We start from the raw sequence: 56,372 nt of genomic DNA on the forward strand, positions 1-56,372 counted from the left end.
CGACCGGGTCCTGTCCCTGCTGGTCGTGGAGCCGGCGGACGACGACATCGCGGTCCTCGCCGCACGGATCATCCGATAGGCGGATCAACCGCACGGACCATCACAACAGGCGGATTTCGACTTGCGCCCGCACGATGATCAGACGGGCCGCCGCAGGGGCGTGTCCCGGGAACCGGCCCCTCGGGGAGGATCTGCCGTGACCGTCAGTCTGGCGCATCTGCGTCGTTGCTCCGTTGCCGTCGACCTGGGGGCGTCTCGCACCCGTGTCTACCTCAAGCACCAGGGACTCGTCGTGGACGAGCCCAGCGTGGCCGCCGTCAACGCGCACAGCGGTGCCCTCATCGCGGTCGGCTCGCTCGCCGAGAAGATGACCGGCCGCACTCCGGAGCACATCCGCGTGGTCCGCCCCATCCAGGCCGGGATGGTCGTCGACATCGAGATGGCCCAGCGCATGCTCCGTCACCTGCTGGGCGGTCAGCTCCGCAAGGCCTGGCGGCGCAAGCCGATGCTCCGGGCAGCCGTCTGCACCCCCAACGGCAGCGGGCCGCTGGCCCAGCGGGCCGCCATCGAAACGCTGTACGGCCTCGGTTCGCGCCGGGTCGAACTCGTCGACTCCGTCATCGCGGCCGCCATCGGGTGCGGACTGCCGGTCGAACAGCCCGAAGCGACGATGATCATGCTCGCCGGGGCCGGCACCACGCAGATCGCGGTCATGTCGATGGGCGCGATCGTCGCCGCGGAGACCATCGGGGTGGGCGGCGAGGCGATCGACCACGCCGTCGTCCAGCACCTGCGCAACACCCACGAACTGCTGCTGCCCAGCCAGTCGGTGCGTTCGCTGCACGAGACCCTCTCCGCGCCCGGCCCCACCGCGCCCAGCGCCGAGGTCCAGGGGCGCGACGTCGCCAGCGGGATCGCCCGTACGGTCCGCGTCGACACCGAGGCGGTACGGCAGGCCATCCGGATGCCCATGGCGACGCTGGTCGACGGGATCGGCCAGGTGCTGCGGAGGTGCCCGCCGGACCTGGTGGCCGACCTCACGGACCGCGGCGTCATGCTGGCGGGCGGCAGCGCGCTGCTGCCGGGCCTGGACATGATGCTCCGTCAGGCCACCGGGATGCCGGTCACGGTCGCGGACCGGCCCGACGTCTGCGCGGTGCTCGGACTGGGCGCCATGATGGAGGGCCACCCCGTCCCGACGCCGCTCGACCCGCTGTCCGTGTGAACCCGCGGCTCGGCCGGGACGGGGAGCGCCTCCCCGTCCCGGCCGAGCCGTGTCCGGGCCGTGGTGTCCGGGCCGGCCCGGTGGAAGCGGTCCGCCGGCGGCGGCGCCCGGGCCCGGCGGTCACGGCGCGGCCCTTTCCCTCTCGGCGCGTTCGACCAGGCGGGCGGTGTGCCCGGCGACGAGGTCCGGGCGGTGGGAGGGCAGCCAGTGGCCGCCGTCCACGTGGTGGATCTCGGCGGCGGGGGCCCAGTCGGTGATCTCGGTCTGCCAGGGCGGCAGGACGAAAACGTCCTTGGACGGGGCCAGCACCACCGCGGGCAGCGCGGCGTGCCGGACGCGGGGGCGGAGCATGCGGGGCAGCACGTTGGCGCGGTAGAGCCTGAGCCCGGCGCGGTTGCGGGCGGCGAGCCCGGGGCCGTATCCGGCGGGGGTCTCGCCGGTCTCCAGGCGGCGCAGGGTCGCGATGACGCCGTCCAGGAAACCGCTGCGGCAGGCGAGTTCGGCGATCCCCGGCAGATGGAAGAAGCCGACGTACTGCGAGGCCAGCGACTGCTTGGCGAGCTTGAGCAGACGGGCCGGGGACGGGCGGCGCAACTGGGCGCGGTACCAGCGGCCGGTGTGGTCGAGGTCGGGTCCGGAGATCGAGGTGATCGAGGCGTAGCGGTGGGCGAGTTCCGGTGTGCTGACGGTGTGCCAGCTCTGCACCGACCCCCAGTCGTGAGTGAGCAGGTGGACCGGGGCCGCCGGGCTGACCGCGTCGGCGACGGCGGTGGTGTCGGCGGCGAGCCGCGGCAGCCGGTAGGCGCGGGTGCGGCGCGGCTTGTCCGAGGCGCCCGAGCCGCGTACGTCGTACGACACGACGTGGAACCCGCGGGCGGCAAGGCGCCCGGCGACGCCGTCCCACACTCCGTGGTCGTCGGGGAAGCCGTGCACGCACAGCACCGTGGGCCCGGCCGGGTCCCCCCGCTCGTACACCGCCAGCCGCACCCCGTCGGAGGCCGTGACCCAGCGCTGCGCCATGTCCGCCGCCCTTCGCCTTCGCCTCGCCGCGTCGCCCCTTGGTCATCGCGGCGTCACTTCACCGTCGTGCCACCGTTCCGCCGTCGTTCCCGGCGGCCACGATGGCAGCTTGCTGACATCATGTCTAGCAGTGGGACGGTATACCTTTGCCGCCGTGACCGGTGGGAACGCGATACTGCAGCGACGGCTCGGCGTCTTCGACGCCACCGTCGTCGGACTCGGCTCGATGATCGGCGCCGGGGTCTTCGCCGCGTTCGCCCCGGCCGCCCGCGCCGCCGGCTCCGGGCTGCTCCTCGGGCTCGCGGCGGCGGCCGTCGTCGCCTACTGCAACGCCATGTCCTCGGCCCGGCTCGCCGCGCTGTACCCCGCCTCGGGCGGGACGTACGTCTACGGGCGCGAGCGGCTCGGGCCGTTCTGGGGCTATCTGGCGGGCTGGTCCTTCGTCGTCGGCAAGACAGCCTCCTGCGGCGCGATGGCCCTGACGATCGGCGCGTACGTCTGGCCGGAGCAGCAGCGGGCGGTCGGCGTCGCCGCGGTCGTGGCGCTCACCGCCGTCAACTACGCCGGCGTGCAGAAGGCGGCCTGGCTCACCCGGGGCATCGTCGCGGTCGTCCTCGCGCTGCTCGCGGCCTTCGTGGTCGCCGCGTTCACCGGCGGCGACGCCGACGCCGCCCGGCTGGACATCGGCGCCGACGCGACCGTGGGCGGGGTGCTGCAGGCGGCCGGCCTGCTGTTCTTCGCCTTCGCCGGGTACGCCAGGATCGCCACCCTCGGCGAGGAGGTCAGGGACCCGGCACGCACCATCCCCCGGGCGATCCCCCTCGCCCTCGGCATCACGCTGGTCGTCTACGCGGCCGTCGCGGTCGCCCTGCTCGCGGTACTGGGCCCGCGGGCGCTCGCCGGCTCGGCCGCGCCCCTGGCCGACGCCGCGGGCGGCCTCGCGCCGCTGATGCGGGTGGGCGCGGCGGTCGCCGCCGTCGGCTCCCTGCTCGCGCTGATCCTCGGGGTCTCCCGCACCAGCCTGGCCATGGCCCGCGACGGGCACCTGCCCCGGACCCTGGCCGCGGTGCACCCGCGGTCCGGGGTGCCGCACCACGCCGAACTCGCCGTCGGCGCGGTCGTCGCCGTCCTGGCCGCCACCGCCGACCTGCGCGGGGCGATCGGCTTCTCCTCCTTCGGCGTCCTGGCCTACTACGCCGTCGCCAACGCCTCCGCCTGGACCCTCGGCCCCGGCGCCCGGCGTGCCGTACCCGCCCTCGGCCTGCTCGGCTGCCTCGTCCTGGCCTTCGCCCTGCCCTGGACCTCCGTCGCCGCGGGCGCGGCCGTCCTGGCCGTCGGCGCGGCGCTGTACGCGGCACGCTCCCGGGGTCCCCGGGACGCCTGACGCGCGGATCGTCCCGGGCGAGGGGCGTTGCCCGACTGAGATCCATCCGCAACGGCCCCGATGCCACCCGCCCGCGGGCTCCTGCGTCACAGTCGCAGAAGGCGCAGGGGGCGCCCACGGGGGAGGGCAGGTGACGATGATGCGGCGGATCACGGCGGCGGTACTGGCGGCGGTGGCGGCCGGAGCGATGCTGACGGGTTGCGGCGCCAACGCGGACCGGGGAAGCGGCGGCGACCGCGCGCAGCGGCCCGGTCCCGTACAGGGTGCGGACGAGGGCCCCGAGAACGGCTCCGAGTGGAACGGGCAGGGCGCGGACGGGAACCGCAGCCCGGACCGGGCACCGGACGCCTCCGGGCTGTCGACCTTCGCGCTGGACGTCGACACCGCCTCCTACGGCTACGCCAAGCGGCGGCTCGACCAGGGCTCGCTGCCCTCCCCCTCGGACGTGCGCCACGAGGAGTTCGTCAACAGCTTCCGCCAGGACTACCCCGCCCCCAGGGGCGACGGCTTCTCCGTCACCGTCGACGGCGCCCGCGTCGGCGACGAGGAGGGCTGGTCCCTCATGCGCGTCGGCCTCGCCACCCGTCCCGCGGACGAGGTGAACAGGCCGCCGGCCGTGCTCACCTTCGTCGTGGACGTCTCCGGTTCCATGGGCGACCCGGGCCGCCTCGACCTCGTCCAGAAGGCACTGCGCGCCGCGATCGGCGAGCTGCGGGACGACGACTCCCTCGCCGTCGTCACCTTCAGCGACAGCGCACGGGTCGCCCTGCCGGCCACCCGGCTCGGCGCCGAGGGCGCCCGGGAACACGCGCGGTCCGTCGTCGACCGCCTCGCGCCCGAGGACTCGACCAACCTGGAGGCGGGTCTGCGCACCGGCTACGACATGGCCCTGGAGAGCGCCCGGCGCGGTGCCACCAACCGGGTCGTCCTGCTCTCCGACGCCCTCGCCAACACCGGGGAGACCGACCCCGACGCCCTCCTGGAACGGATCGACCGGGCCCGTTCCCGGTACGGCGTCGCGCTCTTCGGGGTCGGCGTCGGCAACGAGTACGGCGACGAGCTGATGGAGCGGCTGGTCGACAAGGGCGACGGCCACACCTCGTACGTCTCCACCCCGGCCGAGGCCCGCGCCCTGTTCGTGGACCAACTGCCCGTCAACATCGGCCTGCGCGCCCGCGACGCCAAGGCCCAGGTCGCCTTCGACCCGCGCACCGTCGAGCGCTACCGCCTGATCGGCTTCGAGAACCGCGCCGTCGCCGACGAGGACTTCCGCGACGACCGCGTCGACGGCGGCGAGGTCGGCCCCGGCCACACCGTCACCGCGCTCTACGCCGTGCGGCTGAAGGCGGGCGCCCGGGGCCACGTCGCCACGGCCACCGTGCGCTGGCTCGACCCGCACGACCGCTCCCCGCACGAGGCCGCGGGCGCCGTCGAGGCGGACCGACTCGCCGGCCGGCTGTGGGACTCCGGCACGTCCCCGAGGCTCCGCGTGGACGCGGTCGCCGCGTACTTCGCCGACGCGCTGCGCACCTACGACACCGGTGACGGGCAACTGCCCGGCGCCCCCGGCCTCGCCGAGCTCGGCGACCGCGCGCACGCCCTGGCCGCGACCACCGAGGACCCGGCCGTACGCGACCTGGCGGAAGCCGTCGACAGCGCGTACGCGCTGCGCGCGGGCTGATGGAGTATCAGTGGAGGCATGGCAGAAGAGAAGGAACCCGAGCCCGAGCTCGACGCCCGCTACAGCAGCGCCGGCGCGACCCCCACGACCTGGCACGACGCCCGCGGACACCTGGCCGGCGCCGAGATCTACTGGCTGACCACCGTCCGCCCGGACGGCCGGCCCCACGTCACCCCGCTGATCGGGGTCTGGCTCGACGACGCCCTGCACTTCTGCACCGGCGCCGACGAGCGCAAGGCCGGGAACCTCGACCGCAACCCCCGGGTCGTCCTCACCACCGGCAACAACGCGCTCGGCGAGGGCCTGGACATCGTGCTCGAGGGCAGGGCGGCGCGCGTGCGCAGCGACAAGCAGCTGCGCCGGATCGCGGAGGCGTACGAGAGCAAGTACGGCTCCGAATGGCACTTCGACGTGGGCGACCAGGTCTTCGTCGGCGGCGGACACGAGGCCCTGGTGTACGAGGTGGAACCCACCACGGCCTTCGCCTACGCCCGCGGCACCACCTACAGCCAGACCCGCTGGCTGTTCTAGGTGACCGGGCCGGTGGGTGGGGCCGGTCGGTGGATGCGGGTCCGTCTCGCGCCCTGCGGGCGCAAAGCGCCGACTGCGGATGGGGAGGGTGGGGGCGCCCTCCTCGTCGCGGTGCGGGTGGGTTCGTGGTGGGGGTTCAGGCTCCTGAGCGCGGCCGGTTGTTCATCGGCTACCGGTCTCGTCTCCGTCCGCGGGTACAGATGGCCGGTTGCCACGCCCACCGTTCGTGGGTGGCGCGCCCGCCGTAACCGGCGTCTGCGGGTGCTTCCCCGACATCGGGTGCTGTTCCGCCGACACAGTCCGCGAAAGCGGGCCCGATCTTCCCCCGCTCGAAGATCGGGCCCTGTTACGCCGAACATGTCGGCGAAAGCGGGCCCGATCTCCCGCAGACCGCCCAACAGCACCCCGAATCAGCCGCAGCCGCCGGTCACGGCGGGCGCGCCCACCACCAGGAGTAGGCGTGGAAGCGGCCATCCGCACCCGCGGACGGCAACGAGACCCCGGCCACCGGACACGCGACCGCTCCGGAGCCCGAGCCTCAGCCGGCCACCCGCCCGCACACTGCCGACCAGCCCCAGGCCGCCACCCTCCCGTCCGCAGCCCGCATGCTTGCGCCCGAAGGGCGCGAGACGGCGCGACAGGCGACAAGCCCACCCCCGCCCCACTCCGGGAGCGCGTCCGTCACGCCTCGGGACGCTCGATCCGATCGCGGCCGGCCGGGCCGTGGAAGGCGGCGCGGTCGGCCGCGGCGGTCCCGCGGGCCCAGCCCTCGTGGTCGCGGCCCCTGAGGCGCTGGGTGCGGGTATCGGGGAACATCGCGTCGGCGGCGCGGCCGACGGCGACCTCGCGGGCGGCCAGCGCGGGGAGGACCTCCGTGGCTCCGGTGGCCTGCGCGGCCTCCTCCGTCGCGTCGCGGGAGGCCGCGGCCAGACGCTCGCCGACGCGGCCCGCGTAGGCGATGAGGAAGGACTCCCGGAAGTCCCGTGACAGGTCGCCGCCCCCGCCGCCCTTGCGGCGCGGACGACGCGCGGCCGGGCCCGGGGCGCCGCCGCCGCGCATGGCCGCCTCGGCCTGCACCAGCAGGGACGTGTACAGCACCTCCACGGCCTCCAGGTCGGCCTCCCAGCCCACGACCGTCGAGAAGCCGAACTCCGCCGACCACACGGCACGGCAGCGGTTCGCCTCCGCGACCGCGTCCAGCAGCAGGGCCTTCGGCGCCTCGTAGGGGCGGTCCACGCCGATCCGCCGCGCGCCCGGGCCGCCGCCCGGCGCCGTGCCCGCGACCAGCGCCTCATCCACGCTGTGCCGCGCCATCAGGTGCTGGGCCTTCGCGCTCAGCGCCTCCGCCTCCTCCGGGAAGGCCGTGGACTCCGCCTTCGCCAGCAGCGCCCTGATCCGCCGCAGCATCGGATGCCCCGTACCGCCGGACGCCGCCGCGGGCGCGGCCAGCGGGGTGATGCCGGGCAGCCGCCCCAGCAGGCGGACGAGTTCCAGCACGGTCGTCGCCACCGTGAAGCGGTCCAGCCGCTCGGCCGCCCCGTACGCCGTCAGCAGGCCCGCCGGGTCGCCGCCGCCGTCCGCGGTCAGCCGCCCGGCGAGCCGCACGTGCTCGGGGCGCAGTTCGCGGCGCACCATCCGCAGCACGTCCGCGTCCTGCCAGCCGCGCGCCCGGCAGCCCCGCAGCAGTCCGCCCACGGCGGTCACCACCGCCCGGCCGACCTCGTCCCAGCCGGCCTCCGCCGCCGCCATGGCCGACGCCCCGGCGTCCAGCGCCGTCTCGACGTCCCCCTCCGGCGCCCCCAGGGCGCCGGAGAACGCCGCCTCGACCACCGTCATCGCATCTCGCACGGGGTTCAGGATCGCACCGACACGCCGCGTACGGAGCACGGTGCCCACCCGCCCGCGCGGACCGGGCCAGGGTGTGGAGCCGTGAGCACCGACAGCGGGCGCGCGGGCTGGGACATCCGCACGACCGGACCGCACGACGCCGCACGAAGGGCCCTGCTGCTGCCGGGCGCCCTGTGCACGGCCGAGTTCTACGCCGACGTCATGGCCGAGCCCGCCCCCGCGGACGCCGGACTCGGCCTGGTGGCCGTCACCCTGCCCGGCCACGGGCGCAGCCCCGCCCCCGAGGACCTGTCGATCGGGAACTACGCCCGCCTCATGGGCCGGCTCGCCGCCGACACCGGCTGCGACCTCGTCGTCGGGCACAGCCTGGGCGCCAACATCGCCATCGAGATGGCGGCCCTCGGCGAGTTCTCCGGGCCCCTCGTCCTGCTCTCCCCCGTCTTCTCCCGCGGGGACGAGGCCAGGGAACTCGCCCTGCTCGACCGGCTCGCCCACGTGCCGGTGCTGGGCACGGCGGCCTGGACGGTGGCGCTGAGGACCCTGCCTCGCAACGTCCGCGACAGCCTGCCGCCCGGGCGCCGCGACACCCTCGCCTCGATCATGGGCGACAACGACCCGGCCTTCTGCCGCGCCGCGCTCCGGCAGTACTTCGCCCACCTCGACGAACACGGCTCCCTCGTCAACCGGCTGTGCGCGAGCGGCGCCCGCGCGGTCGTCGTACGCGGCACCGCCGACGACATCGGCCTCACCGACGGGGAGCGGCACGACCTCGGCACCTGCCCGACGCTGACCCTCGTCACGGTGCCCCGCGCCGGGCACGGCGTCCTGTTCGAACAGCCCCGCCGGGTCGCCCAGATCATCGTGGCCGCCGCCGACGGGATCGGCTGACCGCACCGCCCCGCTCTGCCAACGCCGGCTCGGCACGGGCCACTTCCCGCGCGAGGGCGGTGGCCGCGGCGACGAGCGCGCGGCGCAGCTCGGCGAGCTCCGGTGCGCGCACCAGCGTCGCCCGCGGCGGCCCGGTGACCTCCTCCGGCAGCGGGTGGGCGCCCTCGGCGGAGGCCGCCGGATGCCCCAGCCGCAAGCAGGCGAGCGCGATCACCTAGGTGCGCACCGCACCGATCCAATGCGCCGCCTGCCCCAACCGGCCCCACACGATGCCCGCCGAGGCATGCGGGACGTGGTGCCAGCCCAGACCCGCCGGCGTCCCCGGGCCCGCCACTGCGGCCGCATGGCCCGAACCCGGCAGCAGACGGGCGCCCTTGGCGGACGCCCCCGGATGCTCCAGCCACAGGCAGGCGAGCGCGATCACCTGGGTGCGCACCGTACCGATCCAGTGCTCCACCTGCCACAACCGGCCCCACACGATGCCCGCCGCGGCGTGCGAGACGTGGTGCCGGCCCAGACCCGCCCGCGTCGGCGGACCCGGCACCGGGCCCGCCACTGCGGCCCCACGGCCCGAACCCGGCCTCCGGCGTGAACGCCGGGTCCACCGCCGGCGTCCCCGCCGGGTCCCCGTCGTGCAGCGCCCCGAACCCGTCCCCGTACAGCCACCCCGTCCAGCGGACCAGCGCCGTGCCCACCCCGCCGCGCACCCCGGGCACCAGGTCGACGTCGGACCACCGGCCGCCGCCGCCCGGACGCGGCGCTGACGCGTTCCCGAGGTGTGAACCTGCCGTCACCGCAACGAACCGGGCGCCGCGCGTCCGGGCCGGTCATCCACCGGTCGCCCGCCGGTCGTCCGGCGGACACCCGGTGATGGGAGCGTGCGGAGGTGACTCGCACGATGGCTCTCGGACTGGCCGGTACCGCCGCGCTGGCGGCCGGCGGCAGCGCCGCGGGGGCGCTGCCGGTACGGGACGGGGTCGCGCTGCCGCACGGGGAGGCGGCGGCCGGGCTGCTGGTGGCGTACTTCGGCCTCGGCCTGCTCGTCGCGGCGTGGTGGCAGCTCGGCCGGCTGGTGCGCGGGCCCCGGCCGCCGTCGATCCGCGCCCTGCTCACGACCTTCGCCGTGTGGGCGGCACCCCTGCTGCTGGCGCCGCCGCTGTTCAGCCGGGACGTCTACAGCTACCTGGCGCAGGGCGCGATGGTCAACGCGGGCATAGACGTCTACACGCACGGGCCGGGCGTGCTCGGGGGCACGGCGGCCGCCGAGGTGCCCGCGATCTGGCGGAACAGCCCCGCGCCGTACGGCCCCGCGTTCCTGGCACTGGCACGCTACGGAGCCCACGCCGGGGTCATCGGGATGCGGGCGCTGGCACTGCTGGGCGTGGCCCTGCTCGCGACCCTGCTGCCGCGGCTCGCACGCCGCTGCGGCGCGGACCCGGCCGCCGCCGTGTGGCTCGGGGCGCTCAACCCGCTCGTGCTGCTGCACCTGGTGGCGGGGGCGCACAACGACGCCGTCATGCTCGGCCTGCTCGGTGCCGGCCTGGGCGCGGCGCTGGGCCGGCGTCCGGTCCCGGCCGCCGCGCTGGTGACCCTGGCCGCCCTGGTCAAGGCACCCGCCGCCCTCGGGCTGCTGGTCGTGGCCACCCTGTGGGCGGAACAACTGGAGGGCCGCTGGCGCCTGGCGCGCGCCGGGGCGGCCACGGCGGCGGTCGCCGGCGCGGCCACCGTGGCGGTCACCGCCGTCACCGGCGTCGGCTACGGCTGGATCGGCGCGCTGACCACGCCCGCCTCCGCCTCCAACTGGTCCCTGGTCAACGTCCTGGGCCGGTTCATCGGCACCCCGGACGTCTGGCGGCTGCTCGGCATGGCCGCCGCCGCCCTCGTCATCGCCGCCGTGTGGTTCTTCCGCGAGCGGCTCGGGCCGGTGTACGCCCTCGGCATCAGCCTGCTCGCGGTGGCGCTGCTGGGCCCGGCGATCCGCCCCTGGTACCTGCTGTGGGGGCTCGTGCCGCTCGCCGTCGCCGCCCCCGACGGCCGGGTGCGGCGGCTCGCCGCGCTCGCCAGCGCGGTGCTGGCCCTCGCGGTGCTGCCCAGCGGATTCGCCGCGACACCCCGTCAGATCGCCCTGGCGGCCACCGGTGCGGCCCTCGCACTGCTGCCGCTCGCCGCGATACGGCTCGTCCGGCTCGTCCGTCCCGCGCTCGCCTCATGAGGCGGATCGTGACGGCGGCCGCCGCCGTGGCCGCGACCGCACTGTTCCTGGCGACCGTGCCGCTGCACCGGCACTGGTTCGACCTCGGCGTCTACTGGGGCACCGTCAACGCCTGGGTCCACGACGGCGTCGGCGTCTACGACTACCTCAGCCCCGGCACCACGTACGGCTTCACCTACCCGCCGTTCGCCGCGCTGTGCATGCTGCCGCTGACCCTGCTGACCTGGCCCGCGGCCGTCGTCCTCGCGGCCACGGTCAACATCTGCGCGGCGGGGGCCGTCCTGTGGTGGACGGTGTGGCCGATCGTGCGACGCGAGGGCTGGACCCCCTGGTACGCGATGGTGCTTGCCGTGTGCCTGATGGCGCTCCTGGAACCGGTCCACGACACCTTCACCTTCGGGCAGGTCAACCTCGTCCTGCTCGCCCTGGTGCTCGCCGACACCGAACTGCTGCGCCGCGGCAGCCGCTGGGCCGGCTGCGCGATCGGCCTCGCCGCCGCCGTGAAGCTGACGCCCGCGCTGTTCATCGGGTGGCTGCTGCTCGCCGGGCACCGCCGCGCCGGGCTCGCCGCGACCGCCACGGCGGCCGGGGGGACCCTGCTGGCGGCGGCGGTCGCGCCCGGCGCGTCCCGCGACTTCTGGACCCGGGCGATGTGGGACACCGACCGCGTCGGCTCGCTGTCGTACGCCTCCAACCAGTCGCTGCGCGGCACCTTCGCCCGGCTCGACGCCCCGACCTGGGTGTGGGCGGTGGCCGTCGTCGCGGTGCTGGCGGTGTGGGCGTACAGGGTGCGCCGGGCCGACGTGGTGAGGGGCGCCGCCCTCACGGGTGTGACGGCCTGTCTGGTCAGCCCGGTGACCTGGGTGCACCACCTGGTGTGGCTGATCCCCGCGCTGGCGTTGCTGGCCGGCGAGGCGCTGCGGTTGCGGACCCGCGGCATGGCGGTCGCGTCGGTCGGCAGCTACGTCCTGCTCTGCAGCAGCCTCGTGTGGCTGTGGCGGGGCGACCCCGGCACCGGCGGCGTGGGCGCCCTCGTGGGCGGCAGCGCCTACGTGTGGATCGGTCTGGGGCTGCTCGTCGCGCCCCGGCCCGGATGGCGTACCAGGGCGCGCCCGCGTCCGATCCTGGCTGACAGGGTGGGAGAGAGGGCCGGCTGACGGCCCGTCGGCCGTGCTGTCCGCCGAGCCCCGAGGAGATCGACGCATGCGTGTGTCCCTGCGCCGGACGTTCGCCGCAGTGCTGATGACCGCCGTCCCCGCTCTGGCCGCCCTCCCCGCGTCGTCCCCCGCGCAGGCGCACTCCCCCGGCGCCCTGGCACCCCTGCTCCGCGTGGGAGCGCCGAACTCCATCCCCGGCCGCTACATCGTCACCCTGGCCCCGGACAGCGACCCCTCCTCCGTCGCGAGCGCGGCCGGGATCACCCCCGCCCACGTCTACGACCGGGTGATGCGGGGCTTCGCCGCCCCGCTCACCGGACGGCAGTTGGCGCGGGTGAGGGCCCTGCCCTCGGTGCGCGGCGTCGAGCAGGACACCACCGTCACCCTGCCCGCGGAGGACCGCGTCCCGGTGGCGACCGGCCGCCGGCTTCCGATCGGCACGCCCCCGGCCGGCACCGGACGCTTCTGGGGCCTGGAGCGGGTCAACAACCGCGCCCCGGCCACCCACGGGTTCACCGTACGGGCGACCGGCGCCAAGGTCACCGCGTACATCATCGACAGCGGAATCGACTTCACCCACCCCGAGTTCGGCGGCCGCGCCAGGCCCGGCATCGACGAGATGGAGGACGACCGGAACGCCGCCGACTGCGCCGGTCACGGCACGCACGTCGCCGGCACGGTGGGCGGCGCGCACACCGGGATCGCCCGCGCCGTCTCGCTGGTCTCCGTGCGGGTACTGGACTGCGAAGCGCGCGGCCCGAACTCCGGGATCATCGCCGGGATCAACTGGGTTGCCCGGCACGCGGTGCGGCCCGCCGTGGCCAACATCTCGCTGGGCGGGCTGTACTCCCCGACGATGAACGAGAGCCTGGACGCGCTGGCCCGCTCCGGGGTCTTCCCGGTCGTCGCGGCCGGCAACGACGACGTCAGCTCCTGCGCCATCTCCCCGGCGAGCGCCACGGAGGCCTTCACCGTCGCCGCGACCGACCGGGCCGACCACCGGGCGCCGTTCAGCAACTTCGGCAACTGCGTCAACCTGAACGCGCCCGGCGTCGACATCGCCTCCGCCTTCCCCAACGGGCTCTACGCGATCATGAGCGGCACCTCGATGGCGGCCCCGCACGTCACCGGCATCGCCGCGCTCTACAAGGACACCTACGGGGACGCCGGCTTCGAGGTGCTGAAGAAGTGGCTGGTCGACCACGCCACCCGTTCCACGGTCGCCGAACCCTGGGGCACCCCGCAGCTGGTGGCCTTCACCGGCGACCTCTGAACGGCGGCGCCGGGCCGCGCCGGCGCCGCCCGCCGCCCACCCTCAGGTGAGCTCGCGCACGAAGTGCAGCGCCGTGATCGCCATGCGGCGTGCGTGGTAGAAGCGGTGCGCCCCGTGGTTGGCGACGCCGGCGTCCAGTTCCAGCCGCTCGCAGCCCGCCGCCCGGGCCCTGGTCTCCACCTCGGCCAGCAACCGCGTGCCCACCCCCGCGCCCCGCGCGTCCAGTGCCGTGACCATGTCGTCGACGAGCAGCGTCCGCCCCCTGCTGGTGGTCAGCACCCGGTGCGTGGCCACCCCCAGGTAACGCTCCCGCGCGTCCAGAGCCGCCGTGAAGACCACACCCTGATCGTGCGCCTCCGCGGCGAACGCCGCGAACCCGTCGGCGGTCAGCGCCGGCCTCAACGCCCTGATCAGCGGCCCGACTTCAGCGGTCATGGCCGGTTCACCAGGCTTCACGTCCACGAACGTCAGTTCCATGGCGTGATCCTAGGAGGCGCCGGTGCCCGCCGCCCTCCGGTACGGATCAACTTCCCCCGCCGTTCAACACGGGTCCGGGGCCGGGGGGATGCGCGCCGCCGCGAACCCGAAACGGCGCACTTCCTCCCGGCCCCGGACAAGGACCCTAGACCTCGACCCGCTCCCGGACCTCGACCACCATCGGCAACCGGTCGGGGTGCGGCACGGCCGCGGTGACCTCCCGGGCCGTGTGGCCGGGGGCCGGCCGCAGCCGTCGCCGGCTCAGCACCGTGGCCAGGGAGATGATCATCTGCGTCCAGGCGAAGGAATCCCCGATGCACTTGCGGGTTCCCGCGCCGAACGGCACGAACGCCCCTCTCGGCAGCGCCGCGCTGCGCTCCGGCAACCACCGGTCGGGGTCGAAGCGCTCCGGGTCGGGGAACGAACGCCGGTCCCGGTGCAGCGCGTAGAGGCTGAAGGCGACCTCGGTGCCGGCGGGCAGGGTCACCCCGCCGAGTTCGACGGGTTCGACCGCGCGCCGCATGAGCAGGGTGACGCCGTGCAGCCGGACCACTTCGTTGATGACCCGCGGCAGGTACTCGTACGCGGCGACGTGTTCCAGCGCGACCGGTCCGGAGCCCGAGACCTCCGCGATCTCGGCCAGCAGCCGCTGCTCGACCTCGGGGTGCCGGGCGATCTCGTGGAAGGCCCAGGTGAGCGTGGTCGCGGTGTTCTCCGCGCCGGCGAAGAGAATCGTGCTGAGCTCGTCCCTGACCTCCACGTCCGTCAGGGCCTCGCCGGAGTCCGCGTCGCGCGCCGCGAGCAGCGTCGACAACAGGTCGGGGCGGTCCGTGTCGCCGGACGCGCGGGCCGCGGCCACGACGTCGTCGATCACCCGGAGCAGTTCGTCCGCCGCGGCGTCGAAGCGGCGGTTGGCCGGGATGGGGACCCGGTCGAGGAACTTGGGTGAGGCGGTACGCAGGAGCAGGGTATTGACGATGACCGGCAGGTGCACGCGTATGGCGTCGACCGCGGGCTTGCCGATGTCCGTCGAGAACATCGTCCCCGCCAGCGTGTTGACCACCATGGCGGCCATCTCCCGCTCCACCGCGACGGTCTCCCCCGGCCGCCACGAGTCGGCCGTCGCCCGCGCCTGTTCCGCCATGACCTCGGCGTATCCGGCGATGCGGGTCCGGTGGAACATCGGCTGCATCAAACGGCGGTGCCGCCGGTGGGTGTCTCCCCCCGCGGTGACCAGCCCCTCGCCCACCAGCACCTTCAACCGGTCGAAGAAGCGCCCCTTCTCGAAACTGCGCCCCTTGGTGACGAGCAACTCGTTCACCAGCTCGGGGCTGTTCACGAAGTAGACGGGCATCGTGCCCACGTCGACCCGGACCAGGTCACCGGTGTCCCGGAGCGACGTGACAAAACCGAGGGCGTTGCGTGCCAGCGGCCAGACGTGGCCGATGAGCGGAAGCCGACCGGGGGCGCGCGGAACCGAGCGCAAGTCTGCATTCACCCCGAGAACTCCTCTTCTTTCGCGGAAAACTACGCCGTGCGCTGGGCGATCGGGTGTATGAAGGAGTCGACGGTTGCCGCCTGGGTGAACTCGTGTGGCGAACGGGACGGGTCCCTGTCGGGGAGCAGGTCCCACCACCACGCGATCGCCGGGATGTCCAGCGGATCCAGGCTGTCGTCGCTGGGTGTGTCGCAGAAGGTCGAGGGGAGGTTCGCCGGATCGTCGGGTGTGGTGTAGCGGACCGAGCTGACGCCCCAGTCCTGGGCCCCGCGTATGAAGTGGCCGAGGCTGTCGAGGAACTGGCGCAGCTGCGGGCTGCCGAAGATCCGCAGATGTTCCGTGACGCGGAGGAAGAGGTTCATCACGCGATCGCGCTGTGCGATGGCGAGGGTGAGCGCCTTGTCCTGCGAAAGCCCTCGCTCCTCGGCGAGCACCCGCACCGCGTTCAGGTAGAAGCCACCGGCCCGCTTCTCCTTGTGGTGCGAGAAGATGTCGTTGTCCCAGCAGATGATGAAGTACGCCATCTCGGCCGTGGCGCGTACGGCGGTGAGGTCCCTCTCCAGCGGCTGGAGTTCGTAGCCGTGCCCCATCTCCAGCAGCGGCATCATCACGGACGTGGCGCCGTCGTAGATGCGCATGAGTGTGTAGTCGTTGAGGTCCGGTACGGCGCCGCGACTCCTGAAGGACGACTCCCACACGACGGAGGAGAAGTACTCGCGCAGGGCGTCGACCCAGCGGGCGACCTGGCCGGGAGTGCCGTACACGTCCATCCGGTAGCGGAGGTCCCGCAGCCCCTGTGCCAGCGGGTCGTCCGCCAGCATGGTGACTTCGGGGTTCTGGGCGATGCGCAGCAGGCGCGAGAGCGCACCCATGAGGTCGCCCGGCCGGGTCCCGATGTCGCCTTCCTCGCAGTAGCCGTCGTCGACACCGAAGAGCCAGATGATGAAGTCCGCGGTGATGGAGATGACTTCCTCGCGGCCGTCGGGAAGGATCCGCGCCGCGAAGGTTCCGATGTCGTGCTGCACGAGGTGGCTGCGGAGCGCGTCGGAGCCTATGGAGAAGTGGTCGGCCCATTCGGCGGTCCGCGCGTCGATGGCGGCGTGGCTGGGATGGATGGCCGGACTGAGCGGGGAGTAGATCGGTGGAACTATCAGGTCGGGCCCCACTGACGGTCACCTCTCAGTTGTCAACCCTATGACCACCAGCAGTTGCGCCTGGCACATGCCCAAGCGGAACTCGAGTGGATCATTTACAGCGACCATTACTCCGGCATATGGCCATGCAGTCAAGTGGCCAAATCTCGCCATGTGAACCTGAGTTGGCCCACGCAGTGCTTGCGCCGGGTGTGCGCCGGGTGCGCCGTCGGCGCACGCGCGCGCCACGACCTGGCGCGAAGGGCTCTCCGGATACACAGAGGCGCACGGCGGGCGCACGGGCGCATCCGCCCGTGCGCCCGCCGTGCGCGGGTCACAGAATGAGACGCTCGGGCTACCGCCGCAGCCAGCTCGTCAGAGCACTCCACAAGGAGCGCCGAGGCGGCCGTACCGGGGGCATCGACGTTGCGGCCGGCTGAGGAACGGTGGCCGCGGAAGGCTGCGGCTCCGCCTGCGGCAGCGGCTGGGGGATCACCTCGCGCGGTGCCGGCCTCGCGCTGACCCCGGTGTCCTCCCCCTCACGCGGACGGCGCGGTGTGAATTCCACGGGGAGTTCGGCGAGGTGGTGCGAGGTCCACGCCGGGATCCTGGCCAGGTCGTCCGGCTCGGCCGTGAGCCGCAGGTCGGGAAGCCGGGCCAGCAGGACGTCGATGCCGGTCTCCGCGATCGCACGCCCGATGTCCTGACCGGGGCATTCGTGCGGACCGCCGCCGAAGGCGAGGTGCGAACGGTTGCCGTGCATCGGGGTCGCGAGATCGGGGCGGATCGCCGGGTCGGTGTTCCCCGCCGCGAGACCCATGAGGAGCATGTCCCCCTCCTCGATGCGCTGGCCCCCCAGCTCCATCGGGCCCGTGGCGTACCGGGCCGGCATCACCCACAGCGGGGGCTCGTCCCACAGCACCTGCTCCAGGCCGTCCGGCAGCGTCATGTGCCCGCCCGACAGGTTGCCGCGGAAGCGCGGATCGGTGAGCACCAGCTTCACCATGCCCGCGATCAGGTTCGCGGTGGTCTCGTTCGCGGCCACGAGCACCAGCCGCAGGTGCTGGATGACCTCGTCGTCGCTGAAACCGGCGGCGTCGTCGATGAGCCAGGACGCCAGGTCGTGACCGGAGTCGGTGTGCTTCTCCGCCACCAGCCGGGTCAGCGACTCCAGGATGTGGACGTAGCTGGCGCCGGAGGTCTCGGTGCCCTTCATCAGGTCACGGCACGCCTCGGCGAGCCGCGGGCCCTCCTCCTCGGGAAGACCGAGCAGGTTCGTCATGACGAGCAGCGGCAACTGCTCGGCGAACTGGGGCACCAGGTCGGCGTTGCCGGCGGCGGCGAACTCGTCGATCAGCTGGTTCGAGACCCGCGTCACATGGCGGCGGATGCCATGGCGGTTGAAACGCCCCATGCCGCGGCTGACCGCACCGCGCAGCCTCTTCTGGTCCTCACCATCGGCGAAGACGACCAAGGGCTGCCAGCTGATGGTGGGGGCGAGCGGATGCTCCGGCTTGAGCTCCCCCCGCTGGAACACACTCCACCGCCGGGAATCGGAGGAGAACCGCGAGGGGGTGCGGAGCACCTCCAGGTTCTCCCGGTAGCCGAGCACCAGCCAGGCCGGCAGGTCGTCGTGGAGCAGGACGGGAGCCACGGCTCCGTGCTCGGCACGGAGCTTGTCGTAGACGCCCATCGGGTCGGCCTCGGCCTCGGGGTCGTAGAGGCGTCGTACGCCTGCGGCACCGGAGGCGTGGGCGGGGCACTCGGGGGGTGGGGTGGTCACGATGCCTCCGTGGAGAGGGCGAGGGAGTGCAGGTATCGCATCAGGGTGAGCAGCACGTCGCGGCTGGAGTCCCGCTTGCGGGCGTCGCAGTGCACGATCGGGACGTGCTCGGGCAGGTCCAGGGCGGCCCGCAGCTCCTCGACGGGATGCGGAGGAGCCTCCGGGAAGGTGTTGATGGCCACCACGAAGGGCACCCCGCGCTCTTCCAGCCGCCCTATGACATCGAAACTGACCTCGAGGCGCCTGGTGTCGACGAGCACGACCGCGCCCAGCGCACCCTCGAAGAGCCCGTTCCAGAGGAACCAGAAACGCTGCTGGCCGGGGGTGCCGAAGAGATACAGCACCAGTTCCCGGTTGATGCTGATCCGGCCGAAGTCCATGGCCACAGTGGTCGCGGTCTTGCGTTCCACACCGGCGGTGTCGTCTACTCCGACACCCGCCTGGGTCATGGTCTCCTCGGTCGTCAACGGCCGGATCTCACTCACCGATCGGACCAGGGTCGTCTTGCCGACCCCGAAACCCCCGACGATCACTATCTTGACCGCGGCGGCGGCGGTTTCGGGCAGTGCGTCCTCGCTCCGTGGCCCGGCGACGACGAGGGGGTCAGAGCTTCTCAAGTCCATGCATCACCGCCTCAATAAGAGCGACGTCGGGAAGGTTGGCGGGTGGGATCGGCGAACGCGCCTCCACCCTTTTCTCGGCCAGCAGATCGGTGAGGAGCACCGTCACGACGCTGACCGGAAGATTGAGGTACGCGGAGATCTCGGCCACGGAGAGCGGCGAACTGCACAGTCGCACGATCGCCGCCTGCTCCGGTGGCATCCCCGGCGGCGGTCCGGTACGCGCCCGGACCAGCGTGACCAGGTCGAGGGTGGAAGTCTCGGATCCCCCGCTCCGACCCCCCGTGATCACGTAGAGCCGCTCGGGGCTTCCTTCCTCCCATCCTTGACCCGATTCGCTCATCCGGCCTGCTCGTCACTGCGCGGCGGACTGCTCAGGTGCTCACCGATGCGCGCCACGAGATCGCGCATCCGCTGCCCCATCAGTCCGGCATCGACATCCTCGTCGGCGAGTACCGCGAGGTACGCCCCGGCACCGGCCGCCATCAGGTAGAAGAAACCGCCCGACATCTCGATCACGACCAGCCTCATGCGGCCGTCACCCTGCGGGAACTCCGTGGCGACGGCCGCCGCCAGGCTCTGCAGACCCGCACAGGCCGCGGCGATCCGGTCGGCCGCGTCCGTGTCGGCACCCCACTGGGCCATGCGCAAGCCGTCCGCGGAGAGCACCACCACCTGGCGGGTCTGCGGAACGCTGGTCGCCAGGTCCTTGAGCATCCAGTCCATGTTGGCCCGCTGCTGAATCACGGCTACTCACCCTTATCTAACGACTCGTCACTGTTGCTGACGGGAGCGGCAGCGGGCGTCTCTCCTGACACGCCGCTCTGGAAGGCGGCCAACCACATGCCGGGCTGCACCGGCTCCTGCGCCGGCGGTTTGGCACGGGAAGCAGTGACGGAACCGGCGGGTGACGCAGAGCCCGTGGGGGCGGCCGCGGCGGGCGGGGTACGCCGGCGCCGCTGGGGCAGCCCGTTCGAGGTGCGTTCGTGGACGACGGGGGTGTCGTCCGCCATGTCGGCCATCACGGGGGCCGAAGCCTGGGGCCCCGTGCTTCGTTTGGCGTCGGATCCGGAACCCTGGTCGGAACCGGCGCGGGGCGCCGGGACGGACCGCGGACCGGAGGCGGCACCGATGCCGTGCGCCAGGCCCGTCGCGTTGGTGGTGGTGGTGATCAGGTCCTGCGGGACGATCAGGACCGCGCGCACACCGCCGTAGGCGGAGGTCCGCAGCGAGACCTGGAATCCGTAGGCCTTCGACAGACGGCCCACGACGGCCAGGCCCAGGCGGGGCGTCTCGCCGAGGCCGTTGAGGTCCATGCCGGCCTGCGCCTGGGCGAGCATCTGCTCGGCCCGCTGCCGGGCCTCCTCGCTCAGGCTGACCCCGCCGTCCTCGATCTCGATCGCGATGCCCGACTGCACCTCGACCGCGGTCAGGTGGACCCGGGTCTGCGGCGGTGAGTAACGGGTGGCGTTGTCGAGCAGCTCGGCGACAGCGTGGATCAGCGGTTCGACCGCGGTGCCGACGACCGCGACCTCGGAGACCGAGTGCAGCTCGACCCGCTGGTAGTCGGTGATGCGCGACATCGCGCCGCGCAGCACGCTGAAGAGGGGAACCGCCTTGCTCCACTGACGTCCGGGGCGGGCGCCTCCGAGGACGGCGATGCTGTCGGCGAGACGGCCGATCAGGGCGGTGCCGTGGTCGAGGCGGAGCAGGTCGCCGAAGACGTCGGGGCTCTGGCCGTGGCGGTCTTCCATCTCCCGCAGGGAACTCGCCTGCTGGTGGACGATGGCCTGCACACGGCGGGCGATGTTCACGAAGGCGCGCTGCGAGGACTCCCGGATGTCCTCCTCGGCGGAGACGGCCGTGAGGACGGAGTGGAGAACGGCCTGGTGCGCGCTGTGGAACTCGGCGGTGAGGCCCTCGGTGCGGGTCTCGACGCTCTTGAGCACGTCCTCGAGGAACTCACCGCGCTGGAGCCTCGCCATGGCGTCGGGCAGCTGTTCCTTGGCGAGACGTACGGTCTCGGCCTCCTGCTGGGCCAGCCGGTACCTCAACTCGGCATCGTGCCGGGCGACTTCGGCACGGAGCTCCGCGTTCAGGTGCCCTCGGCGCGCGACCTCGACGGCGAGGACGGCGATGGCCACCGTGGCGGTCACACCGCACCAGAGCACCGCCATCCTGGCGGACGAGGGGACGGTCCATACGGCGACGGTCGCGACCGCCGCGACTATGACGACCGGAAATAACCACGCGGACGTAGCGGTGGGCCGGTGGTCTCCGGGGGACGATCCAGCACGAACCATCAGCATCCTCAGGTGATCGCTAGTCATGGAACGAACACGGCACGAGCAGCGGATTGCGGCCTCAACGGAGTGGGCAACCAGCAGGCTGTGCCTGACCTGGCGTAATTGCTACAACACGCTGAGCCGCAAGTAGCATAGCCGCTTCCATTCGTGGCTGATGCCGCATCATGATGCCCTTGGCACATGCCGATTGACGTATGGTTATCGGTTCTTGCGCGTCGACGCAAACCACTCCCGGGCGCTCCCGCACCATCTGTGCGGCCCCGATTCGATCATGAGCAATGACCGATATAAACTGTTTGACCAAGGATGGCTCGATCGACTCCGACGCCGGTCCCCGCGCCCCGGGAGGCCCCCATGAGCGAGCAGGAACACACCGGGCGGGCCGCCTCCGCGAGGGCCCCGGGGCGCCGCTTGCGCACGTCACGCGCCCCCCGCGAGACGCGCCCTGGCCAGGCCCCGCAAGGGTGGCGGGCGGTTCGGGCGGGGGTCGCGGGGGATGCCGGGGCTCCCGCTGAGCGGCCGGCTCCCCGGGGTCTGCCCGGGCGGTACGGCGGCTCCCCCGGGGGCGGGGCGGTACGACCCCGGAGGGCGCCGTCCCACCGCGCGCGGTGCGCCCGGACCGCGGGACACCAGAAGCGCGCAAAAATTCGCTTCACCCGTACGAGTGACGGGTACTTGCGCGCGGCCCCCTCGGGGAGCAATGTCACGCGCGCGGGGACCGGGGACGTCCGATGACGGCCCGCGAACTGCAGGGGCTCGCCGCGATCGTCACCGGCGGCGCCACCGGGATCGGGCTCGCCACGGCGGAGACGCTGGCGGCGCGCGGCGCACGGGTCGCCGTGCTGGACCAGGCCCCCGGCCGGGCACCGGGGCACGTGCACGCCCTCGCCGCCGACATGGCCGACGACGCGTCCGTGCGCTGGGCGGTCGGCCGAGCCGTGGAGGACCTGGGCGGACTGGACATCCTGGTCAACAACGCGGGGACCGGGGCCGTCGGCACGGTGGAGGAGAACCCCGACGGCGAGTGGCGCCGGGTGCTGGAGATCAACCTGCTCGGCGTGGTCCGGGCGAGCCGGGCCGCGCTCCCGTTCCTGCGCCGCTCCCCCTACGCGTCGATCGTCAACATCTCCTCGGTCACCGCCACCGCCGGGCTCCCCCGCCAGGCGCTGTACGCGGCGAGCGAGGGCGCCGTCCTCGCGCTCACCCTGGCGATGGCAGCCGACCACCTGGCGGAGGGGGTCCGGGTCAACTGCGTCACCCCCGGCACCGTCGACACGCCCTGGGTGGAGCGGCTGATCGCGTCCGCCCCCGACCCGGCGGCCGAGCGGGCCGCCCTCCAGGCCCGCCAGCCCAGCGGGCGCCTGGTCACCGCCCAGCAGGTCGCCGACGCCGTCGCCTACCTCGCCGGGCCCTCGGCCGCCGCGGTCACCGGCACCGCGCTCCCGGTCGACGGCGGCCTGCACGCGCTGCGCCCCGCGCCTCCCCTCCCCCCGGAGCCGCTGCCCTGAGCAGCTGCCCCGAGCGGCTGCCCCGAGCGGCGCGGGCGCGGGGGGCCGGGGCCCGGGCAGGGCCGCGGCCGCTTCCGCGCGAGGAGCCCGCGGGGAGCCCCCGGGGACGTGACGTCCTAGCATGGGAGACACGTATCCGCGGACATGGGACGCCCCAGATGGTCACGCCGGAGAGAGGCGCGGCGGCGCCGGCGAAGGCGCCGTTCGACCTCGCCTACGCCGCGTCCGCGCTGATCGACGGCATGGGCACGATCGTCGGCTGGACGGCCGCCGCGGAGCACCTGCTCGGCTATCCGTCCGCGGAGGCGCTGCACCGCCCCGCCACGCTGCTACTCGCCTCGCCCGGGCAGGCCGCCGAGGCCGTGGAGCTGGCCGCCCAGTGGCGCGACCACGACATCTGGGGCGGTCTGGTGGCCGCCCGGCACCGCGACGGACGGCGGATCGAGGTGGGCCTGCGGGTGTCCGCCCTGACGGCGCCCGACGGGCAGGAGCGCTGGCTGGTGTCGGCGATCGACCTGGCCAGGACCCCGTCCTGGGCGGTGAGCAGCGCCATCCTGGAGGCCTTCCTCACCCGGTCCCCGATCGGCATGGCCGTGCTCAGCCCCGATCTGCGGTACGTGTGGCTCAACGACACCCTGGAGCACTTCGGCGGCGTGCCGCGCGAGCGCCGCATCGGGATGCGCCTGGCCGACGCCCTGCCCGGGATGGACACCGGGGCGCTGGAGGACATCATGCGCCAGGTGCTGCTGACCGGTGAGCCGGCCATCGACCACGAGTTCCAGGGCTGGACGCTCGCCTCCCCCTACCGCGAGCGGTCCTTCTCCACCTCCTTCTACCGCATGGACGACGCCGAGGGCCGGGCGATGGCCGTCTGCTACATGGCGATGGACGTCACCGACCGCTGGCGCGCCCGGGGCAGGCTCGCGCTGCTCAACGAGGCCGGGGCGTGCATCGGCAGCACCCTGGACGTCACCCGCACCGCCCAGGAACTGGCCGACGTGTCCGTCCCGCGGCTCGCCGACTTCGTCACCGTCGACCTGCTGGAACCGGTGCTGCGCGGCGGCGAGCCGCCGTCCGGCGGCGGGCTGGACGGAGTGCCGCTGTGCCGCGCCGGGATGCGCTCGGTGCACCCGGGCACTCCCGAGTCGATCGTCGTGCCCGGCGAGCGGATCAACGCCGGCGACACCTCCCCGCACGTGCGCTGCATGACCACCGGCCGGTCCGAGGTGGAGGGCGACATCGCCATCGACCGGGCGTCCTGGCTCACCGACGACCCGGCCCGGGCGGCCAAGATCCGCGAGTTCGGGATGCGGTCGGCGATGTGGGTGCCGCTGCGGGCCCGGGGCGCCGTCCTCGGCGTGGTGACCTTCATCCGGCACCGCCGCCCCGACCCCTTCGAGCAGGACGACCTGCTGCTCGCGGAGGAGCTGGTGGCCCGCGCTGCGGTGTGCGTGGACAACGCCCGGCGCTGGACCCGCGAGCACGAGGCGGCGCTCACCCTGCAGCGCAGCCTGCTGCCCCAGACGCTGCCCGGCGGCATGGCGCTGGAGGTCGCCTCCCGCTATCTGCCCACCGACATCCAGGACGGCGTGGGCGGCGACTGGTTCGACGTCATCCCGCTCTCCGGGGCGCGGATCGCGCTGGTGGTCGGGGACGTCGTCGGGCACGGGCTCACCGCGGCGGCGACGATGGGGCGGCTGCGGACGGCCGTCCACACCCTCGCCGACATGGATCTGCCGCCCGACGAACTGCTGGCGCACCTGGACGACTTGATCATGCGGCTCACCGAGGAGGAGAACGCCGACCCGTCCGTGGCCGCCACCGTCACCGGCGCCACCTGCCTCTACGCGGTCTACGACCCGGTGACCCGCCGGCTGACGATGGCCCGCGCCGGGCACCCGCCGCCGGCGGTCGTCGACCCCGGCGGCCGGGTCACCTTCGCCGAGCTGCCCGCGGGACCCCCGCTCGGTCTCGGCGCCATGCCCTTCGAGTCCGCCGAACTCGAACTCGCCGAGGGCAGCATCATCGCCCTCTACACCGACGGCCTGATCGAGACCTTCGGCGAGGACGTGGACGTCGGCCTCGACCGGCTCGCGCGCGCCCTGGCCCATCCTGAACTGCCGTTGCAGGACCTGTGCTCGGGCGTGCTGGAGCGCCTGCTGCCCGGCCCGCCCGCCGACGACGTGGCCCTGCTCGTCGCGCGTACGCACGCGCTCGCCGCGGACCGGTTCGCCGCCTGGGACCTGCCGGTCGACCCGGCGGTCGTCAGCGAGGCCCGGGCGCTGGCCTGCCGCCAACTCGCCGACTGGGGCCTGGAGGAGCTGCGGACGACCACCGAACTGGTCGTCAGCGAGCTGGTCACCAACGCCATCCGGCACGCCTCGGGGCCGATCCGGCTGCGGATGATCCGGCAGTCGGTCCTCATCTGCGAGGTCTACGACGGCAGCAACACCGTGCCGAGGCTGCGGCACGCCCGGACCACCGACGAGGGCGGCCGCGGGCTCTTCCTCGTCGCCCAGCTCACCCGCCGGTGGGGCACCCGCTACACCGCCGACGGCAAGCTGATCTGGGCGGAGCAGGAGATTCCGGACACCCCCCGGCCCTGAACGTCCGTCCCGCGCGACAGGACTCGTCACGAACCGCCGCGATCCGCCCGGCCCGGCCGCCCCGGGGCGCGGCGTCAGCCCTGGAACGCCGCCTCGTCCATGTACACGACCTCCCACAGGTGGCCGTCCGGGTCCTGGAAGCTGCGGCCGTACATCGGCCCCTGCTCCATGGGCTCGTTCGAGGGGAACCCGCCCGTGGCCAGGGCCGTGTCGGCCAGCTCGTCCACCCGCTCCCTCGACTCGACGCCCAGGCAGACAATGGCCTCCGTGCTCTTGGTGGCGTCGGCGACCTCCTTCTTGGTGAACTGCCGGAAGAAGGGCTCGACGAGCAGCATCGCGAAGATGCCCTCGCCGATCACCAGGCACGCGGCGTTGTCGTCGGTGAACCGCTCGTCGAAGGAGAACCCGAGGCCGCCGAAGAACGCCTTCGACCTGGGCAGATCCTGCACGGGAAGGTTGACGAAGATCTGGGTCGACATGGTGTGCCTCGTTCCGTTCCGGGGGTTCTGTCAGTGGGCTGTGCTGAAGTAGACCCGTGGACGCTCCGGAACTCATCGGAAGGCGGAGGAGAATCATGAGCGATCTCGCTGCACCCCCGGACGTGGCGCAGGAGCTGGAGCGGTACCGCGCGGAGCTGACCGGCTACTGCTACCGGATGCTGGGCTCGGCCTTCGAGGCGGAGGACGCCGTCCAGGACACCATGGTGCGGGCCTGGCGCTCGTACGACCGCTTCGAGGGGCGCTCCAGCCTCCGCTCCTGGCTGTACCGCATCGCCACCAACGCGTGCCTGGACATCCTGGGCGGCACGGGGCGCCGCGCCCGCCCGATGGACCTGGCCTCACCGGGCAGCGCCGAGGGCCCGCTGCCCGGCACCCTGCCGGAGAGCACCTGGATCTCGCCCGCCCCCGACGGCCGCCTCCTGCCCGCGACGAGCGACCCCGCCGACCTCGCCGACCAGCGCGAGAGCGTGCGCCTGGCGTTCGTCGCCGCGCTGCAGCACCTCGCGCCGCGCCAGCGCGCCGTGCTCATCCTGCGGGAGGTGCTGGCCTGGAAGGCCGCCGAGGTCGCCGAGCTGCTCGACACCACCGTCGCCTCGGTCAACAGCGCGCTGCAGCGGGCCCGCGCCACGCTCGCCGCCGCCGGCCCGGCCACGACCGACCCGGCCCTCCCGCTCGACGAGGAGCAGCGCGCCCTGCTCGGCCGCTACGTCGCCGCCTTCGAGTCCTACGACCTCGACGCCCTCACCTCGCTGCTCCACGAGGACGCCACGCTGTCCATGCCGCCCTTCGGCCTGTGGCTGCGCGGGCCCGCGGAGATCAGGACCTGGATGCTCGGGATCGGCGCCGGCTGCCGCGGTTCGCGGCTGGTCCCGGTCACGGCCAACGGCACCCCGGGCTTCGGGCAGTACCGGCCCAGCCCCGACGGGGGGCACGAACCGTGGGCGCTGCAGGTCATCGAGATATCACAGGGCCGGATCACCGGGCTCAACTCCTTCCTCGACACCGAACGGCTCTTCCCGCTGTTCGGCCTCCCCGCGCGCCTCGAGCCCGAGGCCCGCTAGCCCGCCCAGCCCGGTGAACGCGAGCAGTTCCCGCAGCGCGCCCCCGGCCCCCCGCAGCCGGATCCGGCCGCCGTGGCGCCGGGCGGTGAGCTGCAGCCGGGCGAGGGCGTCGACCAGCACGATGTCGGGGGCGCCCTCGAGCCCTCCCACATCGCATGTCACCGTGCCGCCGCCCCGTTCGGCCAGCAGCACGCGCACCCGCTCGACCAGCGGCGGGATCCCCGCGCGGTCGAGCCTTCCGGTCAGGACGAGCACGGCGGGCCCACCGCCCGGCCGGGAGGCGGGCGGGGGCGGGGGCGGCGCTGGCCGGGCCATGGGCGACCTCCTGGAGCGGGATCCGGGTGCGGGCGTACGGGTCCCCGTACGCCCCCGTACATCCCTAGGACCGGCGGCGCGCCCGTAATCCATCGCCGCCGCGCGTCACCGTCCGAGCAGCGCCGTGATCTCCCGGGGGTCCCAGGCCCCGTCCGCGCACTCCGCGAGGTAGGCCGCGATGCCCGGCAGGTCCCAGGCGCCCGCCTCCGCCAGGCCCTCGGCGATGTGCCGCAGGTAGATCCCGGACGGCCTGACGTGCTCGGCCCCGCCCGAGCTCCAGGGCGCGGTGAAGAGGAGCACCGGGTGGCCGTCCACGTCCCCGGGGTACAGCAGCGTCTCGTACCGCCCGTCGCCGAGCCGGGCCCTGCCGTGCCGCAGCACCTCGCCGAGGTCGAGGTCGGCGCCCGGTGAGCGGTACATCTCCTGGGCGACGATGTCGGAGAACTGACCGGCCGTCAGCAGATGGGCCCGGGCCCGCACTCCGCCGCCCGGCGCGTCGCCGTCGTAGAAGGCCCGGCCGCCCGCCCAGACCGGCGAGTGCGTCGCGAAGTACATCCGTCCCGGCAGCTCCAGCGGCACCGACCGCAGGGGCGGTCGCGCGTCCCGGCAGCCCGGGTACTCCCGGCCGCCGCCGGGCGGCACCCCACCGGCGAGATAGCTGCCGAGGCGCACCAGGTGGGTGTTGGAGCCGTAGGCCGCGTACCAGACGAAGCCGGGCGGCCGGTCCCGCCGGCCGGCGCTCCGGGGCCCCACGCGCTGCGGTGTGGTCACCGTTCCATGATGCGGGTACGGGTGTGCGCCGCGGGCTCAGGCGGCCGGCACCGTGCCGCGGATCTGCCGCAGGAACGCGGCGTTGTCCGGGGTCGCCCGCAGCCGCTCCAGCAGCGTCTCGAAGCTCCCCGCACCGCGCAGCGCCCGGCGCAGCCCGCGGGCTGCGCTGAGTTCGGCGGGGCTGAGCAGCAGTTCCTCGCGCCGGGTCCCCGACGGGGCCACGTCCACGGCCGGGAAGACCCTGCGGTCGGCGAGCCCGCGGTCCAGGCGCAGTTCCATGTTGCCGGTGCTCTTCAGTTCCTCGAAGAAGTAGTCGTCGGCCCGCGACCCGGTGTCGACCAGCGCGGTGGCCAGGATGGTCAGCGAACCGCCCTCCTCCGCGAGCCGCGCGGAGCCGAACAGCCGCTTCGGGCCGAGCAGCGCCGCCGCGTCCACGCCGCCGGACAGTGTCCGCCCGCCCGAGGACGCCGCATTGTTGTGGGCCCGGCACAGCCGCGTGAGGGAGTCCAGCAGCACGACCACGTCCCGGCCGGTCTCGACCAGCCGTTTGGCCCGCTCGACGGCCAGTTCGGCGACGGCGATGTGCTGCCGGGGCGTGCGGTCGAAGGTCGAGGCGACGACCTCGCCCCGCACCGATCGCCGCATCTCCGTGACCTCCTCGGGGCGTTCGTCCAGGAGCACCACCATCAGGTGGCACTCCGGGTGGTTGTCCGCGACCGCGTCGGCCATCCGGCGCAGCAGCATGGTCTTGCCGGCCTTCGGCGGCGCCACGATCAGTCCGCGCTGGCCCTTGCCGACGGGGGCCAGCAGGTCCACGACGCGGGTCGTCAGACCGCCCTTCGAGCACTCCAGGCGCAGCCGCTCGGAGGGATGGAGCGGGGTCAGGTCGGCGAAGTGCCGCCGCCCGCGGGCCTGGTCGGCGGGCCGGCCGCAGACCTGCTCGGCCCGTACGAGGGCGCGCGAGCGGCCGGCCGTGGCCACGCCTTCGACGACGTCGCCCTTGCGCAGCCCGTACCGCCGGATCGCCTCCGGCGGCACCGGGACGTCGTGCGGACCCTGCGCGTAACCGGCGGTGCGCAGGAAGCCGCGTCCGCCCTCGACGTCGAGGACTCCGGCGACGGCGACGAGTCGTTCCCGGGCAGCGGTGTTTGTGTTGGTCGTGTTGATGGCGTCGGTTGCCATCGGGGCATCGGGGTTTGTGGACATACGTGGTCCTCGGAAGAAGGGCGCGCACGGCGGCGGAATCGGCCGGCCGCCGGGACACGCGGCAGAAGAGGCGAAGCCTCGGGGAGATCGCCGGCACGGGGCGCGGGCGAAGGGAAAACCGACCGCAGCGGACTGCGGGAGCGGACCGCGGGGGCGGTCACGTGGAGGCACCGGCGCCGAAGAGCGGCGCGCAGGCGTGCACTTCGCACTGTAGCACCGCGTCCGTCCGCGAGTGCGCCGCGGATTCCGCCGGATTCATGCCCCGCCGCGGGCACGGACAACCCTCACCCGTCGACGGGCCGCGCCAGCGGCTGAGCGGGGCCGCCTGCCCCATCACGACGACCGGGTGGAGCGCCGGGACCCAGCACCCAGTCCCGCGGCGACGTGCCGGGCCGGCGGTGGCGGTCGATGGCCACGACGTAGTCGAACGAGCCGGCCGGCGGCTCCCCTTCCAGGCCGGTGCCCCTGATGGAGAACCCACCGGAGTGGTCGTACGGAAGTCCGGTGCCCGGGTCGGCCTTCAGGCCCCCGGCGCCGGTGACGCCGAACACGCCGATCGGCTGGCGCCCGTCGCCGCTGGGGTTTGCGCGCCACTGCGGGCCGCCGCGCCGGTGATCACGACGACCTGGCGCGCGTCGTCCGGGATCCGGTCGCGGGTCCGCGCCCCCGGGCACCTGCTCCGGGGCAGGCTCGCAGGTGCGGGCCGGGGGCCGGCACCGTGGAGGGCGCCGCCGCGAGTGCGGCGGGTCAGCCCGACGTGCCGGGCATCGTCGACCCGCCGGGGAGCGCAGCGGTGTAGGTCCCGCCCTTCAGGCCCGCGATGACCCCTTCGACCGTGCCCTTCGCCGGCCGGTCGAAGCAGGCGCTGACCACGAGGCCGACGGCGGACGAGCGGTCCGGGGCCTGTCCCCAGGCCGTCAGTTCCCGCCCGCCGCCGAGCGCGCGGCAGCCGTCTCCCGCGTCAGCCACGCCCTTCACCACGAACCGCCCCGGCAGGGAGCCGCCGCCGAGCTTGTCCACCTGCCGGAAGGAGATCAGCGCACCGCCCACGGCGACCTTGCCCACGGGGGGGCAGACCGAGTAGGCGACCATCTCCTGCTTCGTGCACTCGTTCCGCTCCTGGAGGGGTTGCGCGCCGACGAAGCCGACCACCCGGCCGTCCGGGGCCGTGGCGACCAGGGACGTCCAGCCGCTGCCGGGCAGCTTCAGCCGCAGCCCGGACAGGGCGTCCAGGCTGACGAGGTCGTACGCGGAGTCCGTGCTCCGCGTCGGCGACGGCAGGGGGGACCCCGGGGCCGGCATCGCGCGGTCGGGGGACGCGGCGGGGACGACGTGCTGCCCGCGTGGCATCGCGGGGTCCGTGGGCTGCAGCAGCGCGGCGGCCACCACCGCCGCCGCCGTGAGACCGCCGAGCGCGGCCGCCGCACCCACGGCCACCCGGCGCCGCCTGTGCCGCCGCACCCGCCGCCTGATCTGCGTCATCCGGTCGTGGGGCGCGGGAGTCTGCGGCACGACGCGCTCCAGCAGCACTCCGAGCTCCCACTCCTCCTCCGGCTCGGGCTCAGCGTTCACACCGCTCACCACCCCTCGCCAGGCTCGGCACGGCCGCGAGCTGCCCCCGCAGCATGGTCAGCGCCTTGGACGCCTGGCTCTTCACCGTGCCGGGCCGGCAGCCGAGCACCTCGGCGGTCTCCTCGACGCTCAGGTCCTCGAAATAGCGCAGCACGACCACCGCCCGCTGCCGCGCGGGCAGCCGGCGTATCAGCACCGCGAGCGACTGCTCCAGGTCGACCGAGGCGAACGGGTCCTCCGCGGCCGTCACCACCGTGTCCGGGACCTCGCCGTGCGGCACCTCGCCGCGCCAGCGGCGCTGCCACCACGACGAGGCCGTGTTCACCAGCGCCCTGCGCACGTAGGCCTCCGGGTTCTCCCCGGATATGCCCCGCCATTTCGGCCACACCTTGGCCAGGACCGTCTGCAGCAGGTCCTCCGCCAGGTGCGTGTCGCCGGTCAGCAGCCAGGCGACCCGCAGCAACCGCGGCCCGCGCGCGGCGACGAACTCCTCGAAGTCCGCCTGCGCATCCCTCACCGTGGTGTCCTTGCCATCGCGTTCCTGTCCGTGCTCCGAGCAGCCTCACATCCGTTCGAACCGTCCGGGACCCCGGATCGGTTGCCGGGAATCCGTGCTCGTCCTCGTTCGTTGCCGCCTCGGACAGTCGCGCGGCGCGCGGTCGTCCCCAACTGACCGCAGACGAAAGGGCGTTCTCCGTGGCAACCGCACCCGACCAGCCGGAAGCAAGGGGGGCCGGCCTGTGAGCGGCGTCACCAAGGGCCTCGCCAAGGTCGAGGTCCGGCTCAAATGGGATCCCAGTCCGCTCGGCGCGCCCGTCAGCGACCTGGACATAGTCGCGGCGACCTACGGCGCCGCCGACCTCCACGGCACTCCGGCCTACCTCGTCCACTTCGACAGCCGCTCCCCGGACGGCACCATCACGCTCAACCGCGACAGCAAGACCGGCAAGGGACTGGGCTTCGACGAGGTCATGACCATCGAACTCCACCGGCTCAGCCCCGCGTACCAGCGGGTCGTCGTCGGCGTGGTCGTGCAGCAGCGCGACGGCCGGATGACCTTCGGCGACGTCGCGGGCACCGGTGTGCACGTGGTCGAGGGCCACACCGACCTCGCCGCCTCAGACCTCGGCGAGGTCGCCACCGCCACGGCCGCCACCGTCGGCGAGTTCCGCCGCGGCGACACCGGCGAGTGGCGCTTCCGGCCCGGCGTCCACGGCTATGACGCCGACCCGGCGTCCTTCGCCCGCGTGATGGGCGGCGGCCCCTCCTGATCGCCGCCCGGGAACGCCCGTGCCCTCCCACGACGTACGCGGGAGGGCACGGGCACTTCTGAGGGCGGGGCGAGGGGCGGCCCCGCGGTCCGGGCCCGCCGGGCCTAGACGACGCCCTGCGCCGTCATCGCCTCCGCCACACGCAGGAAGCCCGTGACGTTGGCGCCGAGGACGTAGTCGTCCGGTGTGCCGCCGTACGCCGCGGCGGTGGCCCGGCAGTGGGTGTGGACGTCGCGCATCACCTGTGCGAGCCGGGCCTCGGTCCGCTCGAAGGTCCACAGCTCGCGGGACGCGTTCTGCTGCATCTCCAGCGCCGAGGTCGCCACCCCGCCCGCGTTGGCGGCCTTGCCCGGGCCGAAGAGCACGTCCGCCTCCCGGAAGACCTCGATCGCCTCCGGGGTGCACGGCATGTTCGCGCCCTCGGCGACCGCCAGCACGCCGTTCTTCACCAGCGTCCCGGCGTCCTGCCCGTCCAGCTCGTTCTGCGTGGCGCAGGGCAGCGCGACGTCGCACGGCACGTCGAAGACCGAGCCGCGCTCGGAGTACCGCGCCGAGGGCTTGGCCTCCGCGTACGCCGACAGCCGCGCCCTGCGCACCTCCTTGATCTCCTTGAGCAGTTCCAGGTCGATGCCGGCCTCGTCGACGACGTAGCCGCCGGAGTCCGAGCAGGCCACCACGGAGCCGCCCAGCGCGCGCACCTTCTCGATCGCGTAGACGGCGACGTTGCCCGAGCCGGAGACCACGGCCCGGCGCCCCTCGAAGTCCTGCCCGCGCGTGGCCAGCATCTCGGCGGCGAAGTACACCGCCCCGTACCCCGTCGCCTCGGTCCGCGCGTGCGAACCGCCCCAGGCGACGCCCTTCCCGGTCAGGACCCCGGCCTCGAAGCGGTTGGTGATCCGCTTGTACTGCCCGAAGAGGTAGCCGATCTCCCGTCCGCCCACGCCGATGTCCCCGGCCGGCACATCGGTGTGCTCGCCCAGGTGCCGGTGGAGTTCGGTCATGAACGACTGGCAGAAGCGCATGACCTCGCCGTCGGAGCGGCCCTTGGGGTCGAAGTCGGAGCCGCCCTTGCCGCCGCCGATCGCCAGCCCGGTCAGGGCGTTCTTGAAGATCTGCTCGAAGCCGAGGAACTTCACGATGCCGAGGTCGACGCTCGGGTGGAAGCGCAGGCCCCCCTTGTACGGGCCGAGCGCGCTGCTGAACTCCACCCGGAAGCCCCGGTTGACCCGCACGCCTCCCTGATCGTCCACCCACGGCACCCGGAAGATCACCTGCCGTTCCGGCTCGCACATCCGCTCCGCGATCCGGGTGTCCAGGTACTCCGGGTGCCGCTCCAGCGCCGGCGCCAGCGTGTGCAGCACCTCCCCCACCGCCTGGTGGAACTCCCTCTCGCCGGCATTGCGCCGGCAGACGTCCGCGTAGACGGCCTCGATGTGAGCACTGACGTTCATGCGCGCCTTCCCTCGTCCGATGTCCCGGACGCGCCCGCCGTGGCGCCGCGTCCGGCCGTTGCCCTGTCAACGAGTACGGACGGGAGGAGGCCATGTGTCAGCGGAGGGACGAATGTCCGCATCACCCGGAACGCGCAGCACCTCACGACCCGGCAGCCGCAGGGGGCTCCGCGGCCGTCGCCGCGGAGCCCCCTGCGGTGGTACGGGCCCCCGGCCCGCAGCCGGCGGACTACCCGGCGGGAATGGGCCGGGCCCCGATGCGGGCGCAGGCCTGGTCCTGGCCGAGGCCGTCGGCGGGCCAGACGACCTTGCCGGCGCCGCCGGGGTAGTAGCAGGCCGCGAAGGACGTGGGGACGGGCTCGGACGGCCCCCACATCTCCTTCCAGCGCCCGGCACAGACCGCGCCCGGGTCCTTCGGGTCGAACTCCTTGACCGCGTCCGACGGCAGACCGGAGAGGTCGGCGCCACGCGCCAGCGTCCGGGCGCACATCATCTTCCCGCCGGCGTCCTCACCCCACGGCATCCCCCCGGCGACGGCCACGACACCGCCCCCGGCCAGTGCGACGACGGCCGCGCCGCCGGCCACGGCGACCCGCAGCGACCGCCGTCCCGTGGCCCGCGGCGTCGCCGCCTGGTCCAGCACGGAGCGCAGCGTCTCCCGTCCGGCGTCCGACCTCGTCCAGCCCTCGGCCCCCTGCGGGCGCAGCTCCCGGACGGCGTCCAGGACAGGGTCGTTCGTCATGCGTGTACCTCCGAATCGAGCGGGGTGAAGGATGCGGGACGCCGCTCCAGAGCGGCGCGGAACCTCTTGCGGGCCCGGTGGAGCCGCAGCGTGTACGCCGCCCTGGTGCAGCCCAGGGCCTTGGCCGCCTGCTGCGCACTCAGGTCGTACCAGCCGGTGAGCAGCAGCACTTCGCGGTCGGCCTCGGACAGCGCCATCAGCACCCGGAACACGTGCTCGCGGTCGCCTATGCGATCCTCGAAGACCTCCTGCGGAGCACGGTCCATCACCGCGGATATCCGCTCCGCGAGCGCCTGCCGCCGTACGTCCGACCGCACCCGGTTGGCGAGCAGCCGGCGTGCCGCCGCCAGCAGCCAGGGCAACGCGTCGTCCGGTACGGACCGCTGCTTGCGCCAGGCCAGCAGGAAGGTCTCGGAGAGCACGTCCTGCGCGGTCTCGCGATCCGTGCGGTGCATCAGGTAGCCCATCACCCGGTCGGCGTGGGCCTCGTACCACTCTTCCACCAGCTCGTGTCCTCGCGGACCCTCACGTGCCGTCATGCGCACCCTTCCCTCCCTGAACAGGCTTTCACTGGGGAATGTCCGGCCGGGCGCAGACGATTACAGGCCGGGGCCGGGGCTGGGTGCAACGAGGCGGAGGTCACACCGCCAGGGGGCCGGCGGCGGCTCAGGGGCGCTCCGCGGTCACCAGCCAGAGCCGGGCGGTCAGCACGACGTCCCCGTCCGCGGTCGTGAAGTCGCGGAAGGCCTCCAGCGCGGCGTCCCGGGCACGGGAGCGGGCCGTCTCGTCGGCCTGGTCCTCGCGCAGCCAGTGCTGCACGGGCCCCCAGCCCATCAGGAAGTCGGCCGCGTCCTCGGCGTCCCTCCCCCAGACCTGCGGGACGTCCACCGCGGTCGAGGTCACCCCGGCGAAGCCCGCCCCGGTCAGGATCTCTTCGGTGTACGCGGGATCGCCGAAGGAGGCCGGCCCGGTGTTCCCGGTGAAGTCGGGCACGGACACCACGGTCCCGATCGCCCGGTAGATCTTCGTCTGGTCCATGCTCCGATGGCCCCGCGAGCACACGAACGCCAGCCGCCCGCCGGGACGCAGCGCGCGGCGGAGGTTGGCGAACGCGGCGACGGGATCGGCGAAGAACATCACCCCGAAGCGGCTCACCACCGCGTCGAAACCCTCCCGGGGGAACGGGTGCACCTGGGCGTCACCTCGTGCGAAGGCGACGCCGCCGAGACCCTCCCGCTCCGCGGCGGCGACCGCCTCCCGCAGCATCGGCTCCGACAGGTCCACGCCGAGCACCGTGGCGCCTCGCCGTCCGGCGAGCCGCGCCACGCGCCCGGTCCCGCAGCCCACGTCCAGCACCCGGCTGCCCGCCACGACCGGAAGGTCGTCGAGCAGGTGGTCGTTCACCGCGTCGTTGAGCGCGTCGTACCGCTCGGGATACGTGGCCCAGTGGCGTCCCTCGTACCCGTTCCACGCGTCGGACTGGTCCAGGTTCACGATCCGGTTGCCCATGGGACGAACCTACTGCGCGCGGTGGGCGCCCGGGACGTCCGTCGTCCGCCCTACCAGGGAGCGGGGCCGTCCTCGTTGAAGTAGCCGCCGCTGGGGCCGTCGTCGGGGAGCGTGGCCAGCTTCACGATGATCCCGGCGCCCTCCTCGGCCGTACGGGCGCCGGCGTTGTGGGTGAGGTCGGTGGCGGTCAGTCCGGGCGAGGCCGAGTTGATCTTTATGTGCCCGTACCCGGGCTCCCGCCGGAACGCCTGGGCGTACTGGACGGTGAGCATGTTCAGCGCGGCCTTCGAGGACGCGTAGGGGAGGATGTGGTCGGCGTCGGCGTAGATGGTGCCCGGCTCGCTGGTCAGCGTCAGCGAGGCGGTGGTGCTGGAGACGTTGACGATGCGTGCGGCGGCCGAGGCGGCCAGCAGCGGCAGCATCGTGTGCGTGACCGTGACCACGCCGAAGACATTGGTCTCGTAGGTGGCCCGGACGTCCGCCGCCGTGGTGCTCAGCGCGGGGGACTCGACGATCCCGCCGGCGTTGTTCACGAGGATGTCGAGGCTCCCGAACTCCTCGCGTATGCGTGCGGCGACGCGCTCGACGCCGTCCACGTCGGTGACGTCCAGTTGGACGGGGAGGACCCGCAGGCCTTCCGCGGCCAGTTCGGCGGCGGCGGCCTCGCCCCGCCGCATGTCGCGGCTGCCGAGCAGCACGGTCGCTCCCGCGGCCGCGAGCTGTCGGGCGGTCTCACGGCCCAGTCCCTTGTTGGCACCGGTGACCAGGGCCGTCGGGTTGTCGATCATTGAGTTCTCCTGTGCGCGGCGACAAACGGACCCCGGGGTCCACTTATGGTCACCGTAACCGGACCCACGAGTCCGGTCAAAGGGATGTGCGTCACGCCGCAGGGCATGACGAGGTGGCGTCCAGCGCGGAGAACCGCGAAGCGAAGAGGCCCTACCCCGCCCGGGATGGGGCCTCTTGGGCGCGCGCTCCGGATCGGCCCCGCGTCCGATCGGGTCGTCTTTCCCCTCAGCCGATGCGCGCCTGATGTACCGGGCTTCCGATTCCGCCATGAATGAAGTGATAAGTGGGATTAATTGCCGCTTGTCACTCCATCGAGCTCGAAGGAGACGCAGGATGCGTCGTTTCAAGGCAATGGCGCCGGTCGCGGTCACCGCGCTCGCCGCGGTCCTCGCCTACGGACCGCTCGCGCAGGCCACCTCCCCGGACCGCGACCCCGGCCCGCACGGTGACGGCGAGACGGTCATCAAATTGGACGACTCCGTGCGGGAATTCGCCGCCGTCGACGTGGGCGGCCCGGGCATGAGCCTCGGCGACGAGGCGATCGGCTTCTCGGACTTCTTCCAGAACGGTCGCAAGGTGGGCACCGGCGGCTTCGTCTGCACCGTCGTCAGCCTCCAGAAGAGTCTGCGGCAGTGCGAATCCACCCTCCGGCTGGCCAAGGGCGACATCACCCTGCAGGGCTTCGCGCCTTTCATCGTCAGCTTCCCGACCAGGTTCACGCTCGCGATCACCGGCGGTACCGGCGCCTACCGCGACGCCCGCGGCTATATGGACGGCGTCAACATCGACACCACGCATGCCAGGCTGACCGTCCACGTCACCAGGTGACCCCCGGGCGCCGCCCGCCCGCACGGGAGCGCGCGCCCGCCATCGTCGCTGCACATGAGAAAGGGCCAGGTCAGAGATACTGACCTGGCCCTCTTGGTTGAGCCGCCTAAGGGAATCGAACCCTTGACCTACGCATTACGAGTGCGTCGCTCTGGCCAACTGAGCTAAGGCGGCAGGCTGCCGAGACAGCTTGGCATCGGCAGCGGCCACAAGTCTACACAGTTCTTGAGGGGCCCCTGACCAGGGTGCGACGGGGGTCCGGTCGCCGTCGCACGAGGTCGGGCCGGGGCCCCTCGGGGGTCAGCAGGTCTTGCCGTCCGCCGGGGGCGTGCCCTCCAGGAGGTAGCGGTTGACGGCGGAGTCGATGCAGTTGCTGCCGCGGGCGTACGCCGTGTGGCCGTCGCCGTCGTAGGTGAGGAGGACGCCCGAGTCGAGCTGGCCGGCGAGGGACTTGGCCCAGGCGTAGGGCGTGGCGGGGTCGCGGATGGTGCCGACGACGAGGATGGGGTCGGCGCCGGTGGCCTCGATGCGGTGCGGCTTGCCGGCGGGCGGGACCGTCCAGTAGGTGCAGATCAGACTGGACCACGCGAGGTTCTTGCCGAAGTGCGGGGACTCGGCGGTGAACGCGGCGACGGACTGCTCCGCGGCCTGCGGACCCGACAGGGCGGGCGGCAGGTCGAGGCAGTTCACGGCGGCGTTGGCGAACATCAGGTTGTCGTAGTGGCCGCGGTCGTTCCGCTCGTAGTACGTGTCGGACAGGGTGAGCAGGCCGCTCCCGTCGCCCTTGTTCGCCTTGGTGAGCGCGGTGCTCAGGGTCGGCCACATCGACTCGTCGTACATCGCGGCGATCACGCCGGTGGTGCCGAGCGCCTCGGTCAGCTTGCGGGAGCTGCCGGTGTTCAGCGGCTTGCCGTCCAGCTGCTTGAAGAGCGTGTCGAGGCGGTGCCCGGCGTCGGCGGTGCTCTTGGTGCCGAGCGGGCAGTCGCGGTGGCTGATGCAGTCCGCGGCGAAGGCGTCGAAGGCGGTCTCGAAGCCGGAGGCCTGGCCGCGGCTCGCGTCGAGGGCGGAGATCGACGGGTCGACGGCGCCGTCGAGGACCAGCCGGCCCGCCTTGTCCGGGAAGAGCTCGGCGTAGGTGGCGCCCAGGAAGGTGCCATAGGACTTGCCGACGTAGTTGAGCTTGCGGTCGCCGACCAGGGCGCGGAAGACGTCCATGTCACGGGCCGACTCGACCGTGCTGACGTGCTTGAGCAACTTGGCCGAGCGCTGCCGGCAGCCGTCGGCGAACTCCTTGTCGGCGGCGACGAGGGCGTCGACCTCCGCACCGTCGTCAGGGGTGACGTCGGTCGCCGCGAAGGCGTCCATCTGGCTGTCGCTGAGGCACTCGACGGGCTCGCTGCGGGCCACGCCGCGCGGGTCGATGGCGGCCATGTCGTAGCGCGAGGTGACCGCCGTCGGGTAGCCGAAGGCCGCGTACTGCAGGTAGTCGATCGCGGAGCCGCCGGGGCCGCCCGGGTTGACCAGCAGGGTGCCGAGCCGCTTGCCGCCGTCCTCGGCCCGCTTCCGGGTGACGGCGAGCTTGAGGTCGGTCTCGGCCGACGGGTGCGCGTAGTCGAGGGGGACCCGCATGGTGGCGCACTGCATGCCCGGCATGTCCTTGCAGTCGCGCCAGGACAGGCGCTGCTCGTAGTACGACCGGAGGTTGCCGTAGGCGTCCGCGGAAGCGCCCGAGGGCGGCGGCCCGCCGAGCGAGCCCGCCGGGGACGACGCGGCGGCACTGTGGGTGCTGCCACCGGTCGTGCACGCGGACAGCATCAGCCCGGCGACGGCGAGGACGGTGCCGGAGGTACGGAGCAGGCGCGGGGTGTGCATCGAAGCCTCGGTTCCTCGTGGTGGTCATCTGGAGCGTATCCGCAGGGCCGGTGGCGAACCGTCGTCCACAGTCCTCGTACGGGTGATTCGGCCCGCGCCGTCAGGGACGGTCCGGGCTGTCGAGCTTCTCGGTCGCGTACCCGGCGACGAGGGCGAAGAGCCGCCGCCGCGGGGCGATGCCGTCGAGCACCCTGACCTCGGCGGACACGCCGCGCACCCGCCCGCGCAGGGCGAGCGCCGAGCGCCGGGCGTTCTCCTCTCCGGAGGGTACGGCGAGCAGCAACGCGGGGCGCGGCATGTCCCGTCCGGCGTAGCGGCCGTCGGCGGAGAAGTACGGCGGCGGACCGGAGCGGTCGATCTCCTCGTAGCCGCCCGATACGCCGATCGCCGTCGTGAAGCCCCGGGGGTCGGTCAGCTGCTGCCGCACGACGCAGGCCGCGTCACCGTCGGCACCCAGCAGCGCCCGCGCGGTGCGGCCGGGCAGGACGCGGTAGAGGCGGGCGACCGAGACCGGTACGGACGCGGGGCGCGCGCCCGGGCCGTCGTCGCAGTGGGCGGGCAGCACCACCACGAAGGGGTCGGCGACACCCCGCAGCGACTGGGCGGCGAAGCCGGCGAACAGATCCGGGTCGGCGGGGTCGATGTGGGCCACGACCAGGGGGAAGTAGACCCCGGCGGAGTCCGGGTAGTCGTACTGCGGGGGCAGCCAGACCCGTGTGCCGTCGGACAATTCCTGGAGGGTACCCCCGGCCGGGTGACCGAGGGTGCGCGGCGGCACCAGCCCGGCGTCCGCGGGATCGGACGGCACCGGCCGCGGCCGCGGCGGCGACGACGGCGGCCCGGCGGCGGTGACCGGGCGGTGCGGCGAGGACGACGGGGTCCCCGGGCCCGGCGGCAGGCAGACCCCCAGCGTGATCGCCACCGCGGCGGCCAGCGCGGAACCGGCCCCGCGCAGCACCGTGCCGGCGCGCTCGACGGGCAGTTCGTACACGCGGCCCGCGCGCTGCTCCCACCAGTGCCGCAGTGCCGAGCGGGCGAGCGCCACCGCGACGGCCCCCGCCGCAGTCAGCAGCGCGTACAGAACGACGACCTCGGCCACCTCGGGCACGTGCGGCACCACCTCGGGACGTCCCCGACGGCGCTTCGGGCACGGGTGGGCACCCGCGCCGGAGGCAGGGGGGAGCGCATCCCGTGCGCTGGATCACCCCCGCGGGGACAGCGGCCGGGGGCACCGCACAGCAGCCTGCGGCAAGGCCGGGCGCACCGGGGACCGGCGACGCGCGGGCACCGCAAACGATCACCCGTCCGCCGGATGATCAAGGGCGCGGAGGCGGTCCGGGCGGCCGGTCGCGCGCGCCGGCGGTCAGCCCGCGCGCAGGGCCAGCGTCATCGCCTCGACGGCCAGCAGCGGCGCGACGTTCCTGTCCAGGGCCCCGCGGCAGGCGAGCACCGCCTCGATGCGGCGCAGGGTGTTCTCCGGCCGCGAGCCCGCCGCGATCCGCTCGACGGCGTCCCGTGCCTCGACGTTCGCGATCGCGACGGATGTGCCGACCTGCACGGCCAGTACGTCCCGGTAGAAGCCCGCCAGGTCGGTGAGGGCCAGATCGAGGGTGTCGCGCTGGGTTCGGGTGGAGCGGCGCTTCTGCCGGTCCGCGAGATCCTTCATCACGCCCGCCGTGCCGCGCGGCATACGGCTGCCCGCCCCCGCGGCCGCGCCGAGCGCCGTACGCAGCTCCTCGGTCTCCTTGGCGTCCATCTCCTCCGAGACCTGCTTGGCGTCCTCCGTCGCCGCGTCCACCAGCTCCTGCGCGGCCTTGAGGCAGCCGCCGACGTCGTCCACGCGCAGCGGCAGCCTCAGCACGGCGGCGCGGCGGGAACGCGCCGCCTCGTCGGTGGCGAGCCGGCGGGCCCGGTCGATGTGCCCCTGGGTGGCGCGCGCGGCGGCCTCGGCGATCACGGGGTCGATGCCGTCGCGCCGGACGAGCACGTCGGCCACGGCGCCCACGGGCGGAGTGCGCAGCACCAGGTGCCGGCAGCGCGAGCGGATCGTCGGCAGCACGTCCTCGATGGACGGCGCGCACAGCAGCCACACCGTGCGGGGCGCCGGCTCCTCCACGGCCTTCAGCAGCACGTTTCCGGCGCCTTCGGTGAGGCGGTCGGCGTCCTCCAGCACGATCACCTGCCAGCGGCCGGAGGCCGGCGAGAGCGAGGAGCGGCGGACGAGGTCGCGGGTGTCCTTGACGCCGATGGAGAGCAGGTCGGTGCGGACCACCTCGACGTCGGCGTGCGTACCGACCAGGGTCGTGTGGCAGCCGTCGCAGAAGCCGCAGCCCGGCGCGCCGCCCAGGGCCCGGTCCGGGCTCACGCACTGCAGCGCGGCGGCGAAGGCGCGGGCAGCAGTGTCACGGCCCGCGCCGGGCGGGCCCGTGAACAGCCAGGCGTGCGTCATCTTCGACGCGGTCGGCAGCGCGGTGCCGGCGGCCGCCGCCGTCACGAAGGCGTCGGCGTCCCGCGCGGCGGCGGCCAGCTGCTCCGTCACCCGGTCCTGGCCGACCACGTCGTCCCATACCGCCATCGCGTCCGCCCGTCCTGTGGTGCCTGTGCACGTGTCTGCTACGGCTCCACCATTGTCGGGTACGGCACCGACAGCTGTGCCGGGTGGGTTGTGGTTGCGGTCCGTTGTTGGGTGCGGGTCGTTTGCGCCTGCGGCGGGCTGTCTCCCGCCCTCCCTCCCGATTGCCCGGCGCGGTCAGTGACCGCCTCGCACCGTGTGGCTGGGTCGGTGCCGCGCCGGCGCACGTCCTCAACGCTCGCGGTTTACGTCCACATCGTTCGGCGCCGGGTCCGCCGCTCGTCTCCCCCAGCCTTCGGCCGGGGGGACCCCCATGGGCGCACCCCGCCACACCCCCTCCGGTGGTGTGGGCGACTGACGGCCGGAGGGGGTGTGATGGGGTGAGCGCCTCCCCGCACCGTTGGGAGCTGCCCCAGCAGGGGGTCCCCCGGCCGCAGGCCGAGATCGGCACCTCCCACGGGACGGCTGGCGCAACTGCCCACCGGCGCTCGCAGGGCTTGCCTATGTGACGGCGACGCCGAAGGTCGCCAGGCGGCAGATCGCGACGATTGCCGGTGTGGGGACGCACCCTGGCCTCCGGCGTGCGGCCCGACCCGCAACCAGGCTCAGCCTTGGGACCACACCCACACACCGAATCAGGCTGCCCCTGGCCGAAGGCTGAGGGAGCGCAGGAACACGCACACGACAACGGGCAGCTCAGCAGAGTGATCGACAGCCGCGCACCCTATCGCCGGCATAGGCCCGAGCACCCCGAAAAACCGTCCGGTCCGATCCACCCCGTGATCATCGCGCGAACCCGGCGCGGGCCTCAGCCGCCACCCCCCGGCTCGGCCACCGCTGGAAGGTGCCCCCATGGAGGACCTGAAGGCCGTGGGCGTCGGGTAGACGTGTGCGGTAACCCCGGACCGCCCTCTACCCCCTCCGGCCGTCAGTCGCCCACGGATACGGAGGGGGCGGGGTCGTAGGGGTGGATGTTCTGGACGCTGCGGGATATTTGTGTGCGGCAGAGACGGCAAGGACCTGGACCGCCCGCCATGCACGTAAATAACCCAGTCCAGGACGTGCAGCCCCGGAGGCCCCGCACCCGGCCCACCACGCACGCGCGCAGGCCCGCACCAACCGCGCCGGACAATCGGGCGGGCGGGCGGGGACAGCCCGCCGCAGGCGCAAACGACCCGCACACGACAACCGGCCGCGCAGACGACCCCGGGCCGCGGCGTCAGCCGGAGACGCGGCGGTGGCGACGCGGCACCGCCGGCTTGCGGCGGAGCATGACGAAGGCCGCGCCCGAGGCGATGCCCAGCGCGGCCAGGGCGGAGGCCACGCCCGCGGTGACGTCGGAGGGGCCGGTGGAGGTCGACACGGACGTCAGCCCCGCGGCGGGCAGGCCCGTGCCCGGGCCGGTGGACGCCGCGGCCGTCACCCCGGGCACGGCGCCCGCGGGGGCGGACGGGGCCGCGCTGCCCGGCGACGGCGTCGCCGTCCCGTCCGGGCAGGCCACGGTGAATCGCTCCGGCTTCGCGTCGGAACCGGCCCACCGGAACCGGTAGGCACCGTCGGCCAGCACGACGCGGTCGCTGCTCCCCGTGCCCCGGTCGCCGGTGACCAGCGTGCCGACGACGGCGTCCTCGCCCCGGGCGTAGGAGACCGTCCAGTTGACCGGCTGGTCGGGGACGAAGCCCTCGGCCTTGAAGTAGAAGGTGCACACCGTGGCGCCGTCTTCGCGCGTCCGGCCCAGGGCCTCGTCGTAGAGGCGGACTCCGGGCCGGTCGGCGGGCGCGCCGGAAGCGTGCGCGGCCAGGCCCAGGAGGGCCGCGGCGGCGGCAGCGGCGGCGAGGGCCGCCGCCGTGGTACGGATGCGCATGTTCAGAGTGTCCCGGAGACCCGCGCGGAGGACTGCGCCGGGGTCCATTTCCGGCCGACGACATTTGTGGAGGATTAGCGTCCATTTCCCTCCGGACAGCGCACACATGGGGCGCACGCTCACCCAAATTGGCTTATGCAGGTGGCAGTTGCGGCGCCGACCGCCGCCAACCGCCGCCGATCACAGCGACAGCCGCTGCACCCCGCCCGCGACCGCGCGCTGTTCCGGCACCTCCGTGCCCGTCCAGCAGGAGCCGCGCCGCGCCAGCAGGCGGCGCAGCCACACCTCCGTGGCGACCAGGTCGGTGAGCCCGTCGACGGCCACCGGTTCGCCTTCCGCCGCCGCGCGCAGGGCGGCCCGTACGACCCGGGCCTCGACGAGCCCGGCGTCCGCGAGCAGCGGGGCCTCGAAGAGGTCGAGCAGGTCGTCGACGGCCGACCGCAGGCCCGCGCGGACGGCGACGGCCGTGGAGACGTGGGAGTTGACGCCCCAGCCGGGCGGCAGTTCGCGAATGCCCGCGCGCGCCAGGACGGAGCGCAGGATCGTGGCGCGGGCGCCGGGCTGGACGCGCAGCGTCTCGGGCAGTGCCCGGCAGGCCCGTACCACCTGGTTGTCCAGGAAGGGCGCGTGGAGCCGCTGGCTGCGCACCTCGGCGGCCTGCTCGAAGACCCGGTGGTCCGCGGCGTGCCGGGCGAGCGCGGCACGCGCCCGGCGTTCACCGGGGCGCTCCACCATCGCGCCCGGCCGGGCCGCCGCGTCCTGGAGGCGAACCGATACTTCGGCCAGCGCCTCGCCGGTCAGCCAGCGCGCCGCGGGGCCCGGCCGGCACCACGCGAGGGCCGCCAGCGACGCGGCCAGCGCGCCGCCGTGCTCCTCGAAGCGCCGGTCGAGCAGCCGGGCCGCAGCGTCCGCCACGCCCTGCCGGTAGCTGGTGCGGGCCAGCCGCCGCGCCGCCCGGTACACGGTGAAGGGCACGAACACCGAGCGCCCCGAGGGCCCGTCCGCCCGCGCCAGGGCCGTGACGGGACGCAGCAGGCCGCGCCGCCGCCGGTCCATCAACAGGTCGGCCAGCCGCGCCGGATGGGCGTCCAGCACCTGCCGGGCGCCGTGCCCCACGAAGTGGTCGGCGCCGCCCGCCGCCAGGCGCCGCCGGTGCCGTTCCGCGGTGATCAGGGAGGGGCCCGGCTCGTCGGTGAGCGGCCCGCTGTCGAGGTCGGCGTACGGCAGGGACTCCGGCCCGCCCGGCACGACGACGTGGTGCAGCCGGGGGTCGGCGGCCATGCTGCGGGCGCGCTCCAGCTCCGCCTCGCGCGCCTGGACGCTGCCCGTGGCGAGGTCGTTGAAGGTCACCGCCAGCAGGCGCTGTCCCGCGGCGGAGCCGTGCCCGAGCGGGGTGCCCGGCATCCCGGGCAGGCCGGCGGCGAGCAGGGCGAGGGTGGAGGAGGCGCTGCCCCCGGACAGGTCGGCCCCGATGCCCGGCGCGGGGTCCTCGCCGGGGTCCGGTACGAAGCGGGGCTGCGCCAGCCGCGTCCGGACGGCGTCCACCAGCGCGTCCCGTATGCCGGCGATCGCGAGGTCCGGGTCGGCGTGGGCGGCCGGGGTGCCCGCGACGGCGAGTGAGGCGGTGGGCTCGTAGCCGCTGACCTCGGGCACCCCGTCGCGCATGATGAGCGCGTGCCCGGGCGGCACCCGGCGCACCCCGGCGTACGGGGTGCCCTCGCCGAGCGCCTCGGGGGAGTCGGGGCAGGCGAGCAGCGCCGCCAGGTAGGTCACGTCCAGTGCGGCCTCGGTGAGGTCTGCCAGCGGCAGCGCCGCCGTGCCGTACGCCGTGCCCCGCGCCCACTGGGTGTGGAACACCGGCCGGGCGCCCGCGAGATCGCCCAGCACCGTGATGCGGCGGCCGATCTGCAGGACACAGGTGTAGCTGCCGGCCCAGGCCGTCAGGTGGCGCAGCGCCCCGCCGCGCGCGGCGAACAGCCCCACCCGCAGGTCGGCGTCGGAGGCGGCGCAGCGGCCCAGCACCGCCAGCCGCGCCACGGAGCCGTTCTCGGCGTGGACGATCCGCACCTCGTCGGCGCGCCAGTCGCCCACCATCCACAGCGGATCGGGGTCGCCCCACAGGAGTTGGGCGCCGACGGGCTGCAGGGTGCGGCCGGGGCGCACGCCGGGAACCTGTCCCGCGGCAGCGCTGCTCCACCCCACCAACCACCGCATCGCCGCCTCCACAGGTTGTGGACAACGTGGGCCGCCGTGGCCAACCGGCCCCGCGGCAGGCCGAACTGCCGCCCCGTCCGAGGAACATGCTGCCACGGAGCGGCGCACAAAGAGGCGCATGAGGACATGGTTGAGCGCCGGACCGCGCTTCACGCGCGGGCCGGCGCGGGCCGGTTCGACCCAACTCCCCCCTGATCAGTGTCACTTGGAACGGGCCACCGGATTTCAAACGTCATTTTCCAGTCAATGTCCCAGGAGGCCGCATTCGCCCGTTGTGCGACATGTGGGGGTCGCGGTCCGGGAGGCGTGGCGCACCTCCCGGACCGGTCCGCCACCCGCGGGGATTGTGGTGACGGAGCCCCCTGACCCGCCACTACCCCCCATAGCCGCACATGAGAGCCGCGGGCCAACCCACGCCACCATGGAACCCCTACCGTACGAACCGGCACAGAGCGCGCGGATGGGCGCACAGCCGCATACGCCGGTAGCACGCGCCACAAGCAGGAGTCGCCAGGCCGCATTCAGGGCAGGAATCTCGCCATCCGGGACAACAGCTCTTAACGGGCGGGATACGGCGAACTACGCTGGGTTCACCCGAGAAGCGATGTCCCGGCAGCTCGGGGTACGGCGCATGCCCGGTGGCGGGTGGCGGCGGCCCTGGCACGCCTCCACAAGAGGCGCCGGGCCAGCCGTTGTTGTGCGTCGAGAGGGTGTGACAGGCGTGGCAGGCGTACGCGGCCCTCGCGCTTACGGCGAGAGGTGGTAGTGGTCATGACCAAAGAACCCCGAGGGCCCAACGAGAAACTCGGCACCCTTCTCGCCCTGGCCGGCATCAGCAACGCGGGACTCGCCCGCAGGGTCAACGACCTCGGCGCCCAGCGCGGTCTGACCCTGCGGTACGACAAGACCTCCGTCGCCCGCTGGGTCACCAAGGGCATGGTGCCGCAGGGCGCCGCCCCGCACCTCATCGCGGCGGCCATTGGCAGCAAGCTCGGCCGTCCCGTGCCGCTGCACGAGATCGGCCTCGCCGACGCCGACCCGGCGCCCGAGGTGGGCCTCGCCTTCCCCCGCGACGTCGGGGAGGCGGTGAAGTCCGCCACCGACCTGTGGAAGCTCGACCCCGGCCGCCGAGGCCCGGGCGGCGGCGGCATCTGGCAGAGCCTCGCCGGCTCCTTCGCGGTCAGCGCGTACGTCACGCCCGCCTCCCGCTGGCTGATAACCCCGGCCGACGCCCGCGTCGCCCGCGAGGACCCCGCCCCGGGCACGCACCACGTCGGCCACTCCGACGTCGCCAAGCTCCGCGAGGCAGCGGAGGACGCCCGGCGCTGGGACTCCAAGTACGGCGGCGGCGACTGGCGTTCCGGCATGGTCCCCGAGTGCCTGCGGGTCGAGGCGGCCCCGCTGCTGCTCGGCTCGTACAGCGACGAGGTCGGCCGCTCCCTCTTCGGGGCCACCGCCGAACTCACCAGGCTCGCCGGGTGGATGGCCTTCGACACCGGCCAGCAGGAGGCCGCCCAGCGGTACTACATCCAGGCCCTGCGGCTCGCCCGCGCCGCGGCCGACGTCCCCCTCGGCGGGTACGTCCTGGCGTCGATGTCCCTCCAGGCCACGTACCGCGGCTTCGCAGACGAGGGCGTGGACCTGGCCCAGGCCGCCCTCGAACGCAACCGCGGCCTCGCCACGGCCCGCACGATGTCCTTCTTCCACCTCGTCGAGGCCCGCGCCCACGCCAAGGCCGGTGAGAGCGCCGCCTGCGCCACGGCCCTGGCCGCCGCCGAGTCCTGGCTCGACCGCGCCCGCGACGGCGACGCCGACCCGCCCTGGCTCGGCTTCTACTCCTACGACCGGCTCGCCGCGGACGCCGCCGAGTGCTACCGCGACCTGCGCGTACCCGGGCAGGTGCGCCGCTTCACGGAGACGGCGCTCGCCCGGCCCACGGAGGAGTTCGTGCGGTCGCACGGGCTGCGGCTCGTCGTCTCGGCGGTCGCGGAACTCGAGTCCGGCAACCTGGACGCGGCCTGCGCGGCCGGGGTCAAGGCGGTCGAGGTGGCCGGGCGGATCTCGTCGGCCCGGACGACGGAGTACGTGCGGGACCTCCTGCACCGGCTGGAGCCGTACGGGAACGAGCCGCGCGTCGCGGAGCTTCGGGAGCGGGCACGGCCCCTGCTGGCGGCTCCCGCGTAGGAGGCGGTTCGGGGTCGCCGTCGCCGGTGCCGCCGGTGGTTCGGCTCTCCCGCCGTCTCGCGCCCTTCGGTCGCAAAGCGGCGGGCTGCGGATGGGGAGGGTGGGGGCGGCCCTCCTCGGCGGTGTGCGGGTCGGGGCGTGGCGGGGGTTCGGGCTCCGGAGCGGGGCCGGTTGCTCGTACGGTTCCGGTCTCGTTGCCGTCCGCGCGTACAGATGGCCGGTTGCCACGCCCACCGTTCGTGGGTGGCGCGCCCGCCGTGACCGGCGTCTGCGGGTGCTTCCCCGACAGGCACGGGGCTCGGCGGGTGGTCTGCCGAGATCGGGCCCTGTTCCGCCGACTATGCCGGCGAAAGCGAGCCCGAAGTCCCGCCCACCCCTCATCAGCACCTCGAATCAGCCGCGGACGCCGGTCACGGCGGGCGCGCCCACCACGCAGCGAAGGCGTGGAAGCGGCCATCTGCACCCGCGGACGGCAACGAGACCCCCGCCAACGGACACGCGACCGCTCCGGAGCCCGAGCCCCAGCCACCCACCCACCCGCACCGCGCCGAGGAGGGCCGCCCCACCCCCCATCCGCAGCCCGCCGCCTTGCGACCGAAAGGAGCGAGACGGCGGGACAGCCGAACCAACAGCGCTTTCACAGGTTTGCCGCGCGCCCGGACGGGCCAAGCCTTACGCGGGAGGTGACCGCGCGCATGGACTCCGCGGACATCGTCGTCATCGGCGCCGGCATCGTCGGCCTGGCGACCGCGTACGCGATCACCCGTACCTCCCCCGGCACGTCGGTGCTGGTCCTGGACAAGGAGGACGGCCCGGCGCGCCACCAGACCGGCCACAACAGCGGCGTGATCCACAGCGGCATCTACTACCGCCCGGGGTCGCTCAAGGCCCGGTACGCGACGCAGGGCGCCGCGGAGATGGTGAAGTTCTGCGCCGGCAACGACATCCCGCACGACGTGACGGGCAAGCTGATCGTCGCCACGGAGCGGGAGGAACTGCCCCGGCTGCACGCCCTCGTCCAGCGGGGACGGCAGAACGACATCCCGGTGCAGGAACTGGGCCCGGCGCAGATCGCCGAGCGGGAGCCGCACGTACGGGGCCTGGCGGCGATCCACGTCGGCACGACGGGGGTCTGCGACTTCACCGCGGTCGCCGCGGCCTTGGCCCGCCTCACCACCGAAGGCGGCCGCGGCGAGGCCCGCATCGCGTACGGCAGGGAGGTCCGCGCCCTCCACCGCGACGGGCGCAGCGTGATCGTCGAGCCCCACAGCGGGCCGCCGGTCCGGGCCGGGGCACTCGTGAACTGTGCGGGCCTGTACTGCGACCGCGTCGCCCGCATGGCCGGGACCACGAACGAGGACGTCGCGGGCGTGCGCATCGTGCCGTTCCGGGGCGAGTACCACGAGCTGCGCCCCGACCGCGCCGGCCTCGTCCGCGGCCTGGTCTACCCCGTCCCGGACCCCGCCTTCCCGTTCCTCGGCGTGCACCTGACCCGCGGCGTCGACGGCTCCGTGCACGTCGGCCCGAACGCCGTCCCGGCACTCGCCCGCGAGGGCTACCGGCGGCGCACGGTGCGTCCGCGCGACCTCGTCGAGACGGCCGCGTTCCCCGGCACCTGGCGGATCGCCCGGCGCCACTGGCGGTACGAGGCCGGCGAGATCCGCCGCTCGCTGTCGAAGCGGGCCTTCGTGGAGTCCGTGCAGCGCCTGCTGCCCGAGGTGACCGCCGACGACCTGGTGCCCGCCGAGGCCGGGGTGCGGGCGCAGGCCGTGCTGCGGGACGGGACGCTCGTCGACGACTTCCTCATCGCGGGCGACGGGCCCTTCGTCCACGTGCTGAACGCCCCCTCGCCCGCCGCGACGGCCTCGCTGCCGATCGGCCGGGAGATCGCCCGCAGGGCACTGGCGGTGCTGGGGCGTACGTAAAATCGACGCATCATGTCGAAGCCCCACACCCCCCACTTCCCGGGCGGCCCCGCCTCCCACCCGCACCCGGACGCGCACACCGAGCAGCGCATCCGCACCTTCCACCCGCGTCGCGGCCGGGTCACCCACGGCCAGCGCGCGGCGCTGGAGCGGCGCTGGGCGGACTGGGGCGTCGACCTCGACGGCACGCCGCTGGACCTGGACAAGCTCTTCGCCGACGCGGACCTCGCCCCGGACCGCCCGGTGGTCCTGGAGATCGGCTTCGGCATGGGCGACGCCACCGCCGCGATGGCCGCCGCCGACCCCGGCACCGGCATCCTCGCCGCGGACGTGCACACCCCCGGCCAGGGCAACCTCGTCCACCTCGCCGAGCGCGAGGGCCTGCGCAACGTCCGGGTCGCCAACGGCGACGCCGTCGTCCTGCTGCGCGACATGCTCGCCCCGGAATCCCTGGCCGGCCTGCGGGTCTACTTCCCCGACCCGTGGCCCAAGGCGCGGCACCACAAGCGCCGCATGATCCAGCCGGAGTTCCTGGCGCTCGCCGTGTCGCGGCTGCGGCCCGGCGCCACCGTGCACTGCGCGACCGACTGGGAGCCGTACGCCGAGCAGATGCTCGAGGTGCTGACGGCGGAGCCCGGCCTGGTGAACGCCTACGCCACCACCAGCGGCTACGCCGAGCCGCGCCCGGCCTTCCGCCCGATGACCAAGTTCGAGCGCCAGGGGATCGCGAAGGGCCACGTCGTCCACGACCTGGTCTTCGAGCGCCGGTGATCGCTCAGCCGTGCGGTAATCCGTAACACCATCGCGCCGCGCGGCCGGCGCGCCGTAAGGTCATCGGGTGTCCTCGTACTCGCATTCGCCCGACTCGCCCCTCCCGAGCCCGGCGGCCCAACCCGCCGTACCCGAGTATCCGGAACACCAGCAGCAACCGCAGTTCGCGCTGCCCGCACCCGGGCAGTGGCGCTACAAGCCGCGCCGCCACTTCTGGGAGAACCGGACGTTCCGGCTGGTGGCTCTCTTCTCCGTGCTGGCGCTGTGCGGGGTGCTCATCCTGGCGCTGGTGCGCCGCCAGACCGGCACGGAGGGCTTCCTCGTCGGTCTCCTCCTGGCGGTCCTGCCGGTCCCGATCCTCGGCGGCGCCTTCCTCTGGCTGGACCGGGTGGAGCCGACCCCGCTGCGCAACGCGGTCTTCGCCTTCGCCTGGGGCGCGTGCGCCGCCACCCTGGTCGCCATCCTCGCCAACGAGTACGCGACGGAACTGCTCGCGACGACCTTCACGGCCAGCGACTCGCAGAGCGACATCTGGGGCGCCACCTTCGTCGCCCCCGTCGTGGAGGAGAGCGCCAAGGGCGCCGCCGTCCTGCTGCTCTTCCTCTTCCGCCGCCGCGACTTCACCGGGATCGTCGACGGCGTCGTCATAGCCGGGCTCACCGCCACCGGCTTCGCGTTCACCGAGAACATCCTCTACCTGGGCTCCGGCTTCGCCGAGGACCAGGCGTACGGGACCGACGGCGGCCTGGGCACGACCGCGGCGATGTTCGTCGTCCGGATCGTGATGACGCCCTTCGCGCACCCGCTGTTCACCTCGCTCACGGGCATCGGCTTCGCCATCGCCGCCACCTCCCGCCCCGGCCGGGCCCGCCGCTGGCTGGCCCCGCTCGGCGGCTGGCTGCTGGCGATGGTCCTGCACGGCACCTGGAACGGCTCCGCCTCGTTCAGCCCGCTCGGCTTCCTCGCCGTCTACGCGACGGTGATGATCCCGCTGTTCGGCCTGCTGGTCTGGCTCGCGATCTGGTCCCGCTCGAACGAGCTGAAGACCATCCGCACCCAGCTGCCCCTGTACGCCATGGCCGGCTGGCTCAGCCCGCCCGAGCCCGCCGCCATCGGCTCCATGAAGGGCCGCGGCCTCGCCCGCTCCGCCGCCCGCGGCGCGCAGGGCAAGGAGGCCGCCCGCACGGTGCGCGAGTACGTGTCCTTCGCGACCTCGCTCGCCTTCCTGCGCGCCCGCGCGAACCGCGGGGCCGCCGGCGCCGACTTCCAGGCCCGGGAGCAGGAGCTGCTCCACCACCTGTGGGAGCGCAAGGCCGTCGCCCAGCCGGCGCTCACCCATGCGGCCCACGCCATCCGGCCCGCCTTCCCGCCCGTGTACCCGTGGGCGGCACCCCCGCCGGGGCCCCCGTACGGGCCCTACCCTCAGGTCCAGCCGTACGGGCAGCCGTGGCCGCAGCCCCAGACGTGGCCCCAGGCGCAGCCCCAGCCTCAGGCCTGGCCGCCGGCCCAGGCGTGGCCGCAGCAGCCCCCGCAGCCGGGGGCGTACCCGCAGCGGTGGGGCCCGCGCCACCCCCAGGTGCCGCCGCAGCAGGGGTGGTCCCCGCAGGCCGCTCCCTACCGGGATCCCCGGGGCGGCCGGCACCGCTGACTCCGGTTGCCCGGCCGCGGGACCGGGGATGCAATGGCCGGGTGAGCCCGCTGATACGACGTACGAGCCGCTCCGGCCGCCGTCCGTCCGGCCGCACCAGCTGGACGCGGACGGCAGTCGTCCTCATACCGACCCTCGCCGTCTCCACCGCCGTGGCCGTCGGCGCGGGCGCCGGGGTGGTGCCGGTCTCCCTCGCGGTCTCACCGACCACGACCGCCCTGTCCGGCCAGAGCATCCAGATCGCCGCGGACAGCCTGACCGGCACCGGCTTCACCCAGTACGTGACCATCGACCACACCGCCGAGGGCGACTTCCCCCAGGCCGTCTCCGCCATCGCCTCCGCGGAACTGCGCAACCTCTGCCAGTCCGTGGTCGGATCCGTCCCCGGCTTCGGCCAGGTCACCCTGCGGATCATCGCGGGCGCCGGTGACGAGCCCGTCCACGCCGACCAGCTGATCGTCGACAGCGAGGACCTCGCGGGCGACGCCGAGTTCCACGACATCCGGATCGGTGTGGACGCCTCGAAGACGGACACCGAGGGCAGGGCCAAGGGCCCGGCCGGCGCCGTGGGGCAGCAGGCCGAGAGCGTCACCATCGACCACCTGCGGCAGACCACCAAGTCCGTGAGCGCGGCCACCTTCCGGCTGAACGGCCTGCACATGACGGTCAAGAAGGGCGCCCACCCCTGCTTCTGACCCGAATGGGCGAGTGCGTACGACCATCGGGGTGATTACGTACCGCCACCGAGCGACCGATCAGACTGCCCCACGGTTGACGGGATGTGCTGACCACCGAGCCCAACGGGTCCCGGCCCGCCACGTCCCAGGCCGCCGTCGCCGCCTCCGGCCGCACCAGCTGGAAGCGGCTCGCCCTCGTCATGGTGCCGACCGTCGCGGCCGCGGGCGCCGTCGTCGCGAGCCTGGCCACCGGCGCGCTGGCCGCGTCCTTCGGGGTGTCCGCCAACTCCTTCACCGTCGCCGGAGAGAGCTTCCAGATCTCCTCCTCCCTCCTGGAGGGCGACGGCTTCGTCCAGTTCGGCGTCCTCGACCGGGGCCGTGACGCGGTCTACCCGGAGGCGCTGTCCGCCATCCGCCGGGCCACCCTGCACGACCTGTGCCAGTCCGTCGTCCAGCCGGTACCGGTCATCGGCCCGGTCACGCTGCGGCTGACCGCGGACCCGGCGAGCGCCGACCGCCTCGTCGCGGACGCCCACGACATCAAGGGCGACGCCGTCTTCGAGAACATCCACATCGGCCAGGACGCCTCGACGGTGGACCAGGTCCCCGGCGTCCGGGGGCCGGCCGGGGCCTTCGCACAGCAGGCCACGAGCATCCGCGTCCGCGACCTGCGGCAGACGAACCGGTCGGTAAGCGCGGCCACCTTCCGGCTGCCGGACCTGCACGTGCAGGTGCTGCGCGGCGACCACTCCTGCTTCTAGGAGAAGCCGCCGTGACCCGCATGCTGAGCCGCGCCGGAGCCCTCCGTTCCCGCTTCCGCGCCTGGCGCCGCAGCCGCCCCTTCTGGGCCGGCGTATGGACCCTCCTCGCCGGGGTGGAGATCCTCTCCATCCCGCTCGCCCCGCTCTCGCTCATGATCCACGAGGGCATCGCCGGTGTCTCCGGCCTGCTCATGGGCGTCTTCCTGGTCATCCTGGGCCTCACCCTGTGGCTGGCCCCGCACTACCGCGCCTTCGCCGGCATCGCGACCCTCGTCTTCTCCGTCGCCTCGCTGGTGCTGTCCAACTTCGGCGGTTTCCTGATCGGCTTCCTGCTGGGCGTCATCGGCGGGGCCATGGCCGTCAGCTGGGTGCCGGACGGCGACGACGGCCGCGGCAGGCGGTCCCGGCCGGTGCCCGACTGGGGCGGCGGGGGCGGCGCCACGGGGCCCGCGGCGGGTGCGCCGCAGGGCGGCACGCCGGCGGGCGGCCCTGACGGCACCCCGGCCCCGGCGGTCCCGCCGGCCGCCCCCGCGGGCGGTACGGAGCCGGCGCCGCCGACGGCCTCGGGCCCCTCCGGCTCGGGCTCGGGCTCCGGTGATGGCGCGGCGGGCGCGGCGGGCGCGGACACGGCGGCGCTCCGCTCGGCCCTCCGCACCCGGGCCCTGCGCAACCGGGCCGTACGGCTGCGGGCCATCGGCGCCCTCCCCGTCGGCGGGGCGCTGCTCGCCGGGGGACTGCAGCCGCTGGCGCCGATGGCCATGGCCCACGACGCCGGTGCGCCCAGGGGCGACGGCACCGCCCGGTCCGCCAAGGGCTACCGCAGCGCGGGCGAGGCCGTGTGCGACGTACTGGACGGCCTCTACCACGCCCGCAACCCCACCGCGCACGGCACCGGAAGCGCCACGGGCAAGGCCAGGAACCGGCCCCCGGGCGGGCTCCACGCCGGCGTCGAGGCGCAGGCCCCGCTCCCGGTCCGCGGCTCGCTCGACGTCTCGACCGGCGGCACCCCGAAGGGCGCCGGGCCGGGCCCCGTACCGTCCCAGCGCGCGGCGCCGCAGCAGCCTTCTGGCGGGCTGCTGGGAGCGGTGGGCGACCTGCTGGGGCTGCGGGGCAAGCAGCCGTCCGCGCAGGCACCGGCGCCGCGGCGGCCGGGCGCCACCCCCTACGCGCCGCCCGCACCCCGCGCCGGCGGCTCCACCCGGCGTACGCGGCCCGAGGTCCCCGCGCCGTCCGCGGGCACCCCGCCCACCGGCCTCCTGTCCGGCAACAGGATCAGCCCCGACTCACTGCTGGACCTGGTCGTCCCCCGTCACCCTTCCGACGGCGGCATGGACGAACCGCTCTCCCTGCTCCCCGCCCGCATCCGCCTGGGCACCCCCGACTCGCCCTGGTGCCTGCCGAAGGTCTCCCTGGAGCTGTCCGTCGGCGCCGCGGGCTACCGCGACCGCGTGACCGCCGCCGAGCAGCCGTTCCGCGTACTCACCCCGCTGCTGGTCCTGACCGGGCTGACGTACCACGGCATCACCGCCGTCCCCACGCGCGCCGGCGCCGAACGCGTCCTGGTCTTCACCGCCTGGCGCGCCGACATCGCGAGCCTGCGCCAGACCGCGGGCCTGCTCTCCCCCGCGTGCGCCCGCCGCCACGCCCGCGACTGGACGCCGCCCTTCCACGGCCTGCCCGGGATCGGCCTGCCGCTGCTGGACATCGGGCTGCCCGGCATCGGCCGCGTCTCCCCCGAGCCGCCGCCGTGGGCCCCCTGCCAGGGCGAACTCGAGACGGACGCCCGGCCCTGGAGCACCACGACCGCCACCGGGCGCCCGGTCGTCCTGCTCACCCGGGTCCTCAGCGGCAACCTACTCGGGCTGCTCCCGGTCACCTTCACCCCGGACACGCCGCCCCCGCTGCCGCCCGGGCTGACGATCCCCATCCCGCTGTTCTTCACGCAGGCAGTGGCCTACAACCAACTGCTGACCGCGCACCGGCTCACGATTCCGGGCATGCACCAGCGGGTGTCGGCGTCACTCCGCTGACTGGCACACGACGGCGCTGGCCAGCAGCACGGCGGTCAGAGCGGTGACGACGAGGGCCCTACGGACAACGGACATGGCACACCTCAGTACAGCGGCGGACTGGTTCGAGCAGGCCACAACCTACCGTCACCGGACCGCCACTCAACGTCACGGCACCGCGGGGAACCACCCGCCAGGGCTATGAAGTCCGCTGGCCCCGGACCTGGATCCCGGCGAGCAGCTCGCGCGTGGCCGCCGTCACGGCGTCCACCGCCTCCTCGAAGGCCTCCCGGTTGTGCGCCGCCGGCGCCCGGAACCCGGAGATCTTCCGCACGTACTGCAGGGCCGCGGCCCGGATGTCCTCTTCGCCGACCTCGGGCGTCATCGGCGGGCGCAGGGTCTTGATGCTTCGGCACATGGCTCCAGTGTGCCCGCGCCCACTGTCAGGCCCACCCCGCGCGCGGCCGCCTGCCCCACCACCAGCCGCCCGCACCGCCCGGCGCGGCCGCGTCCTCCACCGTCAGCTCGATGTACCGGCCGTCCACCTCCCCCAGCGACTCCCCGAACAACTCCGCGACCGGCCCCGGCAGCCTCCGCACCAGCCCCGCCACCCCGTCCCGGCACACCAGCTCCCCCCGCGCCGCCCCCCGCCCCGCCTCCAGCCCCCGCACGACCCGCTCCCACGCCTCCAAATGCCCCCGCGCCTCCCG

At 74.1% G+C, this 56,372-nt stretch carries 52 protein-coding genes and 1 tRNA gene (2 of these 53 cut by a window edge); 21 read left to right on the forward strand and 32 right to left on the reverse strand.

Going from position 1 to position 56,372, the window contains the following annotated elements; genetic code table 11:
• Window positions 1-79: the final stretch of a SpoIIE family protein phosphatase gene (locus tag CHF15_RS06065; protein ID WP_089222712.1), read on the forward strand. It extends 1,649 nt beyond the left edge of the window; 79 of the gene's 1,728 nt are visible here — the last part of the coding sequence; the start codon falls outside the window, past its left edge; the stop codon is at window positions 77-79.
• 117 nt (window positions 80-196) lie between these two features.
• On the forward strand, window positions 197-1,225 hold the full coding sequence (locus tag CHF15_RS06070) for a rod shape-determining protein (RefSeq protein WP_089222555.1): 1,029 nt from the start codon (window positions 197-199) through the stop codon (window positions 1,223-1,225).
• A 120-nt stretch (window positions 1,226-1,345) separates the two neighbouring features.
• Here CHF15_RS06070 and CHF15_RS06075 read toward each other — a convergent pair whose 3' ends face one another.
• Window positions 1,346-2,245 (reverse strand): alpha/beta fold hydrolase, encoded by a 900-nt coding sequence (locus tag CHF15_RS06075; protein WP_089222556.1) that lies wholly within the window; start codon window positions 2,243-2,245, stop codon window positions 1,346-1,348.
• A gap of 154 nt (window positions 2,246-2,399) precedes the next feature.
• On the opposite strand from CHF15_RS06075, the gene CHF15_RS06080 reads away from it, so the two are divergent.
• The 3 genes from CHF15_RS06080 to CHF15_RS06090 all read left to right on the forward strand — a co-directional run bounded on the left by CHF15_RS06080 (window position 2,400) and on the right by CHF15_RS06090 (window position 5,841).
• A complete protein-coding gene (locus tag CHF15_RS06080) occupies window positions 2,400-3,629 on the forward strand; it encodes an APC family permease (protein ID WP_089222557.1) in 1,230 nt (409 codons plus the stop codon).
• A gap of 136 nt (window positions 3,630-3,765) precedes the next feature.
• Window positions 3,766-5,310: a vWA domain-containing protein gene (locus CHF15_RS06085; RefSeq protein ID WP_179279682.1), complete on the forward strand. Its 1,545-nt coding sequence runs from the start codon at window positions 3,766-3,768 to the stop codon at window positions 5,308-5,310.
• Between the two features lie 18 nt (window positions 5,311-5,328).
• Complete coding sequence (locus CHF15_RS06090) at window positions 5,329-5,841, forward strand: pyridoxamine 5'-phosphate oxidase family protein (protein ID WP_089222559.1); 513 nt, start codon at window positions 5,329-5,331, stop codon at window positions 5,839-5,841.
• 681 nt (window positions 5,842-6,522) lie between these two features.
• Here CHF15_RS06090 and CHF15_RS06095 read toward each other — a convergent pair.
• Entirely contained in the window at window positions 6,523-7,677 is a 1,155-nt protein-coding gene (locus CHF15_RS06095; RefSeq protein ID WP_089222560.1) for a DUF2786 domain-containing protein, read from the reverse strand.
• A 93-nt stretch (window positions 7,678-7,770) separates the two neighbouring features.
• Between CHF15_RS06095 and CHF15_RS06100 the strand changes: the two genes are divergently transcribed.
• On the forward strand, window positions 7,771-8,577 hold the full coding sequence (locus CHF15_RS06100; protein WP_179279671.1) for an alpha/beta fold hydrolase: 807 nt from the start codon (window positions 7,771-7,773) through the stop codon (window positions 8,575-8,577).
• On the opposite strand, the gene CHF15_RS06105 is transcribed toward CHF15_RS06100, so the two are convergent.
• Window positions 8,546-8,791: a hypothetical protein gene (locus tag CHF15_RS06105; protein WP_089222562.1), complete on the reverse strand. Its 246-nt coding sequence runs from the start codon at window positions 8,789-8,791 to the stop codon at window positions 8,546-8,548. The two genes, CHF15_RS06100 and CHF15_RS06105, sit on opposite strands and share 32 nt — an antisense overlap.
• Window positions 8,792-9,121, reverse strand: coding sequence for a hypothetical protein (locus tag CHF15_RS06110; RefSeq protein WP_143681528.1), 330 nt, complete (start codon window positions 9,119-9,121; stop codon window positions 8,792-8,794).
• A gap of 354 nt (window positions 9,122-9,475) precedes the next feature.
• On the opposite strand from CHF15_RS06110, the gene mptB reads away from it, so the two are divergent.
• Genes mptB through CHF15_RS06125 form a run of 3 tightly spaced genes read left to right on the forward strand, consistent with a single transcriptional unit; the run spans window position 9,476 to window position 13,219 of the window.
• A complete protein-coding gene (gene mptB / locus CHF15_RS06115; RefSeq protein WP_089222564.1) occupies window positions 9,476-10,789 on the forward strand; it encodes a polyprenol phosphomannose-dependent alpha 1,6 mannosyltransferase MptB in 1,314 nt (437 codons plus the stop codon).
• Window positions 10,786-11,946: a glycosyltransferase family 87 protein gene (locus CHF15_RS06120; protein ID WP_245938684.1), complete on the forward strand. Its 1,161-nt coding sequence runs from the start codon at window positions 10,786-10,788 to the stop codon at window positions 11,944-11,946. Before mptB ends, CHF15_RS06120 begins: the two co-directional genes overlap by 4 nt.
• A 46-nt stretch (window positions 11,947-11,992) precedes the next feature.
• A complete protein-coding gene (locus CHF15_RS06125) occupies window positions 11,993-13,219 on the forward strand; it encodes a S8 family peptidase (protein ID WP_245938685.1) in 1,227 nt (408 codons plus the stop codon).
• A gap of 42 nt (window positions 13,220-13,261) precedes the next feature.
• On the opposite strand, the gene CHF15_RS06130 is transcribed toward CHF15_RS06125, so the two are convergent.
• The 8 genes from CHF15_RS06130 to CHF15_RS06165 form a co-directional block, all read right to left on the reverse strand.
• Complete coding sequence (locus tag CHF15_RS06130; protein WP_089222566.1) at window positions 13,262-13,696, reverse strand: GNAT family N-acetyltransferase; 435 nt, start codon at window positions 13,694-13,696, stop codon at window positions 13,262-13,264.
• Between the two features lie 145 nt (window positions 13,697-13,841).
• The gene (locus tag CHF15_RS06135; protein ID WP_245938686.1) at window positions 13,842-15,194 is read right to left on the reverse strand and encodes a cytochrome P450; all 1,353 of its coding nucleotides are present in this window, start codon (window positions 15,192-15,194) and stop codon (window positions 13,842-13,844) included.
• Between the two features lie 29 nt (window positions 15,195-15,223).
• Complete coding sequence (locus CHF15_RS06140; protein WP_089222568.1) at window positions 15,224-16,360, reverse strand: selina-4(15),7(11)-diene synthase; 1,137 nt, start codon at window positions 16,358-16,360, stop codon at window positions 15,224-15,226.
• A gap of 322 nt (window positions 16,361-16,682) precedes the next feature.
• Window positions 16,683-18,110, reverse strand: a complete 1,428-nt coding sequence (locus CHF15_RS06145; protein ID WP_089222569.1) for a cytochrome P450 — start codon at window positions 18,108-18,110, stop codon at window positions 16,683-16,685.
• Window positions 18,107-18,733, reverse strand: coding sequence for a GTP-binding protein (locus tag CHF15_RS06150; RefSeq protein WP_089222570.1), 627 nt, complete (start codon window positions 18,731-18,733; stop codon window positions 18,107-18,109). Before CHF15_RS06150 ends, CHF15_RS06145 begins: the two co-directional genes overlap by 4 nt.
• The gene (locus CHF15_RS06155; protein WP_089222571.1) at window positions 18,714-19,073 is read right to left on the reverse strand and encodes a DUF742 domain-containing protein; all 360 of its coding nucleotides are present in this window, start codon (window positions 19,071-19,073) and stop codon (window positions 18,714-18,716) included. The genes CHF15_RS06150 and CHF15_RS06155 overlap by 20 nt, the downstream gene beginning before the upstream one ends.
• On the reverse strand, window positions 19,070-19,456 hold the full coding sequence (locus tag CHF15_RS06160; protein WP_375821598.1) for a roadblock/LC7 domain-containing protein: 387 nt from the start codon (window positions 19,454-19,456) through the stop codon (window positions 19,070-19,072). Before CHF15_RS06160 ends, CHF15_RS06155 begins: the two co-directional genes overlap by 4 nt.
• 23 nt (window positions 19,457-19,479) lie before the next feature.
• Window positions 19,480-21,033, reverse strand: a complete 1,554-nt coding sequence (locus tag CHF15_RS06165) for a sensor histidine kinase (RefSeq protein ID WP_375821599.1) — start codon at window positions 21,031-21,033, stop codon at window positions 19,480-19,482.
• A 734-nt stretch (window positions 21,034-21,767) separates the two neighbouring features.
• On the opposite strand from CHF15_RS06165, the gene CHF15_RS06170 reads away from it, so the two are divergent.
• Both CHF15_RS06170 and CHF15_RS06175 read left to right on the forward strand, forming a co-directional pair.
• A complete protein-coding gene (locus CHF15_RS06170) occupies window positions 21,768-22,544 on the forward strand; it encodes an SDR family NAD(P)-dependent oxidoreductase (protein WP_089222574.1) in 777 nt (258 codons plus the stop codon).
• A gap of 158 nt (window positions 22,545-22,702) precedes the next feature.
• Complete coding sequence (locus CHF15_RS06175; protein ID WP_089222575.1) at window positions 22,703-25,150, forward strand: SpoIIE family protein phosphatase; 2,448 nt, start codon at window positions 22,703-22,705, stop codon at window positions 25,148-25,150.
• A 74-nt stretch (window positions 25,151-25,224) separates the two neighbouring features.
• Here CHF15_RS06175 and CHF15_RS06180 read toward each other — a convergent pair whose 3' ends face one another.
• On the reverse strand, window positions 25,225-25,629 hold the full coding sequence (locus tag CHF15_RS06180) for a VOC family protein (protein ID WP_089222576.1): 405 nt from the start codon (window positions 25,627-25,629) through the stop codon (window positions 25,225-25,227).
• 95 nt (window positions 25,630-25,724) lie between these two features.
• Between CHF15_RS06180 and CHF15_RS06185 the strand changes: the two genes are divergently transcribed.
• Window positions 25,725-26,711, forward strand: coding sequence for a sigma-70 family RNA polymerase sigma factor (locus CHF15_RS06185; RefSeq protein WP_089222577.1), 987 nt, complete (start codon window positions 25,725-25,727; stop codon window positions 26,709-26,711).
• Here the strand turns inward: CHF15_RS06185 and CHF15_RS06190 are convergent.
• From CHF15_RS06190 to CHF15_RS06215, 6 genes are all read right to left on the reverse strand, one after another.
• Window positions 26,613-27,026 carry an STAS domain-containing protein gene (locus CHF15_RS06190; protein ID WP_089222578.1) on the reverse strand — a complete coding sequence of 138 codons (414 nt, stop codon included), beginning with the start codon at window positions 27,024-27,026 and terminating at the stop codon, window positions 26,613-26,615. The two genes, CHF15_RS06185 and CHF15_RS06190, sit on opposite strands and share 99 nt — an antisense overlap.
• 105 nt (window positions 27,027-27,131) lie before the next feature.
• Entirely contained in the window at window positions 27,132-27,797 is a 666-nt protein-coding gene (locus CHF15_RS06195) for a histone deacetylase (RefSeq protein WP_375821595.1), read from the reverse strand.
• A gap of 36 nt (window positions 27,798-27,833) precedes the next feature.
• Window positions 27,834-29,003, reverse strand: a complete 1,170-nt coding sequence (rho, locus tag CHF15_RS06200) for a transcription termination factor Rho (protein WP_375821596.1) — start codon at window positions 29,001-29,003, stop codon at window positions 27,834-27,836.
• A gap of 284 nt (window positions 29,004-29,287) precedes the next feature.
• Window positions 29,288-29,554, reverse strand: a complete 267-nt coding sequence (locus tag CHF15_RS46570) for a hypothetical protein (protein ID WP_089222581.1) — start codon at window positions 29,552-29,554, stop codon at window positions 29,288-29,290.
• A gap of 196 nt (window positions 29,555-29,750) precedes the next feature.
• Window positions 29,751-30,575 carry a hypothetical protein gene (locus tag CHF15_RS06210; RefSeq protein WP_089222582.1) on the reverse strand — a complete coding sequence of 275 codons (825 nt, stop codon included), beginning with the start codon at window positions 30,573-30,575 and terminating at the stop codon, window positions 29,751-29,753.
• The gene (locus CHF15_RS06215; protein WP_089222583.1) at window positions 30,565-31,092 is read right to left on the reverse strand and encodes a SigE family RNA polymerase sigma factor; all 528 of its coding nucleotides are present in this window, start codon (window positions 31,090-31,092) and stop codon (window positions 30,565-30,567) included. The genes CHF15_RS06210 and CHF15_RS06215 overlap by 11 nt, the downstream gene beginning before the upstream one ends.
• 223 nt (window positions 31,093-31,315) lie before the next feature.
• Between CHF15_RS06215 and CHF15_RS06220 the strand changes: the two genes are divergently transcribed.
• Entirely contained in the window at window positions 31,316-31,846 is a 531-nt protein-coding gene (locus CHF15_RS06220; RefSeq protein WP_089222584.1) for a TerD family protein, read from the forward strand.
• 104 nt (window positions 31,847-31,950) lie between these two features.
• On the opposite strand, the gene gdhA is transcribed toward CHF15_RS06220, so the two are convergent.
• From gdhA to CHF15_RS06245, 5 genes are all read right to left on the reverse strand, one after another.
• The gene (gene gdhA, locus CHF15_RS06225; protein ID WP_089222585.1) at window positions 31,951-33,297 is read right to left on the reverse strand and encodes an NADP-specific glutamate dehydrogenase; all 1,347 of its coding nucleotides are present in this window, start codon (window positions 33,295-33,297) and stop codon (window positions 31,951-31,953) included.
• Between the two features lie 229 nt (window positions 33,298-33,526).
• Complete coding sequence (locus tag CHF15_RS06230) at window positions 33,527-34,039, reverse strand: hypothetical protein (protein WP_089222586.1); 513 nt, start codon at window positions 34,037-34,039, stop codon at window positions 33,527-33,529.
• On the reverse strand, window positions 34,036-34,578 hold the full coding sequence (locus CHF15_RS06235) for an RNA polymerase sigma factor (RefSeq protein ID WP_089222587.1): 543 nt from the start codon (window positions 34,576-34,578) through the stop codon (window positions 34,036-34,038). Before CHF15_RS06235 ends, CHF15_RS06230 begins: the two co-directional genes overlap by 4 nt.
• A 127-nt stretch (window positions 34,579-34,705) precedes the next feature.
• Window positions 34,706-35,548: a class I SAM-dependent methyltransferase gene (locus CHF15_RS06240; protein WP_089222588.1), complete on the reverse strand. Its 843-nt coding sequence runs from the start codon at window positions 35,546-35,548 to the stop codon at window positions 34,706-34,708.
• Window positions 35,549-35,598: 50 nt separating this feature from the next.
• Window positions 35,599-36,336, reverse strand: a complete 738-nt coding sequence (locus CHF15_RS06245) for an SDR family NAD(P)-dependent oxidoreductase (protein ID WP_089222589.1) — start codon at window positions 36,334-36,336, stop codon at window positions 35,599-35,601.
• 334 nt (window positions 36,337-36,670) lie between these two features.
• Here CHF15_RS06245 and CHF15_RS06250 point away from each other — a divergent pair, with 334 nt between their 5' ends.
• Window positions 36,671-37,165, forward strand: a complete 495-nt coding sequence (locus CHF15_RS06250) for an allene oxide cyclase barrel-like domain-containing protein (RefSeq protein WP_143681529.1) — start codon at window positions 36,671-36,673, stop codon at window positions 37,163-37,165.
• Between the two features lie 100 nt (window positions 37,166-37,265).
• On the opposite strand, the gene CHF15_RS06255 is transcribed toward CHF15_RS06250, so the two are convergent.
• The 6 genes from CHF15_RS06255 to CHF15_RS06280 all read right to left on the reverse strand — a co-directional run bounded on the left by CHF15_RS06255 (window position 37,266) and on the right by CHF15_RS06280 (window position 45,687).
• Window positions 37,266-37,339: transfer RNA gene (locus tag CHF15_RS06255), tRNA-Thr, on the reverse strand.
• 126 nt (window positions 37,340-37,465) lie between these two features.
• Window positions 37,466-39,037, reverse strand: a complete 1,572-nt coding sequence (locus CHF15_RS06260) for an alpha/beta hydrolase (protein WP_089222591.1) — start codon at window positions 39,035-39,037, stop codon at window positions 37,466-37,468.
• 100 nt (window positions 39,038-39,137) lie between these two features.
• A complete protein-coding gene (locus CHF15_RS06265; RefSeq protein WP_143681530.1) occupies window positions 39,138-40,145 on the reverse strand; it encodes a hypothetical protein in 1,008 nt (335 codons plus the stop codon).
• Window positions 40,146-40,400: 255 nt separating this feature from the next.
• Window positions 40,401-41,612 carry a DNA polymerase III subunit delta' gene (locus CHF15_RS06270; protein ID WP_089222593.1) on the reverse strand — a complete coding sequence of 404 codons (1,212 nt, stop codon included), beginning with the start codon at window positions 41,610-41,612 and terminating at the stop codon, window positions 40,401-40,403.
• A 1,216-nt stretch (window positions 41,613-42,828) separates the two neighbouring features.
• Window positions 42,829-43,473: a hypothetical protein gene (locus tag CHF15_RS06275; RefSeq protein ID WP_143681531.1), complete on the reverse strand. Its 645-nt coding sequence runs from the start codon at window positions 43,471-43,473 to the stop codon at window positions 42,829-42,831.
• Window positions 43,474-43,653: 180 nt separating this feature from the next.
• Window positions 43,654-45,687: an asparagine synthase-related protein gene (locus CHF15_RS06280; protein ID WP_089222595.1), complete on the reverse strand. Its 2,034-nt coding sequence runs from the start codon at window positions 45,685-45,687 to the stop codon at window positions 43,654-43,656.
• 771 nt (window positions 45,688-46,458) lie between these two features.
• Between CHF15_RS06280 and CHF15_RS06285 the strand changes: the two genes are divergently transcribed.
• The 7 genes from CHF15_RS06285 to CHF15_RS44725 all read left to right on the forward strand — a co-directional run bounded on the left by CHF15_RS06285 (window position 46,459) and on the right by CHF15_RS44725 (window position 55,683).
• Entirely contained in the window at window positions 46,459-47,871 is a 1,413-nt protein-coding gene (locus tag CHF15_RS06285) for a hypothetical protein (protein WP_018558441.1), read from the forward strand.
• A 695-nt stretch (window positions 47,872-48,566) separates the two neighbouring features.
• Window positions 48,567-49,796 (forward strand): L-2-hydroxyglutarate oxidase, encoded by a 1,230-nt coding sequence (gene lhgO / locus CHF15_RS06290; RefSeq protein WP_089222596.1) that lies wholly within the window; start codon window positions 48,567-48,569, stop codon window positions 49,794-49,796.
• A gap of 12 nt (window positions 49,797-49,808) precedes the next feature.
• Window positions 49,809-50,567, forward strand: a complete 759-nt coding sequence (gene trmB / locus CHF15_RS06295; protein WP_089222597.1) for a tRNA (guanosine(46)-N7)-methyltransferase TrmB — start codon at window positions 49,809-49,811, stop codon at window positions 50,565-50,567.
• A 67-nt stretch (window positions 50,568-50,634) separates the two neighbouring features.
• Window positions 50,635-52,215, forward strand: coding sequence for a PrsW family intramembrane metalloprotease (locus CHF15_RS06300; RefSeq protein WP_089222598.1), 1,581 nt, complete (start codon window positions 50,635-50,637; stop codon window positions 52,213-52,215).
• A 41-nt stretch (window positions 52,216-52,256) separates the two neighbouring features.
• Complete coding sequence (locus CHF15_RS44330) at window positions 52,257-52,910, forward strand: DUF6230 family protein (RefSeq protein WP_143681532.1); 654 nt, start codon at window positions 52,257-52,259, stop codon at window positions 52,908-52,910.
• Window positions 52,911-52,996: 86 nt separating this feature from the next.
• Window positions 52,997-53,653 carry a DUF6230 family protein gene (locus CHF15_RS06310; RefSeq protein WP_179279672.1) on the forward strand — a complete coding sequence of 219 codons (657 nt, stop codon included), beginning with the start codon at window positions 52,997-52,999 and terminating at the stop codon, window positions 53,651-53,653.
• Window positions 53,654-53,673: 20 nt separating this feature from the next.
• The gene (locus CHF15_RS44725; protein ID WP_220093273.1) at window positions 53,674-55,683 is read left to right on the forward strand and encodes a DUF6114 domain-containing protein; all 2,010 of its coding nucleotides are present in this window, start codon (window positions 53,674-53,676) and stop codon (window positions 55,681-55,683) included.
• A gap of 178 nt (window positions 55,684-55,861) precedes the next feature.
• Here the strand turns inward: CHF15_RS44725 and CHF15_RS06320 are convergent, their stop codons facing one another.
• Both CHF15_RS06320 and CHF15_RS44730 read right to left on the reverse strand, forming a co-directional pair.
• A complete protein-coding gene (locus tag CHF15_RS06320) occupies window positions 55,862-56,080 on the reverse strand; it encodes a DUF2277 domain-containing protein (RefSeq protein WP_089222599.1) in 219 nt (72 codons plus the stop codon).
• A 25-nt stretch (window positions 56,081-56,105) separates the two neighbouring features.
• On the reverse strand, window positions 56,106-56,372 hold the 3' portion of the coding sequence (locus CHF15_RS44730; protein ID WP_179279674.1) for a hypothetical protein. The gene runs 117 nt beyond the window's last position; only the last 267 of its 384 coding nucleotides appear in the window; the start codon falls outside the window, past its right edge; the stop codon is at window positions 56,106-56,108.

The sequence above is a fragment of the Actinacidiphila glaucinigra genome (assembly GCF_900188405.1).
GTDB lineage: Bacteria > Actinomycetota > Actinomycetes > Streptomycetales > Streptomycetaceae > Actinacidiphila > Actinacidiphila glaucinigra.

What these genes read in the sequence shown, in the direction of transcription:
- trmB (WP_089222597.1), top strand. Translation starts at nt 49,809, where the DNA reads ATGTCGAAGCCCCACACCCCCCACTTCCCGGGCGGCCCCGCCTCCCAC.
- CHF15_RS06260 (WP_089222591.1), bottom strand. Translation starts at nt 39,037, where the DNA reads ATGCACACCCCGCGCCTGCTCCGTACCTCCGGCACCGTCCTCGCCGTC.
- CHF15_RS06250 (WP_143681529.1), top strand. Translation starts at nt 36,671, where the DNA reads ATGCGTCGTTTCAAGGCAATGGCGCCGGTCGCGGTCACCGCGCTCGCC.
- mptB (WP_089222564.1), top strand. Translation starts at nt 9,476, where the DNA reads ATGGCTCTCGGACTGGCCGGTACCGCCGCGCTGGCGGCCGGCGGCAGC.
- CHF15_RS06285 (WP_018558441.1), top strand. Translation starts at nt 46,459, where the DNA reads ATGACCAAAGAACCCCGAGGGCCCAACGAGAAACTCGGCACCCTTCTC.
- CHF15_RS06130 (WP_089222566.1), bottom strand. Translation starts at nt 13,696, where the DNA reads ATGGAACTGACGTTCGTGGACGTGAAGCCTGGTGAACCGGCCATGACC.
- CHF15_RS06280 (WP_089222595.1), bottom strand. Translation starts at nt 45,687, where the DNA reads ATGCGGTGGTTGGTGGGGTGGAGCAGCGCTGCCGCGGGACAGGTTCCC.
- CHF15_RS06185 (WP_089222577.1), top strand. Translation starts at nt 25,725, where the DNA reads ATGAGCGATCTCGCTGCACCCCCGGACGTGGCGCAGGAGCTGGAGCGG.
- CHF15_RS06085 (WP_179279682.1), top strand. Translation starts at nt 3,766, where the DNA reads ATGATGCGGCGGATCACGGCGGCGGTACTGGCGGCGGTGGCGGCCGGA.
- CHF15_RS06160 (WP_375821598.1), bottom strand. Translation starts at nt 19,456, where the DNA reads ATGGACTGGATGCTCAAGGACCTGGCGACCAGCGTTCCGCAGACCCGC.
- CHF15_RS06190 (WP_089222578.1), bottom strand. Translation starts at nt 27,026, where the DNA reads ATGGCCCGGCCAGCGCCGCCCCCGCCCCCGCCCGCCTCCCGGCCGGGC.
- CHF15_RS06095 (WP_089222560.1), bottom strand. Translation starts at nt 7,677, where the DNA reads ATGACGGTGGTCGAGGCGGCGTTCTCCGGCGCCCTGGGGGCGCCGGAG.
- CHF15_RS06090 (WP_089222559.1), top strand. Translation starts at nt 5,329, where the DNA reads ATGGCAGAAGAGAAGGAACCCGAGCCCGAGCTCGACGCCCGCTACAGC.
- CHF15_RS06125 (WP_245938685.1), top strand. Translation starts at nt 11,993, where the DNA reads ATGCGTGTGTCCCTGCGCCGGACGTTCGCCGCAGTGCTGATGACCGCC.
- CHF15_RS06170 (WP_089222574.1), top strand. Translation starts at nt 21,768, where the DNA reads ATGACGGCCCGCGAACTGCAGGGGCTCGCCGCGATCGTCACCGGCGGC.
- CHF15_RS06275 (WP_143681531.1), bottom strand. Translation starts at nt 43,473, where the DNA reads ATGCGCATCCGTACCACGGCGGCGGCCCTCGCCGCCGCTGCCGCCGCC.
- CHF15_RS06175 (WP_089222575.1), top strand. Translation starts at nt 22,703, where the DNA reads ATGGTCACGCCGGAGAGAGGCGCGGCGGCGCCGGCGAAGGCGCCGTTC.
- CHF15_RS06075 (WP_089222556.1), bottom strand. Translation starts at nt 2,245, where the DNA reads ATGGCGCAGCGCTGGGTCACGGCCTCCGACGGGGTGCGGCTGGCGGTG.
- gdhA (WP_089222585.1), bottom strand. Translation starts at nt 33,297, where the DNA reads ATGAACGTCAGTGCTCACATCGAGGCCGTCTACGCGGACGTCTGCCGG.
- CHF15_RS06150 (WP_089222570.1), bottom strand. Translation starts at nt 18,733, where the DNA reads ATGGACTTGAGAAGCTCTGACCCCCTCGTCGTCGCCGGGCCACGGAGC.
- CHF15_RS06240 (WP_089222588.1), bottom strand. Translation starts at nt 35,548, where the DNA reads ATGGGCAACCGGATCGTGAACCTGGACCAGTCCGACGCGTGGAACGGG.
- CHF15_RS06245 (WP_089222589.1), bottom strand. Translation starts at nt 36,336, where the DNA reads ATGATCGACAACCCGACGGCCCTGGTCACCGGTGCCAACAAGGGACTG.
- CHF15_RS06270 (WP_089222593.1), bottom strand. Translation starts at nt 41,612, where the DNA reads ATGGCGGTATGGGACGACGTGGTCGGCCAGGACCGGGTGACGGAGCAG.
- CHF15_RS44725 (WP_220093273.1), top strand. Translation starts at nt 53,674, where the DNA reads ATGCTGAGCCGCGCCGGAGCCCTCCGTTCCCGCTTCCGCGCCTGGCGC.
- CHF15_RS06155 (WP_089222571.1), bottom strand. Translation starts at nt 19,073, where the DNA reads ATGAGCGAATCGGGTCAAGGATGGGAGGAAGGAAGCCCCGAGCGGCTC.
- CHF15_RS06235 (WP_089222587.1), bottom strand. Translation starts at nt 34,578, where the DNA reads ATGACGGCACGTGAGGGTCCGCGAGGACACGAGCTGGTGGAAGAGTGG.
- CHF15_RS06230 (WP_089222586.1), bottom strand. Translation starts at nt 34,039, where the DNA reads ATGACGAACGACCCTGTCCTGGACGCCGTCCGGGAGCTGCGCCCGCAG.
- CHF15_RS06165 (WP_375821599.1), bottom strand. Translation starts at nt 21,033, where the DNA reads ATGGTTCGTGCTGGATCGTCCCCCGGAGACCACCGGCCCACCGCTACG.
- rho (WP_375821596.1), bottom strand. Translation starts at nt 29,003, where the DNA reads ATGTCCACAAACCCCGATGCCCCGATGGCAACCGACGCCATCAACACG.
- CHF15_RS06180 (WP_089222576.1), bottom strand. Translation starts at nt 25,629, where the DNA reads ATGTCGACCCAGATCTTCGTCAACCTTCCCGTGCAGGATCTGCCCAGG.
- CHF15_RS06120 (WP_245938684.1), top strand. Translation starts at nt 10,786, where the DNA reads ATGAGGCGGATCGTGACGGCGGCCGCCGCCGTGGCCGCGACCGCACTG.
- lhgO (WP_089222596.1), top strand. Translation starts at nt 48,567, where the DNA reads ATGGACTCCGCGGACATCGTCGTCATCGGCGCCGGCATCGTCGGCCTG.
- CHF15_RS06320 (WP_089222599.1), bottom strand. Translation starts at nt 56,080, where the DNA reads ATGTGCCGAAGCATCAAGACCCTGCGCCCGCCGATGACGCCCGAGGTC.